The following is a 53363-nucleotide window of genomic DNA, read 5'->3' on the forward strand; positions in this document are numbered from 1 at the left end:
AACCACGCGCGGCTCGTGCAGATAAACCCGGCCCTCTGCCGCGCCTTCCTGCCCGGTGCCGCCCCGGAACAACACCGGGTGCTTGTGACGGGCCAAGATGCCATCGGCGGAGCTTTGGAAGATGCCCAGCTCGGCCATTTCGGCCAGCACCATCGCCACGACCTCAAGGCCATAGACATCATCATCGGAATAGGCGCGCGCTTCGCGGCTTTGCACCACCAGCACGCCCAGCCGCTCGCCCAGCCGCTGGATCGGCACGCCGAGGAAGGCGGAATAGCGCTCTTCGCCCGTTTCGGGCATGTAGCGGAAGCCGCGCTCGGCAGGGGCATCGGCGGTGTTGATCGGTGTGGTGCGCAGCGCGACCCGGCCCACGAGGCCCTCGCCCAGCCGCATCCGGGTTTGGTGGACGGCCTCTTGCTTCAGGCCCTCGGTGGCGCAAAGTTCCAGCGTGTCGGCATCGCGGAAGAGGTAGATGGAGCAGACATCTGTGCTCATCTCGCAGGCAATCAGCGCGGTGATCTTGTCGAGCCGCTCCTGCCCCTCGCCGGCCTCGGCGAGAGTTTCGCGCAGGCGCTTCAGAAGGCGCCGGCTGCCGGGTTGATGTGCGTCTGGCATGCTGCCCCATGGTTTGCGGCCCACGCGCGGGCCGTTCCGAAGACCGGGTATAGAGCATCACGCCACGGTTGCGAAATGGGTTTTGACATGGCGGTGCGTCAAAGCACGCTAATGCGGGGTGCCTGCGGCTTTCTGTGGCCGCAAGCGCGAGGCTCAGCCCTTCTCCAGCTCGAAGGCGTCGTGCAGGGCCTGCACGGCCAGCTCGGTGTACTTGCGGTCGACCAGAACCGAGATCTTGATCTCGGAGGTGGCGATGACCTTGATGTTGATGTTCTCGTCGCGCAGCGTCTGGAACATTTTGGCGGCCACGCCCGATTGCGAGCGCATGCCGATGCCGACAACCGAGATTTTGGCCACGTCAGTGTCGGCCACAATCTCACGGAAGTTCAGCTCCCCCGCCGTTTTGGCCTCGCCCAGTGCCTTCTCGGCGCGGGCGACCTGATTGATCGGGCAGGAGAAGGTCATATCCGTGCGGCCTTCTTCGGAGATGTTCTGCACGATCATGTCGACGTTCACCCCGGCCTCGGAGAGCGGGCCGAAGATGGCGGCGGCGATGCCGGGGCGGTCGGCCACGGAGATCACTGTCATCTTGGCTTCTTCGCGGCTTGCGGCCACGCCGTTTACGGCTTTGCTTTCCACGATATCCTCCTCGGCACAGATCAGGGTGCCCGCTTCATCGGATTGTTCTTCAAAACTCGACAGCACCCGCAGGCGCACGTTGTAGCGCATGGCCAGCTCGACGGAGCGGGTTTGCAGCACCTTTGCGCCAAGGCTGGCCAGCTCAAGCATCTCCTCGAAGGCGATCTTGTCGAGCTTTCGGGCCTTGTCGGTGATGCGCGGGTCGGTGGTGTAGACGCCATCGACATCGGTGTAGATATCGCAGCGCTCGGCCTCGAAGGCGGCGGCGAAGGCAACGGCGGTGGTATCTGAGCCGCCCCGGCCAAGCGTGGTGACGCGGCCATCGGGGCCGATGCCTTGAAAGCCGGCCACAACGGCCACCTTCATGCCCTCGTCGAACTTGGCCATGATATAATCTGTCGTGATCTCTTCAATCCGGGCAGCGGCATGGGCGTTGGTGGTTTTCAGCGGCACCTGCCAGCCCTGCCACGAGCGTGCGGGCACGTCCATTTCTTGCAAGGTGAGCGCCATCAGGCCCGCCGTCACCTGCTCGCCGGAGCTGACAACCGCATCATATTCGCGGGCGTCGTAGAGCTGCGAGGTTTCCTCGACGTAGCCGACGAGCTTGTTGGTTTCGCCCGACATGGCCGAGACGATGACGATCACGTCATAGCCATTGGCCACTTCGCGGCCCACGCGCTTGGCGGCGCGGCGGATACGATCAAGCGAGGCGACGGATGTTCCGCCGAATTTCATCACCAGAAGGGGCATGGCGCAGTCTCGTTCAGGTTTCGGCGCGGGATAGGTGACGGCGCGGAAAAGCGCAAGAGTGCTGTCTGATCCATATCAAAGCGGGGGGACGGTTGCGGGGGCAATCTGTGGGGGCAAAACAGGAGAAAACCATGTCGCAGAACACCCCGCATGAACTGAACGAAGATTTCCCGGGCCGCGAAGCCGAGATTTCGGCGCTCAAGCAGAATGACGCGCATTTTGCCCGGATGGTGGCGCGTTATCACGAGCTGAACCGCGCGATCCACCGGGCCGAGACCAATGTGGAGCCGACCGACGAATTGCACATGCTGGAAATGCGCAAGGAACGGATGCATCTGAAGGACCAGGTGGCGGCGGCGCTCAACCTGGTTGCGTGATCGGGCAGGCTTTTGCCTGCACCGGTTAGCCGGTGTCGATCTCGTAGGGCAGCAGGCCGCGGGCGTTGTGGTTGACGCTCAGGCGGCGCTCCAGCGGCGGCACCGAACGCTGGTGGCATCCGGTGCGCTCGCAGATCCGGCAGGAAATTCCGATGGGCTCGAAGGCCGCCGGTTGGCTTGTGTCGAGCCCGTCGGCATAGACGAGGTCGGGCGCGTGCGCGACCTCGCAGCCAAGCGCGATGGCGTAGCGCCGCACCGGCGCGTTGAAGCTGCCGCCGGGCTTTGACACATCACAGGCGAGGCTGATGTAGCGCACGCCGTCCGGCGTTTCGGCGAGCTGGCGCAGGAAGCGGCCCGGGGTCTCGAAGGCACGGTGCACGTTCCAGAGCGGGCAGGCCCCACCGAAACGGGCGAATTGTAGCCGGGTGGCGGAGTGCCGCTTGGTAATGGTGCCTGCCTGATCCACCCGCACGAAGAAAAAGGGGATGCCCTTGGCTCCCGGGCGTTGGAGCGTGGACAGGCGGTGGGCCACCTGCTCGATGGAGGCACCGAAGCGATCCGCAAGGCGCTCTAGGTCATGCCGGGTGTCGCGCGCGGCCTCAAGGAAAACGCGGTAGGGCAGCAGGGCAGCACCGGCGAAGTAATTGGCCAATCCGATCTTGGCGATGGCGCGGGCTTCGTCGGTTTGGAAGCGGGCCAGGTCGAGCGTGGCTTCTAGCAGATCGTTTTGCGTGATTAGTGCAAGCTGGTGGAAGATCTGGAAGCGCCGTGTGGCTGCGGAGGCGCGGGCGGGCAAGGTGAGGTGGCGGGCTTGGGCATCGAAATGGCGCAGGGCGGAATCTTCGGTGAGCGAAAGGGTTACGCCAGCCTTTTCAAGCTGCTTGAGCGCCATATCCGGGTCTGTCCCGTCGCCCGCATAGCGCTCTGCGGCGCGGTCGATGGCATCGAGGTAATTGTCGCAATAGTGAAAGAAATCGCGCACCTCTTCCCAGGGCGAAATCGGGGCGGGGCCGCTGGTGCCCATAGCTTCATCAAGCAAAGCCAGCCGCTCCTGCCCTTGCCGGTGCGCGCGATGCAACTCAAGGAAGGCGCGGGCGAGGGCGGGGGCGTTCGAGGCGGTCAGGCGGAGGTCGGCCATCGGGGGCGTGTCGGTGAAGACCGGGTCGGCGAAGGCTTCGCGCATATCTGTGACAAGGCGCTCGGTATCGCCCGAACTCAGCTCGGTGACGTCTTGGCCGAACTCTTGCGCGAGCGCCAGAACCACCCGGGCGGAGACCGGGCGATTGTTGTTTTCCATCTGGTTGAGATAGGGCAGCGACACGCCCAGCTTGGCGGCAAAGGCCTTCTGGGTGAGGTTCAGCCGCGTGCGGATTTCCCGCAACTTGGCACCGGCATAGAGCTTTTGCGTGGGCATGGTGCGGGTATTTTGCAGATTCGCACGGCCCGCGCCAGTGTTTGCAAATCAGGTGAGCGCGTCGGGCGACCCGGCAAGCTGGCGCTCTCGCATCAGCACCACGCAGATCGACACGAGGCTGCCCACGGAGGTGGCCACCATCACGATAAGGAGGGGCAGGGGCGTGGAGCCCTCGGTGAGCAGGGCAGCGGATAGCGCCGACAGGGCTGCGCCGCCTGCAATCTGGATTGCGCCGCCGAGGCCGGAGGCGGAGCCGGCCAGATCTGGCCGGACAGACACCAGCCCCGCCGCGGCATTGGGCATGACCAGCCCGTTGCCCAGCCCGACGAATGTGAAGAAGGCGAAGAAAAGAAACGGGTCGCGCAGCCCTGCGAGGTAGACGCAGAGGTGCAGCGAGATACCGCAGGTCGTGAGGATGCAGCCCCAGAGCACCATACGGTTGATCCCGAAGCGGCTGGCGAACCGCCCGGTGAATGCGTTGCCCAGCAGGTAGCCGACGGCGGGGAAGCCGAAGAAGAAGCCCATCTGTGAGGGCGGCAGGCCGAAGTACTCGGTGGCAACGAAGGGCGCGCCACCAAGGTAGGCAAAGAAGGCCCCGGAAGCGAAGGCGGCGGCCAGCGCGTAGCCCCAGAACCGGTAGGAGCTGAGAAGGGTGGGGTAGCCGCGGAACTGCTCGGAGAAGCGGGCTTTGCGGGTGTGCAGCGTTTCACCGAGGTCGGTCAGCACGAGGCAGAGCAGCGTCACGCCGAAGCCGAACATCAGCCAGAAGCTGGCCTGCCAGCCGAACCACTCGTCGAGCTTGCCGCCGATGGCGGGGGCGATCATCGGCACAAGGCTCATGCCCATGGTGACATAGCCGATCATAGAGGCGGCCTGGTTCATCGGCACCACGTCGCGCACGATGGCGCGGCTCAGCACCATGCCAGCGGCCACAACGGCCTGACACATGCGGAAGAACAAGAAGACTTCTACCGTTGGGGCGTAGATGCAGCCTAGCGTCGCGCCGAGGAAGATAGTGATGGCGACGATCAGCACCACCCGCCGCCCGAACCAGTCGGAGAGGGGGCCAACGATGATTTGCAAGACAGCGTTGACCGCAAGAAAGAGCGAGACGGCAAGGCCGATCACCCGATACTCGGTGTTGAAATGCGCGGCCATCGAGGGGAGCGAGGGCAGAAACACGTTCATCGTCAGTGCAGTCATCGAAGCGACGAGCACGAGGGTGAAGACATGCGGTGGGGTGGTGCGGTCCGCAAATCGGACCTTGCTGCCGTAACTCATTGCGGGGAGTTAGGCGGGGGGATCTGTTTTGTCTACTATCTGGGCAGAAAAAATGTGCTCGGCGCATGAAATATTCTATTTTGCACTTAGCTAGCCATGCCTTGCCAATAGTTTGCAAATTTTCCGAATTTCCCTTTGTCCCACGTCCGTGAGACCCTATAGCAAAACGAAATTACCCGGGGAGATGGCCATGAAGGACATTCTGGAGCAACTCGAAGAGCGCCGGGCCGAAGCCCGCGCGGGCGGTGGCCAAAGGCGGATTGATGCGCAGCACGCCAAGGGCAAGCTGACGGCGCGCGAGCGGATCGAGCTGTTGCTCGACGAAGGCAGCTTTGAAGAGTTTGACATGTTCGTGGCCCACCGCTGCACCGATTTCGGCATGGAAGAGCAGCGCCCGGCGGGGGACGGGGTGGTGACCGGCTGGGGCACGGTCAATGGTCGCATGGTCTATGTGTTCTCGCAGGACTTTACCGTTTTTGGCGGTTCGCTCTCGGAAACCCACGCCCAGAAGATCTGCAAGATCATGGATATGGCGGTGCAGAACGGCGCGCCGGTGATTGGCCTGAACGACTCGGGCGGGGCGCGTATTCAAGAAGGCGTGGCCTCGCTGGCAGGCTATGCCGAGGTGTTCCAGCGCAACATCATGGCCTCCGGCGTGGTGCCGCAGATCAGCGTCATCATGGGCCCCTGCGCGGGCGGCGCGGTGTATAGCCCGGCGATGACCGACTTCATCTTCATGGTGAAGGAAAGCAGCTACATGTTTGTCACCGGGCCCGATGTGGTGAAAACCGTGACGAATGAACAGGTTACCGCTGAAGAGCTGGGCGGCGCTTCGACCCATACGAAGAAATCGAGCGTGGCCGACGGGGCCTTTGAGAACGACGTGGAAGCGATGACGGAAGTGCGGCGGCTGGTGGATTTTCTGCCGCTGAACAACCGTGAGAAGCCCCCGGTGCGCCCCTTCTTCGATGATGTGGCGCGGGTGGAAAAGAGCCTCGACACGCTGGTGCCCGAAAACGCGAATACCCCCTACGACATGAAGGAGCTGATCGTGAAGATCGGTGACGAGGGGGATTTTTACGAGATCCAGGAAGACTTCGCCAAGAACATCATCACCGGCTTCATCCGGCTGGAAGGACAGACAGTGGGCGTGGTGGCGAATCAGCCGATGGTGCTGGCCGGGTGCCTCGACATTGATTCGTCGCGAAAGGCCGCCCGATTCGTACGGTTCTGCGATGCCTTCGAGATTCCGATCCTGACGCTGGTTGATGTGCCGGGCTTTCTGCCGGGCACTTCGCAGGAGTACGGCGGGGTTATCAAGCACGGAGCAAAGCTGCTGTTCGCCTATGGCGAGGCGACGGTGCCGAAGGTGACGGTAATCACCCGCAAGGCCTATGGCGGGGCCTATGATGTGATGGCCTCCAAACACCTGCGCGGCGACTTCAATTACGCCTGGCCCACCGCCGAGATCGCGGTGATGGGAGCCAAGGGAGCAACGGAAATTCTGTATCGAAGCGAGTTGGGCGACCCCGAGAAAATCGCCGCCCGCGCGAAGGATTACGAGGACCGGTTTGCCAACCCCTTCGTGGCCGCCGAGAAGGGCTTTATAGATGAGGTGATCCAGCCGCGCTCAACCCGCAAGCGAGTGGCGCGGGCTTTTGCTTCTCTCAGAAACAAGAAACTGACCAACCCTTGGAAGAAGCACGACAACATTCCGCTCTGAGCGGAAATCCGCTGCGTGCATTCCTTTAGGTAAGGGGGATAGCCAGAATGATATTTTCATGGCACAAACGACAGACTTCCCGCCGCCGCCCGGCGGGAGTTTCAAAAAGAATTGGCCGTCTTAGCTGCCTGAGCAAGGCGCGCGGCCTTAAGCCGGACGTTCGCGTTCGGCCGCTCCGCGCAGGGGAGGGGAGGCCCCGGCGCGGAGCGCTTCTTTTGGCGCTGCCGTTCCTTGCCGCCCCTGCCATCGCGAAAGATCTGCCTGAGGATTGGGCCGTGCTGCACGATGCGCTGGTTGAGGTGCACGTGGGCCGTACGGAGGGTGCCGAAGAGCGGTGGCTGGTGATGCGTTACCTCGCCCCGCAGATCGCCCGCGAGGGTGGGACGCTGGGCTATGATGATGTCGCCGGGGAAATGGACGCGCTCTGCAACGGTGCGGGTCTGGCCACTGCGGCGGGGCATGAATCACCTGTCGACCAAATCGTCATCGCATTGATGGACCGGGTGGTGGAACGGGGTCAGCCAGACCCGCAGGCCACGCAATTTATTGCCTCCTATGATATCACCGAGGCCGGGTGCGAGTGGCGATGATGATGCAAGATGCCAATAAAACAAGGCGTTTGCGCGCCTTCATGGCGGGGTTTGATGCAATCCCGCCACAGGGGATTCAACTGCACGGATGGGCCTGTTTTTCCTCTGATAATTGCATTAACCTCACGCTTGGCCAGACCTATTTGGCTGTGAACTCGAATGAGGGACCTGGGGAGTGTCAACGCTTTCTGCGCACCTCACAGATTATTAGGAGACAGAGATGTCGAAGAGCATCAAAACCCTTCTCGCCATCAGCCTCGTTGCCTTCGTGGCTGCCTGCGCCCAGCAGGACGAAGTTGTTGTGGAAGAAGTTGTGGTCGAAGAGCCGACCTACTCGAAGTACTAATTCTACATTGGGGCAGGCCTTCGGGCCTGCCCCAACCCTCCGCCCGCTCATCCGGGAGCGTGGCGCATGATCAAACATCGCGGCTTTCCTGGCCGCCTCCCCGGAACCGACTTTCAATTTGTAATCCGACGCCCGTCGAAGGGTGGCGCAACGCCTCTCAAGGCGCGTGAACGCTTTGCCGACCGACGGCCAGCCGATCGCCGTGCCGATTCGGGCTTCATGGCGGCGCTGTGGGAGCAGTTTGGCGCGGAGCCCTTTGAGCGCGGCAACCTTGATGCGGGCCGCCTGGGCTGGCTGTTTGGCCGCGAGGTGGTGCCTGCCGAAGACCCGTTTGATCCGGCAAGCTACGAAGCCCTTCTGAAGATTGACGAAGCCGCCGCGCGGCGGGCCTTCCCCGAAGCCTTCGAAGAGGAGGGCTGGGCGTGATTTTGCCGAGGCGGACCGCGGGGAATTGGCGGGAAACGGCTCAAAACTGCCGTGGCGTCACGGTGCGCTTGTTCGACTGCGGCCTGACTGCGAATGTTGCTTCAGGCCCGGCGTTCTCCAGCAAGCTTGCGTCGGCCTTAATAAGTCAAAACCGTTACCCTTCCCCTTCTATGTGGTCTGGCCCCGTTAGGGTCAGGCCACACCCTTTTTTGGCGCGGCGCATGTTCGCCTGTTTCGAAGGTCTCGGGCGTGGGGGTGACGAATTTGGCTTCACGGACTCCGTATTTTGCTGTAAAACGCTGCCCATAAACAATAAAACTCGAGGCAGTACATCATGCAAAAACTCATCTGGGCCGCCGCCCTTCCTTTCGTGTTCGCCCTCTCCGGGTGCCTTGACAACGACGTGCAGCGCGCGGCCGTTGGCGCTGGCATCGGTGCAGTTGCCGCCAGCGCAACCGACAACGACCCGCTTGTCGGGGCCGCTGTTGGCGCAGGCGTGGGCGCCCTCTCGGACGACATCGCGGACGCGTTCTAAGCTACGGCGATACCAGCGAAATTTCGCCGGGCCGTGGAACCGGGCCGGCGAAGCCTTTGTTTTTCTCTCAGACCTGAAATTGCTCTGCGACGCGCAACGCGGCAGGGCCAATCGTTTGAGAGGAAAACAGACATGCGCAAGATCATTCTGGGCGCGACCCTTCCCGCAATTCTGCTCGTCGCGGCCTGCGACAACGACCTTGAGCGCGCCGCCGTCGGTGCCGGGGTTGGGGCCGTTGCCGCTGAGGCCACGGACAATGACCCGGTTGTCGGGGCGGCGGTTGGCGCGGGCGTGGGCGCCATTTCCAACGACCTCTGAAAACACCGCAGCTTGCACCGGCCGCCGTGCCGGGCGCGGGCAAGCGTTTGACAGCATGAAAGCTCACCAAAGCGTTCTTCGGGCCAGCCGCCCGGAGGGCGCTTTTTGCGTTCCACCGCTCCGCGAAGCCAAGCCACAAGAGGGACAGTAAAGATGTTCGACAAGATCCTGATCGCCAACCGGGGGGAAATTGCCTGCCGGGTTATCAAAACGGCGCGCAAGATGGGGATCAGGACGGTGGCCGTTTATTCGGATGCCGACAAGCATGCCCTGCATGTGGAAATGGCGGATGAAGCGGTGCATATCGGCCCGCCTGCCGCGAACCAGTCTTACATCGTGATCGACAAGATCATGGACGCGATCCGCCAGACCGGCGCGCAGGCGGTGCACCCGGGCTATGGCTTTCTCTCCGAGAACCCGAAGTTCGCTCAGGCGCTAGACGCCGAGGGCGTGGCCTTCATCGGCCCGCCGGTCGGGGCGATTGAGGCGATGGGCGACAAGATCACCTCCAAGAAAATCGCGCAGGAGGCGGGCGTCAGCACGGTGCCCGGCTACATGGGGCTGATCGAGGATGCCGATGAGGCGGTGAGGATCAGCGGCGAGATCGGCTATCCGGTGATGATCAAGGCCAGCGCGGGCGGCGGCGGCAAGGGGATGCGGATCGCGTGGAACGACGAGGAGGCGCGCGAGGGCTTTCAGAGTTCAAAGAACGAGGCGGCGAGCAGCTTTGGCGATGACCGGATTTTCATTGAGAAGTTCGTCACCCAGCCGCGCCACATAGAAATTCAGGTGCTCTGCGATGCGCACGGCAACGGGATTTACCTTGGCGAGCGGGAGTGCTCGATCCAGCGGCGGAACCAGAAGGTGATTGAAGAGGCGCCCTCGCCGTTTCTCGACGAGGAGACGCGCCGGGCGATGGGTGAGCAGGCCGTCGCGCTGGCGCAGGCGGTGGGCTACACCAGCGCGGGCACGGTGGAGTTTATTGTCGACGGCGAGAAGAACTTTTACTTCCTCGAAATGAACACGCGGCTACAGGTGGAGCATCCGGTAACGGAGTTGATCACCGGCGTGGACCTTGTGGAACAGATGATCCGCGTGGCCAACGGCGAGCCGCTGAGCCTCACCCAGGACGAGGTGAAGCTGAACGGCTGGGCGATGGAGAGCCGCCTTTATGCCGAAGACCCCTATCGCAACTTCCTGCCGTCAATCGGGCGGCTGGTGGCTTATCGTCCGCCGGAGGAGGTGGCCGAGGAGACACGGGCCGTGCGCAACGATACCGGCGTCTACGAGGGCGGCGAGATCAGCATGTATTACGACCCGATGATCGCCAAGCTCTGCACATGGGCCCCGACGCGGGAGGAAGCCATCGAGGAGATGCGGGTGGCGCTCGACAGCTTCGAGCTGGAGGGGATCGGCCACAATCTGCCGTTCCTCGCGGCGGTGATGGACCATCCGAAGTTTGTTTCTGGCAACATCACCACGGCCTTCATCGAGGAAGAATATCCCGATGGGTTTCAAGGTGTTGAGCTGAGCGACGTTGATAAGCGACGGGTCGCGGCGGCGGCGGCGGCAATGTATCGGCTGGCCGAAATTCGCCGTAGCCGCGTGTCGGGCCGCATGGACAACCACGAGCGGCACGTTGGCTCTGAGTGGGTCGTTTCGGTGGCGGGTGAAACGCTGGTGACCGAGATCGCGGCCGACAAGGCGGGCGCAACCGTGGCCTTCTCGGATGGCACCGTGCATCGCGTGGCCTCCGACTGGACGCCGGGCGACAGCCTTGCGCGGGTGAAGATCGACGGCGCGCTGATGGTGCTGAAGGTGGGCAAGCTGACAAGCGGCTTTCGCATCCGGTTCCGGGGTGCGGATGTGCCGGTAAAGGTCTGGACCCCGCGCCAGGCCGAATTGGCGGCGCTGATGCCCGAGCGACTGCCGCCGGACACTTCGAAGATGCTGCTCTGCCCGATGCCGGGCCTCATTGTGAAGGTCGACGTGGCCGAGGGCGATGAGGTGCAGGAGGGGCAGGCGCTGTGCACTGTGGAGGCGATGAAGATGGAAAACATCCTGCGCGCCGAGAAAACGGCCAAGGTGGCCAAGATAAACGCCGGGCCGGGTGACAGCCTTGCGGTGGACGATGTGATTATGGAGTTCGAATGAGCCCCGCGATGCGTGCACTTCTGGCCCATGCGGTGGGCTTCGTCTCAGGCCTGTTCATGGCCTGGGCGATCATCAACCTGCTCGGGCGGATCGTGCCGCCGGACGGCACCACAGGCGGCGGCATGGCGATGCTGGTTGCTATGGCGGTGATTTCCGGGTTGGCGGGTCTCGTGGCCTGGACGATGATCGTGACCCGGATCATGGGCTTTGTGGCGGGCCGTGACTGGTGGATCCGGGGCATCGGCGCTGTGCTTGGGATGATGGTGATGGGGGCCGGGCTGATGCTGGCCGGTATCTTCGCCCCCGCAGAGGCGCTCATTCTGATGATCTTCATCCTCTTCGCGCTGGGTGGCTGGGCCACCCACGGGCGGGTGACGGGCGAGGGGTGATGAACTGGCTGGCGAACCTCGATGCGCGGATCTGGCAGGCGGTGATCGCCGGCCTTTTCCTTGGCGCGGGCTGGTTCGTCAACGGGGTGCTGAACCGCCGGGAGGCGGCGGCGCTGCGGCAGGAAAAGCTGCGCGACATGCACCGCGCGCTCTATGCCGAGATCGGCAACAACCTCGCCAATCTCTGGGACAACGAGCGGATCGAGAGCTACGCCGAGGGCATGCTGGAGCGGATGCGGGAGGACGAGGAGTTTGTGCCGCTGATTCCGCGCGAGCACAATGACACGGTGTTCGATGTGCTGCTGCCCGAGATTCACGTGCTGCCGCGCCAGACCATCGACCCGATCGTGTCTTATTACAGCCAACTCAAAAGCATTGCGGCATTGGTGGATGACATGCGGGGCGAGAGCTTCAAGGGCATGGCGCAGGCCCGGCGGATCGCCATGTATCACGACTATATCGAAATGAAGAAACAGGCGCTCAGTTTCGGGCGCTATGCCAATGCGGTTATCGACGCTTTCGGCAAGGGGGGCAGGGAGGCCGCGGAACGTGTGCGGCTGGAGTTCAATACCCCGGCTGAGGCCCCGTCCGGCCAGTTACCGGGATCGGAGTGAAGGGAATGTCGCTGCGTTTGCTCATATCCGCTCCTTTGGTGCCTGAACGGTTTCAGACTTCTGCCTTACATATAGAGCCTTATGGCGCGTTTCTCAAGCGTTCGCGGCAGGGGCTTCCTGCTCACTTCTTGCGCAATTCGTCGCGCCGGAGTGGCCATTTGTCGATGCTGCGGGTGATTTCGCGCACGTCCCACGGGAAGGGTTTGCGCAGCTTCACCTCGCCATCCTTGCCGATCAGCACGAGTTGGAAGCCGCGCGGGCGGAGTTGCTTGCGCACCGGCGAAAGGGCGGTCGGGTCGGTATCGGTGATGATCACCGCGTCCCGATCCATGAGCGCGCCGGGGCGGGCGGCGAGAAGCTCCAGCTGTTCGGCAAAGCGCGGGTCGGCGGGGGTGTCGGCAAAGACGACGATGGGCCTGCGCAGCCAGAGAAAATCTGCCAGCGTCACCTCGGAGGCCGCGAGGATTTGCAACTCGCTCGCGTCGCCTGCCACCTCAGCGGCAACAGCCTCTGCCGCCTCCTCCGCCGCACCTTCGGAGATGACGGCAGGGCCGGTTTCCTGTGCCGCAAGGGGGGACGTGATGAGCGCCGCGAGGGCAATGGGGGCGAGCCGCATGAAATTCTCCTGTTGCCAAGGATATAGGCGTCATCGCGCCGAATGCGAAGGGGCAACGCGGCCCTGTGATGTGACCACAAGAGATGATGCGGACCTGAAAGGGAGGCTCCGATGAGCAAGACCGACGATTGGAAGGCGATTGCAGAGAAGGAACTGCGGGGCAAGCCGCTGGAGAGCCTTGACTGGGAAACGCTGGAAGGCATCCGGGTGAAACCCCTCTACACCGAGGCGGATGTGGACGGGCTGGACCATATGGGCAGCATCCCCGGGCAGGCGCCGTTTACCCGTGGGCCGAAGGCGACGATGTATGCCGGGCGGCCCTGGACCATTCGGCAATACGCCGGGTTCTCGACCGCCGAGGAGAGCAACGCCTTTTATCGCAAGGCTTTGGATGCGGGGCAGCAGGGGGTTTCGGTGGCCTTCGATCTGGCCACGCACCGGGGCTATGACAGCGACCATCCGCGCGTTGAGGGCGATGTGGGCAAGGCCGGGGTGGCGATTGACAGTGTGGAGGACATGAAGATCCTGTTTGACGGGATTCCGCTGGATACCGTCTCGGTGTCGATGACGATGAACGGGGCGGTCATTCCGATCCTCGCCAATTTCATCGTGACCGGCGAGGAGCAGGGGCATGACCGGGCGCTGCTCTCGGGCACCATTCAGAACGACATTCTGAAGGAGTTCATGGTGCGGAATACCTATGTGTATCCGCCCGAGCCGAGCATGCGGATCATCTCGGACATCATCGAATACACCTCCAACGAGATGCCCAAGTTCAACTCGATCTCGATTTCCGGCTACCACATGCAGGAGGCGGGCGCGAACCTTGTGCAGGAGCTGGCATATACGCTGGCGGACGGGCGTGAATACGTGCGGGCGGCCATCGAGGCGGGCATGGACGTGGATAAGTTTGCCGGGCGTCTCAGTTTCTTCTTCGCCATCGGGATGAACTTTTTCATGGAGATCGCCAAGCTGCGGGCGGCGCGCACGCTTTGGCACCGGATCATGACGGAGTTCGGGGCGCAGAGTGAGCGCAGCAAGATGCTGCGGACGCACTGCCAGACGAGCGGCGTGAGCCTTCAGGAGCAGGATCCCTATAACAACGTGATCCGCACGGCCTATGAGGCAATGAGCGCGGTGCTTGGGGGCACGCAGAGCCTGCACACCAACGCGCTGGACGAGGCGATTGCCCTGCCCACCGAGTTTTCGGCCCGGATTGCGCGGAATACGCAGCTGATTTTGCAGGAAGAAACGCAGGTGACGCGCGTCGTCGATCCGCTGGCGGGCTCCTACTACATCGAAAGCCTGACAGATGAGCTCATCGAGAAGGCCTGGGCGCTGATCGAAGAGGTCGAGGAGATGGGCGGCATGACCAAGGCGGTGGCCTCCGGCATGCCCAAGCTGCGGATCGAGGAGAGCGCGGCGCGGCGGCAGGCGATGATCGACCGGGGCGAGGAGGTGATTGTTGGCGTCAACAAGTACCGCAAAGACAAGGAAGACCCGATCGACATTCTCGACGTCGATAATGTGAAGGTGCGAGAAAATCAGGTGGCGCGGCTGGAGCGCATTCGCGGGAGCCGAGATCAGGCCGCCTGCGACGCGGCGCTGGGCGAGTTGGAGCGGCGGGCGCGCGAGGGCGGCAACCTGCTGGAGGCGGCTGTTGAGGCCGCGCGGGCGCGGGCGAGCGTGGGAGAGATCAGCATGGCGATGGAAAAGGTGTTCGGCCGCCACCGGGCCGAGGTGAAGACATTGGCGGGGGTCTATGGTGCCGCCTATGACGGCGACGAGGGCTTTGCGGCGATCCAGGCCTCGGTGGAGGCGTTCGCCGAGGAAGAGGGCCGCCGCCCTCGGATGCTGGTGGTGAAGATGGGGCAGGACGGGCACGACAGGGGGGCCAAGGTGATTGCCACCGCCTTTGCCGACATCGGCTTTGACGTGGACGTGGGGCCGCTTTTCCAGACACCGGAGGAAGCCGCGCAGGACGCGGTCGACAACGACGTGCATGTGGTCGGGATCTCCAGCCAGGCGGCGGGGCACAAAACGCTGGCGCCCAAGCTGGTGGAGGCGCTGAAGGCGGCGGGCGCGGAGGATATCATCGTGATCTGCGGCGGGGTCATTCCGCAGCAGGACTATGATTTTCTGTACAAGTCCGGTGTGAAGGCGATCTTTGGGCCCGGAACCAACATTCCGACAGCGGCGCAGGATGTGCTGAAGCTCATTCGCGCGGCGAGGGGGTAGAGGGCCGGGGGTGGGGAGCTCCCGCCCGCCCACCCCGCGACCCCACCCCCGGCCTTTGGCTGGCGCGGCTCTCTGCACCGTGCGGCGGGCTGTTCTGCACGCAGCGCATTGGAGTATTTCCGGCAAGAAAATGAACCGGCTTGTGCTTTGGGGCGGGGCGTGGCTTTCATGCGGGCATGATTGAATTTGACCATATCGCAGTGCTCTGCGGACGGCTGGAGGAGGGGGTCGCCTATGTGGAGGAGGCGCTGGGTGCGGCGCTTTCACCGGGTGGGCAGCACGCGGCCTTTGGCACCCATAATGCCCTGTTGTCGCTTGGGGGCGAAGAATATCTGGAGGTCATCGCTGTGGACCCGGAGGCCCCCAAGCCGGGGCGGGCGCGGTGGTTTGACCTTGATCGTTTCGAGGGCCAGCCGCGGATTGCGCGCTGGGTGTGCCGGGTGGATGACCTTGGCGCAGCGGTGGCCGCGCATCCCGGTGTGGGCGTGCCTTTGGCGCTGACGCGGGGCGCGTATCGCTGGTCTATGGCGGTGCCGGAGGATGGCATTCTGCCGATGAACAACATGCACCCGGCGCTGATGGTGTGGCAGGGCCCGCATCCGGCGCCCGCCTTGCCGGACGTGGGCGTGCGGCTGGCGGAGTTGCTGGTGGGCCATGCAGCGGCGCGGGATTTGAAGCTGCTGGGGCTTGAGGACGCGCGGTTTCGGTTCATGCGGGGGCCGACGCGGATGGCCGCCCGGTTTGACACGCCGGGGGGCGTGAAGTGGCTGAGGTAAGGCGGGCCGCGCCGGAAGATGCAGGGCCGATTTGCGAGCTGATCAACTGGGTGGTTCGCGAGACAGTGGTGACCTTCAACAGCGTCGAGAAGGTGCCGGACGAAATTGCCGCAGCGATGGAGCAGGTGCCCTTTTGGGTCACCGAGCAGGCGGGCCGGGTGGTGGGCTATGCCAGCTATGGGCCTTTTCGTGGCGGCGTGGGCTATGGGCGCACCAAGGAGCATTCGATTGCTGTGCGGCCCGAGGCTTGGGGCCGGGGCGCGGGGCGGGCCTTGATGGAGGCGCTTTGTGGCCATGCCAGTGCGGCGGGGGTACATTCGCTCTTTGCGGGCGTGAGCGGTGAGAATGAGGCCGGCGTAAGGTTTCACGCGGCTTTGGGCTTTCAGGAGGTCGCCCGGTTGCGGCAGGTCGGCTGGAAGTTTGACCGCTGGCATGACCTTGTGCTGATGCAGAAATTTTTGTGACCCCCTCGGCGCAGGTGGTTAAGGTGACCTCATGTCGATTTGGTCCCGTATAGGTGATGCGCTTTCGGCTCTTCGCGCGGGCGAGGGGCTTGGGGCGGTGTTTGACCGTTTGCGCACTGCGCCCGAGCGCACCGTGGGCTTTACCATCGCGGTGATTGCTCTTGGCGCAAAGATGGCCAAGGCCGATGGGATGGTGACGAAAGATGAGGTCACCGCCTTTCGCGAGGTTTTTACCATTCCGCCCTCAGAGGAGGCCAATGCGGCGAGAGTCTTCAACCTTGCGCGGCAGGATGTGGCGGGATTTGAGGATTATGCTGCCCGGATCGCGCGGATGTTCGATGACGGGCATGGCGCCCTGACTGACCTGTTGGAAGGGTTATTTCATATCGCCATGGCCGATGGCGAGTATCACCCGAATGAGGATGACTTTCTGGCGCGGGTGGCGGCGATTTTTCGGGTGAGTGAGCGGGAGTTTCGCTCGCTTCGGGCGCGGTTTGTGCCGGATGCGGAATCCGATCCCTATGCGGTGCTGGGGGTCAGCCCCGATGCGCCAACGGATGAAATTCGCGCGGCATGGCGGCGACAGGTGCGTGAGAGCCACCCCGATGTGATGATGGCGCGCGGCGTGCCCGAAGAGGCGGTGCGAATGGCCGAGAAGCGGATGATCGCGATCAACCGGGCGTGGGAAGAGATCAGCGGGAAGTGAGACTGGCCACCTATAACGTGGAGTGGTTCAACGCGCTCTTTGATGAGGAAGGTGCCCCGCTGGCTGATGGCGAATGGTCGGCGCGATGGAACGTGACGCGGGCCGCGCAGCTGGAGGCACTGGGCATTGTGTTTACCGCGCTGGATGCCGATGCGGTGCTGATCGTGGAAGCGCCGGACTGGAAGGCCCCGCGCCGAACGGAGGCCGCCTTGGAGGGGTTCGCGCGGCTCTTCGGGCTGCGGGCGCGCAAGGCGTTGGTGGGGTTTCACAATGACACGCAGCAGGAGCTGGCGCTGCTCTATGATCCGGACACGGTAGAGGCGCGGCATGATCCGGTGGGGCAGGTTACCGGCAAGAAGGGCAGCGAGGATGCCCCGCGGTTTGACGGCACCTTCCGGATCGACCTTGATATCGACGCGCGCGAAGACCTTGTGCGGTTTTCCAAGCCGCCGCTGGAGGCGGAGCTGCGGCTGAAAGGGATCGACGAGCCGGTGCGGTTGATCGGCGTGCATATCAAGAGCAAGTCGCCGCATGGTGCGCGTTCGGAGGCCGATGCGACGCGGATCTCCATCGCCAACCGGCGCAAGCAGTTGGCGCAATCCATCTGGCTGCGCCGCCGGGTGGAGCAGCATCTGGCGAGGGGCGAGGCGCTGGTTGTGGCCGGGGACTTCAACGACGGGCCGGGGCTGGATGAATACGAGGCGCTGTTTGGCCGTTCGGGGATGGAGATTGTGCTGGGGGCGGACCAGCCCGCGCCGATGCGGCTTGTGGACCCGCATGCAAGGCAGGCGATGGCGGGCGGTGTGATGCAGGCCCATGACACCTCGGCCCGGTTCTATATTCGTGAGGAAAAGCGCTATCTGAGCGCCTTGCTCGACTACCTCATGCTGTCGCCCGGGCTGGCCAGCCGGGCGGCGGGCTGGCGGATATGGCATCCCTTTGATGATCCGGCAATTTATGCGCTGCCCGAACTGCGAGAGGCGCTGCTAGCCGCCTCCGATCATTTCCCTGTCAGCGTCGATCTGGTGACGTGACTTTGAAACGCCGTGCGCGCGTGCCTATATTGAGGCCATGAAACACCTTGCTGCCTTGACCCTTGCGAGCACGCTCGCCATTGCCCCGGCTGTTGCACAGGAGGCCGAGCCCCGGCCTCGTGGCGATATGGATGAGGGCTTTAACCTCGTGGAAGAGGGGATGTTGCTCTTCTTTCGCGGTCTTGCCGAAGAGATGGAGCCCGCGCTGAAGGATATGGCGCGGGAGATGGAGCCGGTGATGCGCGATCTGGCCGAGCAGATCGGGCCGCAGATGGCGGAACTGGCCGAGATGATTGGCGAGTTCGATCAGTATCACCCGCCTGAGCGGCTGGAGAACGGTGACATCATCATCCGCCGCAAGACGCCCGAGGAGATGGAGCGTTCGCCTGAACGGCCGAGGCTTCCGGAGTTTGATCCAGAGGGCGAAATCGAGTTGTGACGCCAGCGGGTGCTGGTGCCCCGGCTCTCACCGGCGGCTAGTCACCAGCGAGCCGGACGTGCATTTCGCAGCCCAACTCGCTTGCCAGCGACTTGAACCGGGCCTCGGCCACCTCACCGTAGAGGTCGGCGGTTGCGCGGGGTAGCACCAGCTTCAGCTCTTTCTTTTTCGGGCGGTATTCCATCCGGCACATGGCCTCGGGGTTGTTGCCCGAGAACATTGCGCCAAAGCGCATGGCCTTGCCGAGCACCACGGCCATTTGCCGGTCACGGTCCGAGAGCAGCTCGACCATCGGCTCAAGGTGCGAGCCGGGGGCGGCGTTGCGGTAGCGGTGGAGCAGGGCGAGGCCAACGAAGATTCGGCCATTGTGATCTATCCCACCGAGGTTGGAGCGGGTGGCATTGTCAAAGCAAACCTCGCCCCGATAGTCGGGGTGGGCGCGCCAGCTTACATCGTGCAGCAGGCAGGCGGCGCGGATCAGGCGTTGCTTGTCGGCGCGGGCGTTGCGGAACAGCGGCATGACGAAGTCGTAGAGCGTGCGGCCAAAGCCAGGCACGCGGGCGTTTTGCGCCTCGTCGAAGCGGGCGGCCTCGATCAGGGGATCGCGGGCGCGGATCAGATCTGACATCTGTTCGTAGAGCATGCCCTCGCGGATGCCATAGGCCGAGATCCACACCTCCTTGGTGCCGAATTTCTTCATCAGACGCCGCAGCACTTCGCCCGCCACCGGCACCAGTGCGATCCGCGCGGCGGACAGGCCGACTTCGCTGCGCACCTCTTCCAGATCGCGCCCGCGCAGCCAATCCAGCGTTTTGCGGAGCTGGGCAGGGGTGGCGTGATAGTCGTGCAGCACATGCAGCGGGTAGCCGCGGCGGTGGATATCAATCTTGGCGATGGCCCGCCACGAGCCGCCGACAAGGTAGAGGCGTTTGTGCTTGGGCAGGGCCTTGGCCAGCTGATCGAGTGTTTCGTCGATCTCGGTCTTGCGGGCCTTGCGACCGCCCTTGATGGTTTTCAGCCGGAGCGGGCCGAGCGAGGTGGAGGCACGTGCCCCAACGCCGCCGTCTTCCAGCAGGGCCAGCTCCATCGAAGAGCCGCCGATATCGCAGGCCAGGCCGGTGGCGCCGGGCCAGCCGACGAGCACGCCCTGTGCCGAAAGCCGGGCCTCCTCTTCGCCGTCCACCACATAGACCTCAAGCCCGGTGGCCGCCTTGATCTCGGCGCAAAACTCCGGCCCGTCATCGGCGTTGCGCACGGCGGCGGTGGCGCAGGCGGTGAGCGGCGGGATGCCCATGCCACGGGCCAGCGCATAGAACCGGCGGATCGCGGCCAGCGCCCGGGTGCGGCCTTCGGGGTTGAGGCGTCCGGTTTCGCCCATGCCTTCGCCGAGGCCGCACATCACCTTTTCATTGAAGAAATAGGCGGGCGAGCGGGCCGCGCCATCGAAGATCACCATGCGGACGGAGTTGGAGCCTATGTCGATAACACCGACGCGGGAGAGCGCCTGCGCATCGGGGTGATCGAAAATCGGGCGTCCGAAAGGGCCGAGGCTTCGTTGCTGCTCGCCTGATCCGTCCATGTCCTCTCCCCGGAAGTGCTTGCCTTGACTTGATAGAGGGCGCGCGCGCGGAAGGTCAATCTTTGGAGTGGGTCAGCTCGGGAACATCGCCAGCCCCCGCCGATCCGCGCCCCGAAAGGGAGGGGTTTTCCATGAAGAAGCGGTGGCAGTTGAACGGCTGGGTGCCCTTGGAGAGTGCGGGCCGGTAAAAGCTGCCATCGGGCTTCATCACCCAGCTTTGCGCGGTGTCGGCCATGTTGGCGGCCATCACCTGCTCGGTGATCTGGGCTTTCACCGTGGGGTTGGTGCATTCCACCAGCGTTTCGACCCGGCGATTGAGGTTTCGCCCCATCCAATCAGCCGAGGAAATATAGACCCGCGCCTTCTTGGACGGCAGCCCGTGGCCGTTGCCAAAGCAGACGATGCGGGAGTGCTCAAGGTAGCGCCCGACGATGGATTTGACGCGGATGTTCTCTGACAGGCCCTTGATGCCGGGGCGCACGCCGCAGATGCCACGGATGACGAGGCTTATCTTCACCCCGGCCTGTGAGGCGGCATAGAGCGCGTCGATCACATCGGGCTCGATCAGCGAGTTCATCTTGGCCCAGATCTCGGCAGGCTTGCCGGCGCGGGCGTGCTCGGCCTCGGCGGCGATCATCTTCAGCAGGGTGGGCTTGAGCGAGATCGGCGAGATCGAAAGGTTTTCCAACTCGCCCGGCTGGGCGTAGCCGGAGAGGTAGTTGAAGACCTTGCCCGCGTCACGGCCCAGCGCCTTATCGCAGGTAAAGAGCGACAGGTCGGTGTAAATGCGGGCGGTGATCGGGTGGTAGTTGCCGGTGCCGTAGTGGGTGTAGGTCACCAGCTCCTTGCCCTCACGCCGCACCACGGTGCTGATCTTGGCGTGGGTCTTGTAGTTCATGAAGCCGTAAACGACATGCGCGCCAGAGCGCTCCAGCCGCCGACTTTGCCGGATGTTCGCCGCCTCATCGAAGCGGGCCTTCAGTTCCACGAGCGCGGTAACCGACTTGCCGTCTTCCGCCGCCTCGCAGAGCGCCTCGACGATGGGCGAGTTTTTTGACGTGCGGTAGAGCGTTTGCTTGATCGCCACCACATCCGGGTCGCGCGCGGCCTGCTGGAGAAAGCGCACCACCATATCGAAGGTTTCATAGGGGTGATGCAGCAGCATGTCCTTCTGGCGGATCGCTGCAAACATGTCGCCCTCGTGGTCTTGCACGCGCTCGGGCACGCGGGGCGTGAAATTGGGCCAGAGCAGATCGGGGCGGGCGTCGATCACCAGTTCCTTGAGGTCGGCAACGCCGAGGATGCCGCTGGTTTCGATCACCTCCTCATCATCCACCTCCAGCTCACGCATGATGAGCGCCTTCAATGCCTTGGGCGCGCCGGAGGACATGTTGAGGCGGATGACCTCGCCGCGGCGGCGACGTTTGAGCGCGGTTTCGAACTCGCGGACGAGATCTTCGGCCTCTTCCTCAAGCTCAAGGTCGCTGTCACGCAGCACGCGGAAGGTGCAGGAGCCCTTCTCGCGGTAGCCCGGAAAGAGCGAGCCGATGTGCAGGCGCAGCAGGGCTTCGAGCGGCAGAAAGCGGTGTTTGCCCTCGGTCGCAGGCAGGGCGATGAACCGATCGACCTGATGGGGGATCGGTAGGATGGCATCAAGCTTGCGGCCCGAGTTCTCGCTTTCCAGCTGGAGTGCGAGGCAGAAGCCGGTGTTGGCGATGAACGGGAAAGGGTGGGCCGGGTCGATGGCGAGCGGCGAGAGCACCGGAAACACCTGCGCGAGGAAGTAATCGGCCAGAAACGCGTGATCTTCCTTGCTCAGGCTCTTGGCATCGAGCAGGGAAATGTCGTTTTCTTCCAGTTCCTTGCGCAGGGTTGCCCAGGTTTCTTGCTGGCGGGCCATGAGCTTGCGGGCATCGGTGTTGATGAGCAGCAACTGCTCAGCGGGGCTGAGGCCATCGGCGGCGGGCGTGGTGTTGCCGGCGCGGGCCAGCTCGCGCAACCCGGCGACGCGTACGGTGTAGAACTCGTCGAGGTTGGTGGCCGAGATTGATACAAAGCGGATGCGTTCGAGCAGGGGAACACGCGGGTTTTCCGCCTCTTCCAGCACTCGCCAGTTGAACCCCAGCCATGAGAGTTCGCGGTTGTAGAAGCGCGACGGCCCGGACAGGTCATCTGCGTCAAGCTCGACGGGGGCCGGATATGCGGCTGTGAGGAAGTCGGATTGGGTCATGGCACGGGTTTAGGCTGGAAAAGTCACGTCTGGATGACGGTCTTACCTTCTATGTGCCTGAAAAGCCGCCATCATCCAAGACCTCGCGCGCCAGCTTGCGGGAGAGTTTGTGCCCTGTGGCGAGTTGGTGCCGATCCAGCGCGATCACCAACCGGCGCGCGGCGGCGGCGGAACGCTCCATGCGGGGCAGCAGGTAATCGAGCAGTTTTTGCGTTGGCGTGAGCTGGCGGTCGGTAAAGTGTTTGACAAGGAGCGCGGTGAGCAACATGTCGTCCGGCTCGGCGAGCCGCGCGCGGGGGGTGGCCTGAAGGCGGGTTTCGAGGTCGGGCAGGGCGCAGGGCGGAAGCGGCTCGCGCGCCGTGAGCAGCAGCCGGGCGGGGGCGGCGGCGGCGCGGTTGAGGAGGTGAAAGAGCGGCTCTTCCTGCTCGCGGGTGCCGAGGATGAGGTGAATGTCTTCGACCAGCAGCGAGCTGCCCGGCTCGGGCGGGGGCAGCTGTGCAAGGCCGAGGGCGTCGAGCCGGGTCGCGCAGGTATCGGCGGCCCAGATCGCGGCGAGGTGGCTCTTGCCCGCCCCTTCCGGCCCGCTCAGCAGAAGCCGCCCGTTTGGCCACATCGGGCTGTCGTCGATCAGCGCAGCGGCATCGGCATTGGCGGGCGAGATGAAGAATGCATCGCGCCCGGTGGCCTCGATCACCGGGAGATCTATCGGGAGCTGGCGGGGCATGGGCTAGTCTTTCAGCCGGGACTTGGCGATATCGGCGGAGGTTTCGTTGGGCGTTCGGGCCTCGGCCACGGCCTCCTGATCATAGAGCCCACGATAAAGCCTGCCCTGCTTGTACTGGCCGATGGCCCAGCGCGCGATCACACCGAGCGAGGCGGCCACCGGGACGGCCACGAGCATGCCGGTGAAGCCGAAGAGGGTGCCGAAGGCGGAGAGCGCGAAGATCAGCCAGACCGGGTGCAGCCCGACGGACTGGCCGACGAGGTTGGGCGTGAGCACGTTGCCCTCCAGGAACTGGCCGAAGAAGAAAATGATGGCCACCGCGCCGATCCACCACCATTCGCCCCAGAACTGAAAGAAGGCCAGCCCGATGGCCAGCGCGCCCCCGACGAGTGCGCCAACGTAGGGGATGAAGGTGAGCGCCCCCGCCACGGCCCCGACAACGAGGCCGAAGTTGAGGCCAACGGACATGAGGGCCACCGCATAGAAGATGCCCAGCACGAGGCAAACGGTGCCTTGCCCGCGGATGAAGGCGGCGAGCGTCTTGTCGATCTCGCGGGCGAGGTGGCGGATGGTGGGGGCATGATCGCGGGGCAGCAGATCGTCGATGCGGGCCACCATCCTGTCCCAGTCGAGCAGGAGGTAGAAGGCGACGATGGGCACGAGGACAAGCAGCACAAGCACGTTGACGATGCCCGAAACCGAGGCCACCAGCGAAGATACAAACTCGCCACCCTTGGACTGGATGGTTTCGCCAAGGCTCGCGAGCGACTTGGAGATGGTGCTTTCTCCGTCCATCAGGTCGGGGAAGCGGGTGGTGAGGAAGTTGCGCAGATCAGAGAAGATCTGCGGCGCGGCTTTGAAGAGGGCGATGGATTGCTCAACCAGCGTGGGCATGATCAGCAGCGCGCCGAGGACGAAGATCAACAGGGCGACAACGGAGATGAGGATCACCGCCGCGATGCGGTGCAGGCCCAGCCTTTCGAGCCGGTCGGCCACTGGATCAAGGCAGTAGGCGACCGCGCCGCCTAGGATGAACGGCAGGATCACGTCGCCCAGCACGTAGAGCACGCCGAAGAAAACCACGGCGGCGAGTGTCCAGTATTTGGCCTGTGTGCCGACGGGAAGTGCCATACCTGCCCCTGTGCTCGTTCCGGGCCCATAATGCCTGTGGGCGGGCGAGGCGCAAGGGCGGTTGGGGCCAGGGCGGGCCTGCGCCGTGGTTGTTGGCTGACGGCAGCCGCCGGGGCAGGGCTTGTTGCACGGCGTGGCGGGCGCGGCCGGAGGTTAGGAGGCCGCGCGCAGGGGCGGCATGACGGGTATATCTTGAGGCGGTTTCGTGGCGACCGGGGCATTGTCCTCGGCAAGCGAGAACCCCTTCATCAGCGCGTTCAGCTCATCGGCGCTGCCTGCGAGCATGGCGTTGGCGGCTGTGGTCTCTTCGAACATGCCTGCATTCTGCTGGGTGACGCGCTCAAGTTCGGAGACGGCCTCGTTCACCTCGCTCAGGCCTCGCGACTGATCGGAGGTGGCATCGGCGATGGAGCGAAGGCGCTCGACAATGCCGGTGACAGAGGCCTGTATCCCTTCCAGCGCTGTGCCGGTGTTCGTCACCAGTGAGGCGCCGTTGGATATTTCGCCAACCGAGTTGGAGATGAGGCCATTGATCTCACGCGCAGCATCGGAGCTGCGCTGGGCCAGCGCGCGGACCTCGGAAGCGACCACGGCAAAGCCGCGCCCGGCCTCGCCCGCGCGAGCGGCCTCCACCCCGGCGTTGAGTGCGAGAAGATTGGTCTGGAAGGCAATGTCGTCAATCACAGAGGTAATTTTGTGGATTTCGCGCGAGCTTTCTTCGATGCGGTTCATCGCGTCCACCGCCTCGGCCATGATGCCTGTGCCCTCGGCGGCTTCGGTTGAGGTGCTTTCAGCCTGTTTGCGGGCATCGCACGATTCGCTGGCCACGATTTCGATGGTGCGCGTCAATTCCTTCAGGGTGGCCGCGATTTGGGCGAGGGTTGCAGCCTGCTTTTCGGTGCGAGTCGAAAGATCTGTGGCAGAAGACGACAGTTCGCATGATTGCTCATTGATCGAGGCCGCTTGAGAGATGACTGCGTTCATCGTGGAGCACAGCCGCTCGCCGGCACCGTTGAAGTGATGGGCGAGGTCGTCAAAGTCTGCGCCCAGATCTTCGGTTACGCGCACTGCAAGGTCACCTTCGGCCATGCGTGCGAGTTTTTGTCGGAAGACTTCCAGCAACCGCGCGAGGGCTTCGTTGCGTTCTGCCGCGGTGCGGGCCTCGCGCGCCTCCGCTTCGGCCGCTTCGGCTGCCCGCTTTTCAACTTCCTTCAGCGCCGTTTCGGCCTCTGAGCGGGCCTTTGCAGCGGCCTTGGATTGCACTTTCGCCTGCCCCAGTGCCTCCGTCGCGCGGCTGGCTTCTTCGAGGGCTTTTGTGCTGCTCTCTTCGGCTCTCGCCTTTGCAAACCGGCTTTCACGAGCCTTTTGAGAGGCTTCTCGCGACAGGGAGATGCGGTTGAGGATTGTCAGCGTGAGAACGGAGGTTTCTGCCACCACGATGATGGCATGAAACACTGTGCGCCCGACATTGAGAACCAGATCGGAGGAGGGGTAGACCAGCGCCGGGAGGGCGAAGGTGAGCACGAGGTGATGCACCGCGATCGTGCCCGCCGCCACCAGCAGAGGCACGATATCTGCCATGGCAACGAGCATGGCGAGCACGGCGAAGTAGGTCATGTGGCTGTCGATCTGCATCGGGTGCCCTGCGAGTGCGGCGTTGAGCGAGATCGCCAGGCCGGTGAGGGATTGAGCCACGAGGATGCGGGCGGCGCGGGGGGCGAAGCGGGGTGCCGCCAGCCCAAGCAGGGTGAAGGCCCCTCCGGCGAGACCCATCACCATGAAGTTGCCGCCCATCATCCACTCTGCTGCGAGCGCCAACAGCCAGATCACTGGCGTGAGGCGCGACAGCAATTTGACGGCGTTGGCGCGGGCTTCTTCAAGGGCGTGGTCCACGCCCGGGTCGATCGCCTGATCGGCAGTCAGAAGCAGGGGCGCGGACTTAGGCATCGGAGGCTCCACAGATAAGGGCGATTGCGCCACCGCTGAACACGGCCCAGGCCCCGTGGCCGGGGGCCGAGCGCGCAGCGGTGGGGGACGGGTAGGCGGCGAGCATGGCGAAGGGCGCACGTGTTGGCCCGATGAGCCGCCCACCCGAGGCGGCGAGCACGGCCTCGGCGTCAGCCCATGGCGGCAGAACGATCAGCACCGGCCCGTCGCCCACCGGCGCGGCCAGTATGGCAGCCACGGGCGTTATGGCGATGGTGCCAATGAAGGTGAGAACTATGGCCAGGCTATTGCGCATGCGGATCATTTCAATGCTTCACAGCACAGGTTCTATGGCTTCCGCCTTTCTGTTGGCTTAACGCGCGGCAACTTTTGCCACTTATTGAGGGCCACGCGCGATTGGGCAGTGAAAAAGCCGTGATTCCCTGGCGGCGTGATTGCTTGCCCCAAGGGCAATTGCCAGTCTGGAGCCATCAGAATGAAAGCCGCTGCCCGATGACCCGCTATCTCAAGCTCTCCGCTCTCACCGTTCCGCCGCCCGCGCCCAAGCCCGAGGTTGCGGTGCCCGAGCCGCGCCCGGAGCCGGAGGCCGCGGGGAAGGACCGCCCCGCGCCCAAGCCGTCGCGCAAAGCCAAAATCTTGTGAGCCCGCCCGCGATGGGCTAGAGCCTCGGGGCAACACACATCGCCCCAGAGGACCAATAATGCGCCTGAGCCGCTACTTCCTTCCCGTTCTCAAGGAAACCCCTGCCGACGCGCAGATCGCCTCGCATCGCTACATGTTGCGTGCGGGCATGATCCGCCAGCAGGCCGCCGGGATCTATTCGTGGCTGCCGCTGGGCTTCAAGGTGCTCAAGCGGATCGAGCAGATCGTGCATGAGGAGCAGGCGCGGGCGGGGCATATCCCCATGTTGATGCCCACGGTGCAGCCTGCTGACCTGTGGCGCGAGAGTGGCCGTTATGACGCCTATGGCCCGGAGATGCTGCGCATCCGCGACCGGCACGACCGCGACATGCTGTTCGGCCCCACCAACGAAGAGATGATCACCGACATCTTCCGCGCCCATGTGGCCAGCTACAAGAGCCTGCCGCTGACGCTCTACCACATCCAGTGGAAGTTCCGCGACGAGATCCGTCCGCGCTTCGGGGTGATGCGGGGACGCGAGTTCTACATGAAGGACGGTTACAACTTCGACCTCACCAAGGAGGACGCGCTGCACGCCTACAACCGCCACATGGTGAGCTACCTGCGCACCTACGAGCGGATGGGGCTGACGGCGATCCCGATGCGGGCCGACAGCGGGCCGATCGGTGGTGACGACACGCATGAGTTCCTGGTGCTGGCCGATACCGGCGAGAGCGATGTGTTTTACGATGCGGGGGTGACCGAGCTGAAGCTGGGTGACCGCGAAATCGACTATGATGACCGCGAGCAGGTGAAGGGGGTTTGTGACGAGTTCACAAGCCTTTACGCCCGCACCGACGAGACCCATGACGAAGCGCTATACGGCGAGATCCCCGAGGAGCGCCGCCGCGCGGGTAAGGGCATTGAGGTGGGGCAGATCTTTTACTTCGGGACCAAGTATTCCGAGCCGATGGGCGCAAACGTGCAGGGGCCGGACGGGGCCAAGGTGCCGGTGCACATGGGCTCGCACGGGATTGGTGTGAGCCGCCTTGTGGGCGCGATCATTGAAGCGAGCCATGATGACAAGGGCATCATCTGGCCCGAGGGCGTGACCCCCTTCCACGTGGGGATCGTGAACATGCGCACGGGCGACGAGGCCTGTGATGCGACGAGCGCGGCGCTTTATGGCACGCTGAAGACGCTGGGCCTTGATCCGCTGCTGGATGACACCGACGAGCGGGCAGGGGCGAAGTTTGCCACGCAAGATCTGATCGGCCTGCCATGGCGGATTACCGTGGGGCCGCGCGGGCTGAAGAATGGTGTGGTGGAGCTGACCAGCCGCCGCACTGGCGAGAGCGAGGAGCTCAGCCCCGAGGCCGCCGTGCAGAAGCTGGCGGGGATCTACGAGGGGCACCTCTGAGGGTGCCGGCGTGATCCCGCCCGAGGGCTTTGCCGAAAACCTCCTCCTGCTGAAAGGTCGGATGGAGCGCCACGGCGGGTTGAGGGAGCTTGCGGCGTGGCTGGACGGGTGGAACAGCCACCGGCTGCACGGCGGGGGGCCGGACCCGGAGGGTTCTTATTTTTTCAACCATTTCGAGAAGTTCGTTCGGGAAGCCTACCCGGAGGCCGGGTTGAAGAGCTGGGATGATATCCTGACCGATGCGGCGGGCGGGGACCGTGAGGGGGTGGCGCTGTTCTACGAACTGTTCGACAGGTTCGGACCGGCGCAGGCAGCCAAGGAGCGGCTGGCGGAGAAGAGCAGCCATGGACCGGGCCAGATTTCGCGGCCCGGGCCTGCCCCCAAGCCCAAACCGGCCGCGCCAGCCAAAAAGCCCGGGCGCACTCCGATCGCTCCGCCCAAGACCTTTCTCACCATGCTGGCCGCCTATCGGGATGCGCCCGAAACCCGCCCCGGCGATGGCTCTCTGGAGGCGCTTCACCAGCTCTTTCGCACGACGGATGTGCTCAAGGAGGTGCGCGTCTTTCGGCCCGATCTCTCCCAGTTGACCATGTGGATGCAATATTACGTCGAGCGCACCGACACCACCGATTGGGATGTGCTGATGGCGCCGATGACCGACGAGGGTGAAGACCCGTTTACGGCGCTGCTGCGGGTGGCGACGGCGCTGGAACGGCGCGAGCGCGATGCGGCGCACCCCTACATTGGCACCGGCGGATATCCGGTGATCCCGGCGGAGTCGCATCGAAAGGTGCCGGGGATGCCGCTGCTGCTGCGCCCGATCTCGATCTACTACGAGTGATCGGCCCCTTTGGCGCTTGACCCGGACCGCCCCACCCCGCATTTTCCCGCGCAAACAGGCAGGAGGCCCCGACGTGGCCGGAAAAGCAGGAAAAACAGCGCCATTCTCGCGCTATGAGTGGATGATCGCATGGCGCTACCTGCGCTCGCAGCGGTCGGACGGGGGTGTTTCGATCCTGAGCTGGATCGCGCTGGGGGGGATTACCCTTTCGGTCTTTGCGCTGATCGTGGTGATGGCGGTGCGCTCGGGCTTCCGGACCGATTTTGTTGATACGATCATCGGCGCCAATGCGCACACCTCTGTGCGGGCGGCAGTTTACGTTGACGAGAACGGTGCCACCAGCCGCCAGATCACCGATTATGACACGGTGGCCGACCGGATTGCCGAAGTGCCGGGGGTGACATCGGTTGCGCCGCTGGTCAAAGGGCAGGTGCTGGCCAACTTGAGAGCGGCAAATGCGGGCGTGGAGGTCTATGGCATCCGCGCGGATGACCTGATGAACCTGCCCCGCATCGTGGAGCCCGAACAGAGCGAAGGGGATATTGCCCGCTTCAACGAGGGCATCGCCATCGGCTGGGGCGTGGCGCAGGAGCTGGGCGCGACGGTGGGTGAGAAGATCCGCATCATCAACCCCAACGGCACCCGCTCCCCGATGGGCGTGACCCCGCGGGTGAACGCCTATGAGGTGGTTTACATCTTTCAGGCCGGGCGCTGGGACATTGACCGCACCCGGGTTTACCTGCCGTTCGAGGAGGCGCAGAGCTTTTTCAACTTCGATGGCGCTGCGAGCGAAATCGAGGTGATGGTGGACGACCCCGAGGAGATCAAAGCATGGGATACGCCGCTGCTTCAGGCGGCGGGCGACCGGATGATCCTGTGGAGCTGGAAGGACGCCTGGGGCAACTTTTTGCGGGCGCTGGTGATCGAAGACATCATGATGATCATCATCATGTCGATCCTTGTGCTGATCGCCGCGCTCAACATCATCTCGGGCCTGATCATGCTGGTGAAGAACAAGGGCCGCGACATTGGCATTCTGCGCACCATGGGGCTGACGCGGGGGGCGATTTTGCGGGTGTTCTTCCTCTGCGGTGCGCTCATTGGCACGGTGGCCACGGCGCTGGGCACGGTGCTGGGCTGCCTCTTTGCGCTGAACGTGAACAACATCGTCAGCTTCATCAACTGGATGAGCGGCTCGGAGGTGTGGGACGCCTCGATCCGGGGCATCTACCGGGTGCCAAGCGAGTTGCAGGCCGGTGACGTGGCCTTTGCCGTGGGGCTGGCGCTGGCCCTTTCTTGGGGGGCAACGATCATCCCGGCCCGCCGTGCGGCGCGGCTCGATCCGGTGGAGGCACTGCGCTATGAGTGAAGTTCTGGGGCTGGCGGGGATCGAGAAGACCTACAACGCCGGAAAGCCGAATGAGATCAACGTGCTGCGCGGGGCCTCGCTGGAGGTGGCCGCGGGTGAGGTGGTGGCGCTTGTCGCCCCGTCCGGCTCGGGCAAATCGACCTTGCTGCACATCGCCGGGCTGCTCGACACCCCAACCGCAGGGGCCGTGCGGCTGCTGGGCGAAGACATGGGCGCATTGGGCGATGGGCGGCGCACCGAGGCGCGGCGTGCGCAGGTTGGATTTGTCTATCAGTTCCACCATTTGCTGCCCGAGTTCACCGCGCTGGAAAACATCGTGCTGCCCCAGCTTGCCAACGCGGTGGAGCAGGACGCCGCGGAGGCGCGCGCGCTGGAGCTGTTGGGCACGGTCGGGCTGGAAGGCCGGGCCAGCCACCGCCCGGGGGAGCTTTCGGGCGGCGAGCAGCAGCGGGTGGCCTTTTGCCGGGCGCTGGCCAACAAGCCCGCCCTCCTGCTGGCCGATGAGCCCACCGGCAACCTTGATCCGGACACCTCGGACACGGTTTTTCAGGCGCTGATGACGCTGGTGCGCGAAACCGGCCTTGCCGCGCTGATCGCCACCCACAACCTTGAGCTGGCCGCCCGGATGGACAGGATCGTGCGCCTCGATGCAGGGCACCTCGTCGCGGGCTGACGCACCCCTGTCCGCGCGAGGTTATCCTTGTGTTTCCCGAGGCTTATCGTTTCTGAATCCGGGCAAGACTGTTTCCCCATCCGCAGGGCGTTATGGTTTATGCTGCCGTCAACTCTGATGAACGGTGACTCTCATGGACTGGTCTCTCATTATGGCAATGCCTCTCATGCTCCTTGCGGGGTTCATGGGTGATGCCGTGAGCCGCGATGAAGGCAACGGCGGCACCGAAGGCGGGCGCGACGCCAATGCGGAGGACGCCGGAGAGGGCGAAGACCAGATCTCGACCGGTGAGGAGGATGACCTGATCCGCTCTTATGCGAGCGACGATCTTGGGGAAGCCGAGGCGGGCGATGAGCTGCTTGAGGGCGGCGCTGGTGAGGATCTGCTGGATGTTGCTGAGGGCGACGAGGCGGTGATCGTTGCCGAAGAAGGCACCGCCGAGGATGATGGCGATGCTGAGGAGGCGCGGATCGTTGCGGGCGATGGCGCTCTGCTGGCCAAGGGCGGCGCGCTTACTTGTGGCGACGGGGTGGGCGGCCTTGAGGGCGATGACGCGCTTGAGGGTGATGCCGGTGATGAGGCGCTTGAGGGCGCTGATGGCGATGACCTGCTTGATGCTGACGGGAGTGACGCCACCGAAGAGGGCGGCGTTGAAGACCAGTTGCTTGCCGTTGCCGGAGCCGACACCGCAGCGGATGATGCGGGCGGGGAGAGCGATGCCTCTGAGCCGGAAAGCTACACCGCCCGGATCGCCGCTTTTGACCCGGTGGAGGATGTTCTGTTTCTGGAAGACCCGGAGGCGGATGACGGGGATATCGGCATGGAGCTTGTCACCGATGGCGTTGTGGTGACGCTTGCGCAGCAGGTGGTGCTGCTGGAGGGCCTGAAGGAACTGCCGGACGCTGGCTCTGTGATGGTTGCGCGGCCCAGCTAACCCTTTTGCACCAGCACTACGCCTGCAGCCATGAGCAGCAGCCCCATGCCACGCAGCGCCGTCATCGGCGTTTGGATTGCGCCGAAGAGGCCAAAGTGGTCGATCGCTGCAAACGACACCATTTGCCCGAGCAGCACGAAAACCACCGCGTTGCCGATGCCGAAATGCGGCGCGACCCAGGTGATCGACAGCACGTAGAACGCCACGAAGACCCCGGCAATGAAGCCCTCACGCGGGGCGGTGGCAAAGCGGGCCAGCGGCGCGGGGCCGGTGATGAGCGCGGTCACGAGGGCCACGGCGACGGCCACCAGAAACAGCACCACGGCAGCCGAGGCAGGCGAGCCGACATGCCGCCCGAGGCTGGCGTTGAGCGCGGCAAGGATCGGAATGCCGATGCCCGCGGCGAGCATGATGGCGGCGGAACTGGCGTAACCCATCGGCGTGTCTCCTGTGTTCTGCGGCGAGGCTAGGCCGGGCGCGCGATGGGGGCAACGGGGCCAGTGTGGCGCAAAAGGTGAAAGATCCGTTTACCGCGCCGTGCTCAGGAACATATCCCTTCAATTTCAGCCTCTTCCCAAGGGAGCTGCACCTTGCCGACAGGGCGAGACAGCTCTAGCGGGGCGGGGTTCATGACCTGCGACAGAAGGCTGCGCAGGCGTGCGGTGCGGGGGCCTCGCGGATCGAGCGCGCGGCAGCAGACGAACTCTTCCACCAGCGAGGCCTGCTGCTCGTAGGGGTAGTCGAGAAAGCGGGGATTGCTTTCTGGATCAAACAGATAGGGGTCAATATTGCCCTTGTGCTCGGCAGCGGCCTTCAGCGGGTGATAGCCGGTCAGGCGACGGTTTTGCCATTGCCAGACATGGGTGATCTCATGGGCCAGAAACATCGCCGCAGGCAGGTTCAGCTGCTCTGGCCAGCCTTCGACATAATCTTCCAAGTGCCAGTCAGGGTTGAGAAAAATCTTGTTGAACAAGACCAGCCCGGCGGTGCGGGATTTGAAGGTTTTCTCCTTCATCGGAGGCAGGATCAACTCGCGGCAGGTGGTGCGGGGGCGGGAGAGGTAGGTGCGCTCGATCGCGCCAACGGTGCCCCAGGTTGTGAGGCGCACCCGGGAGGTATCGACCCCATCGCCATGAATTTCCTGCAAAAATCCCTTCTCCGCCTCGGTCAGCGGACGGCCGCAGGAGCTGGCGAATAGGGCGAAACAGAGGACGAGAAACAGGCGCATCTGGCGGAGTTTAACGGGTGCGGCGGGGGCGACAAGAGAGGCGTTAACCCTGAAGAGCAGGGGGCAACATCCTATGCACAAGTGATGCACAACCTATGCAGACAGTTTTTTGACCGGGTGGTAAAAATAAACGCGGCGCGCGGTGCGACTTGACAGGGATCATGGCGCGGCCCGCGCGGCGGGCGCAAAATTGGCGCGGGGCAGACATCAGGAGGATCGACGATGAAATGGATGATGATCACGGCCACGGCGGCGCTGGTGGCGGGCATGGCTCAGGCGCAGGATGTGCACGAGGGGCGTTTGCTCTATGAGCGGCACTGTGCCACCTGCCACGGGCTGGATGCCGATGGGCAGGGGCCGATGGCGCCCGCGTTGGTGCTGCAACCGGTGAACCTGACGGAGCTGTCGCTAAACAACTCCGGCACCTTCCCGATGGCGCGTGTCGTCAAGCGGATCGACGGGCGCGACCCGCTGGTCTCGCACGGCTCGCCAATGCCGGTTTACGGCGAGCTCTTCGACGGCGACGACACGCCGCTGAAGGCCGAGACGGGCCAGCCGATCATGACATCGCGCCCGGTGGCGGACTTGGTGGAGTATCTGAAAACGCTGCAGAAATAGCCGTAATTCGGCGATCCTTCCTTTCATGACGGGACTTGTCATCAACTGGTGGTTGTTTTGGCTGCCGGGCGTTCCGATCTGTTCAACAGGCCCGAGCGGGCCCTGATTTTGAACGGATAGAGTGAAAGGAATTTTCGAGATGACCAAGCAGCTGATCATGCTTACCGCCGCCCTGACGATTGCCGCCGGGGGCGCTTTTGCCAAGCCCAAGCCCGACATCTGGAACACCGGCAAGGACCGCTGGCACGCGGCGGTTAAGGACAAGGATTGCGATGGCGGGGTGTGCTGGCAGTACGAGGGCACCTACCCGACGAAGAAGCAGGCCAAGGCCGCTGCGAAACGGGCGATCAAGGAGAAGCAGGCCAGCGGCGTCTGGGGCGACGGGCGCACCGATGGCGGGCTGTGCAGCCAGCCCGGCGTGGAGTGCTGAGGTGTTTCGGAAGGTGGGCAGATTGCCCACCCTACGGGCAGGCGGCGGGGGGATGGCCCCGCTGTTTTGCTATGTGGCGGCTTGGTGCCGAGAGCTTTGCAGCGCGGAACTTCGCACCGAGCGGGGGCGTTATGTGGGCAGAAACCGAAAGGAGGTACTGCTATGAATTGGGATGTCATCCAAGGCAACTGGAAAGAATGGCAAGGCTCCGCCCGCGAGAAGTGGGGCGAGCTGACCGACAATGAACTGCAAGAGGCCAAGGGCGAGCGTGAACAGCTCGTGGGGCTCGTGCAGCAGAAATATGGCTACGCCCGTGAGGAAGCCGAAAAAGAGGTGGACGACTGGCGTGCCGGGCTGAAAGCAGCCTGACCTCGGTTGAGGTAAAGAGTTACCGCCCCCTGCGTGAAAGCGCGGGGGGCTTTTTTGTGGGTTGGGCTATGGAGCGGGGCGGCGGGAGGCAGGCAGGTTGGCTGGCGCGAAAAGCTCGGAGGAGGCGGAGTGCTCCATCCGATCGCCGCGCTGGATCGTCGAGAGCAGGCGCTTGAGGCGTCGGCGCTGGAGCCACGAGCGGACCTGATGCGCCTCAACTTCGACCGGGCGCAGCACCGCGTGCTCGCCGCTGCCGGAAATGTCGAAGCTGCGGTAGGCGGCCACGAGATCGCGGGCTTGGCTGGTGGCGGCGACGGCGATGAGCTTTATGCGGTCGGCCTTGCAGGCGATGTCTTCACTGCTGTGGCGCTGGCGGACCCGCTCAAAGATATCCTCGAAGCTGCCGATGTCGATATAGGCGCCGCTGGCCATGGGGCCTTGGGCGGTTTGGGATTGGTTGCTGTCTTCAAACATCTCCAGCCGGTCGACCACGCTGGCGGTGGTGGTGGTGTCACCGATTTCGACCTCGGCGAGCACGTCGGTCAGATAGGCCGGTTCGGAGCCGAGGTTGGAGATGATGCAGCGGGCAGCGAGGCCGTCGCGGCCCGCGCGGTTGATGAGGAGGCCCGAGCGGGTCTGGCGGCGGAAGGAGACGAGGAAGATGTGGAGGTAGGCGATCCACACCACGGTGGTGGTGAGGCTGACGATGATCTGGATCGCCGGTTGGTTGTCTTGGAGCCATTGCCACATGGGGGGACAACGGGGAAGGGGAGGTGGGGTTCCGTTGGGGGGTCAGAGCGCTTTCGTTCAAGCAACGCGCTTTTGGTATCCAATTAGGGAGCAATGTTGACAGATGATCGGCGATATCACACCATTATCAATTTATGTAGGATGAGGTGGGGGATGTCAGTGTTGCATACGATAGAAGGGTTGGAGCGAATGCCAACCCATGTGGCAGATGCGGTTCGGGAGGTGTTTACAAACCAAGAGCCCCTAGGGCCGCACAGCGCTGATCTTTTCTCCGATGCAATTGAAGCTCAAGATTTGGTATTCAGTGCTGATACCAAGATTTGGGAGGCGTATCAGATTGGCCCAAAAATAATTGTTGGTAGAAAAGGATCTGGAAAGACATCGATCTTATCTCAATCGGGGAGGAATGATTCCAGATGTATTCAGATCAGTCTTTCTTCTGCGGCGCTAATACGCGCCGTTAAAGGAGTCCTCTACAAGGAAATTAGAGACTATAGAAATATTCCGGCTGAGGACTCCGCTCCGATCTGGCGTGATTGTTTGAATGCAAGTATAATAACGGAGCTCTGTGGAGTTCTCCCCTCAGCGCAAACGAAGGTGTCTAGGGCGTTCTTGGCTGGGTTGGAGGACGAAGTAGGGGAGAGTTTTGGCCATAGAATGGAGGCATATCGTCAACTGCCTCTTGAATCAGTTGAGAGATTCAACCGGCTTAGCCTGTTTGTTGAAGTAATAGCTGCATACCTTGCCCCGAGGCAGGCGTTTATTGAAGCGGCATTGCGAGAGATTGACGAAGCTCTAGAGCGCGATGGAAAGTATGTAGCTATTACTCTGGATTCTATGGAGGACTACGATCTCGCTGATATTCAGAGAAGCAATACCATCAGAGGGCTGCTACGCTGCATTGGTGGGTATACCGCAAAGCTCCGGCGTTTGAGAATGTCGATATCTGCAGAAGCCTACTTTGACCTCCAAGATGTTTCCTCCAACATAGTTAAAGATTTCCATAGGTGCATGGTCTTACATTGGTCTCCGATAGAGCTATTGCGAGTTGTTGCATGGCGCTACCTCGTGTTTTTGTCCGTGTCGGACCCACGTGAGTTATCGAAGTTCAAAGGGGTGGACCTCACTCGTCGCGAGCATGTACAGAAAGTTCTTCAAAACTTTCTCCCTCCATCAATCAAGAATCGTAGGGGTGTTGAGGAGCCATCAATCGCATACCTCGCCAGACACACTCAATTGCTTCCGAGGCAAATAATCTTACTCCTGAATGCTGCGATGGCTTCTCCAGATTTTTCTGATATTCCTCGCAAAATAGACGGTGATAGGCTTGTGAGTGCGATATATGAGAAACAGCATACTCTATATATGGAAGTGTTTAACGCATATCGATTCAAATATCCATTTGCCCGAAAACTCTGTGAGAGTGTTCTGCCGAACCTGAGGAGGTTTTTTGGGTCTAAGGAGTTAGAGGGCGAGTTCAGAAACTCTGGTAGAGATATTCTTAAAAAGAACCCTCAATTCGACATTGATGATAGCTTTCAGGATTTTCAGAGGGTTCTCACCGAGATAGGTGCGATAGGGCGAGTCGTGGATAGGGACGATGCCGGCCTGTATGCGGACTGCGAGTTCGAATATGCCGTGCCAGGGCGTTTGGTTTTTGGGCGAACCGATGAATACTGCCTGCATCCACTTTTCTCAGGGGCTAATGAGAGTGGTGCGAACCGAGATTCTGCGTATTTTGTTTATCCGCATCGCTACCTAAATTCCAATGATCGCAGAGATCTATGGATTGGTTAGAGTCCGCAGTGCCTATCTGGATTAAACATCCAACTCTTCAACAAACCGCGCATTCTCCTGAATATACTGGAACCGCAATTCTGGCTTCTTCCCCATCAGCCTCTCAACCAGATCCCCCGTCTCGCCCGGGTCGTCCTCGTCGATGGTCACGCGGATCAGCTGGCGGGTGGCCGGGTCCATCGTGGTTTCTTTCAGGTCTTTCGCGTCCATCTCGCCGAGGCCCTTGAAGCGGCTTGACGAGATGTTGCCTTTGCCGCCGAGGCCTTTTTCCAGCCAGGCGTCGCGTTCGGCCTCGTCGAGGCAATAGACGCGCTTGCTGCCTTGGGTCAGCCGGAAGAGGGGCGGGCAGGCGAGGTAGAGGTGGCCGGCGTCGATCATCGGGCGCATCTGGGTGAAGAAGAAGGTCATCAGCAGGGAGGCGATGTGGGCGCCGTCGACGTCGGCGTCGGTCATGATGATGATCTTGTCGTAGCGCAGGTCGTCGAGGTTGAACTTGGTCCCGAGGCCGACGCCGAGCGCCTGTGTCAGGTCGGAGATTTCGTTGTTGGAGCCGAGCTTGGAGGAGGCGGCGCCGAGCACGTTGAGGATTTTGCCGCGCAGGGGCAGGAGGGCCTGATTGCGGCGGTCGCGGGCCATCTTGGCGGAGCCGCCCGCCGAGTCGCCCTCGACGATGAACAGCTCGGTGCCGTCGCGGTTGGTGGCGGAGCAATCGACCAGCTTGCCGGGGAGGCGGAGCTTTTTGGTGGCGGTCTTGCGGGCGGTTTCCTTCTCCTGCCGACGGCGCAGGCGCTCTTCGGCGCGCAGCACGAGGAAATCGAGGATCGCCCCGGCGGATTTGGTGTTGCTCGCAAGCCAGTTGTCGAAGTGGTCGCGCACCGAGTTTTCGACCATGCGCTGGGCTTCGGTAGTGGCGAGGCGGTCTTTCGTCTGGCCGACGAATTCGGGCTCGCGGATGAAGCAGGACACCAGCGCGCCCGCGCCTGTGATCAGGTCTTCGCGGGTGATGGTGGTGGCCTTCTTGTTGCTCACCAGCTCGCCGTAGGCCTTGATGCCCTTGAGGATCGCGGCCCAGAAGCCCGCCTCATGGGTGCCGCCCTCGGGCGTGGGCACGGTGTTGCAGTAGCTTTGGATGAAGCCGTCGCGCGAAGGCGTCCAGTTGATCGCCCATTCGACCTTGCCGGGGGCGTTGAACTTTTCGAACGAGACGGTGCCGGCGAAGGGGGCCTCGGCATAGGTGGTCGCCTCGCCCATGGCCTCCTTGAGGTAGTCGGCCAGCCCGCCGGGGAAGTGGAACTTGGCCTCCATCGGGGTGTCGCCGTCGGGGATGGCAGACTTCCAGCGGATCTCGACGCCGGAGAAGAGGTAGGCCTTGGAGCGGGCCATCTTGAAGAGGCGGTGCGGCTTGAGCTTGAGCGAGCCGAAGATTTCGGCATCGGGGTGGAAGGTGACGGAGGTGCCGCGCCGGTTGGGGGCGGCGCCGATCTTTTCCAGCTTGCCTTGGGGCACGCCGCGCGAAAATTCCATCGCGTAGAGCTCGCGATTCTGCGCCACTTCCACCCGCAGGTAATCGGAGAGCGCGTTGACCACGGAGGAGCCGACGCCGTGGAGGCCGCCGGAGGTTTCGTAGCTGTCGCCCGAGAACTTGCCGCCCGCGTTCAGGGTGCAGAAGATGATTTCGAGCGCGGTTTTGGAGGGGTCTTTGGGGTGGGCACCGATGGGGATGCCACGGCCGTTGTCGCGCACGGTGACATGGCCGTTTTCATGCAGTTCCACCTCGATCCACGTGGCATGGCCCGCGACGGCCTCATCCATCGAGTTGTCGATGATCTCGGCGACCATGTGGTGCAGCGCCCGGTCATCCTTGCCGCCGATATACATGCCGGGGCGCAGGCGGACGTGCTCCATGTCTTCGAGCACCTGAATGGAGGAGGCGTCGTAGGTGGATTTGTCCTGGGGCGTGAGGAGATCGTCGGCCATGTGGTGCTGCTCTTTTTCGGGCTTTTGGTTGGCGGAGAGTGTAGCGGATGGGGGCGGCAGGTGGAAGCGGGGTTGGGCAGGATTGACCGGCCCGCTCCTTCGCCTAGGGTGGAGTGTTGGTTGGTGCGAGGTGGTGTGACTGTGGGGAATGTTGGAACTGGCCCGTTGGCCGAGCGGCCCGCCGCGCGCAAGACGGCGCGGCTTGCCTTGTCCGTAGGGGGCGTGGTTTTTGCGGGTTTGCTCGCCTGGGGGCTCATGGCACATTCTGCGGGCGCTGAGAGGTGGTTGCTGGCTGTGCCATTTGAGCCGCTGCCGCCCTGGGCCGTCGCGCTGGCGGCCCTTTGCGTTGCAATGCCGCTGGGCACGCTTGCAGCGCTGATTGTCGGTCAGCGCGGGCATTGGGGCGCGGCTTTGCGGCCACGTTTGCTTCGGATGATCCCGGCGGTTTTGCTGGCCCTGATCACACCTGTCGCGATGGTTGCGATACTTCCGGTGCCGATGTTTCTCCTGGTGCCTTCACTCATGATGGAAGTGGAGGCGCTGACCCTTGCCTTGCGGGCGGGCGCGATTTTTATGGCCCTCGGGTTCTGGTATCTGGCGGCGGGGCTGATCGCTTCGGGTGTGCGCTCTTGGGGGCTGCGGGTTGCAATTTTCGGGCAGCTCTGGATCGGGATCTATGCGGGGTTTCTGCTCTTTCAGGGGTTCAACCTGTTTGTGATCTGACCCGCAGGCTGTGGTGGGGTGGGTCAGACCTGCGCCCTAGGGCTCCTTACAGGCCAGCAACCAGCTGTTGGTATAATGGTTCGATTGCACGCTGAGGGTGGCGCTGAAGTGGCCGTCGCGCGCGAGTGTGGCTGAGGGACGGCGCGGGAGAACGAGCAGGTTGACGCCGCTGCTGTCTTTCCGCCGGGCGATGGTGTCGAGGAATGCGCGGCGGGTGACGGTGTAGCTGTAGGTGTTGCTCTCGAAATCCTGCGAATGCATGGCGAGGGTGATGCTATCGCCATCAATCGTGAGGTCGTAGGTCTTGCGCTTGTTGGCCTCGATGAAGTCGGTGTCATCGCGGGAGAAGGTGGTGAAATCCTCCACGGTGCAGGCGTAGCGTTCGGCGAGGGCCGGGGTGGCGGTGAGCAGGGCGAATACCACGGGGAGCAGGCGGGTCATATGCGGGCCTTTTCACGGAGCCAACGGGCGAGGTCGATGTCATCGAGTTTGCGCTGGGCGAGGGCGATAATCTTGTTGCCGGCTTCTTCGGTGCCGTTCGCAATGGTGACGCCGTTCAGCTTGAGGCAGACGAGCATTGAACGGTAGGCTGTGCGCTTGTTGGCATCGTTGAAGCAATGGCCGCAGGCGATGGCCTGGGCGTAGGCGGCGGCGAGATCGAAGACGTCTTCGATCATGCCGTAGTAGAGGCGGTTGTCGACGCGGGCGAGGGCACCGTCGAGGGATTTGTCGACGGCGCGACCCGGGAGTTCTCCGGGGTTGAGAACCTTGTCGTGGATGATCTCGACGATCTCGGCGTCGAGCAGCAGATAGGTCATTTGTCTTTCAAGTAGTCCAGCACGGGTTGGGCCTGTTCACGGGTGGCTTCCATGGCCTCCCTCACCTCCTCCATCGTCGCCACGCGTGGCTCCTCCTCGGGGGTGGCGGCCTCGGGGACGAGGTAGCCGACGACGCGGGAGTTTTTCATGATGGCAACGGGTTTTCCGTTGGCCCGGTCGAGCACCTTTTGGGGCTCGCGCAGCTCGGTCATGGTGCAGGTTTGGCTGGCGAAGATGCGGTTCATCTGGGTGTGCTCCTGAGTGTGCATTTTAGTGTGCATTATTATGGCGGAAATTTCAAGCATGGGGGTGGTGGGCAGATTGCCCACCCTACGGGCGGTGCGCTGGTTTGGCGGCTTGGCCGGGCGTGTTGCCACCGCTTGCCGGTTTGAGCGGTGTCAAGGCGGGGTGGGGCGGGGCGGGGTAGACTCGGGCGCAGGACAGAGAAGGAGCCATTCATGCCTGAAGACAACGCCATCGCCTCCGCCCTTTCGAAAGACGCCGCGCCGCTGCCCGCGCCCCAGCCCGACAGCCTGCGCCAAGCCTTCGAACGGGGGGTTTACCCCTATGACAAGCGGCTCTCGCGCCGCAGCTACGAGCACCAGAAGGCGGATCTTCAGGCCGAGCTGTTGAAGGTGCAAAAGTGGGTGGCCGAGACCGGGCAGAAGATTGTGGTGCTCTTTGAGGGGCGTGATGCGGCGGGTAAGGGCGGCACGATCAAGCGGTTCATGGAGCACCTGAACCCGCGCGAAGCCCGCGTGGTGGCGTTGAACAAACCCTCGGAGAGAGAGAAGGGCGAGTGGTTTTTTCAACGCTATATCGAGCACCTGCCGACGGCGGGGGAAATGGTGTTTTACGACCGCTCCTGGTACAACCGGGCGGGCGTGGAGCGGGTGATGGGGTTTTGCAGCCCCAATGAATACCTTGAGTTCATGCGCCAGACGCCGGAGTTGGAGCGGATGCTCGTGCGCTCTGGCATTCACCTTTTCAAATATTGGTTTTCGGTCACGAAAGAGGAGCAGCGGGCGCGCTTTGCCTCCCGCGAGACCGATCCGCTGAAACGCTGGAAGCTCAGCCCCATCGACAAGGCGAGCCTCGATATGTGGGACGATTATACCGAGGCGAAGGAGGCGATGTTTTTTTACACCGATACGGCGGATGCGCCTTGGACCATCGTGAAGAGCGCCGACAAGAAGCGGGCGCGGCTGGCCTGCATGCGGCACTTTCTGGCGAGCCTCGACTATCCGGGGCGCAACAGATCGGTGGTGAAGGGGCCTGACCCGGCGCTGGTGAGCGCGGGGGCGCATGTGGTGCGCGGGGCCGATCACATCCTTGGGGCGGCCCTGCACCCGGAGTTGCGGCGGGGCTGACGGCCCGGTGACGGAGCCTGGCCGAGGGCTGCTCTTCGGGGCCTTCGGCCGCTCATCGCAGCGGTTTGGAGCACCCCTCGGGCCGTGGCACGGCTGCGGCGTGCGAGTAGCTGGTCACATCTTGCCGAGCGGGCGCGGGGGGCGCTTGAGGCGGCTTCGGGGCCGCTGTAGGGTCGCCGCCATGAAACACTTGCTTGCAGCTTTGGCACTGGCTCTCCCCGGCGTGGCGGGGGCGCATCCGCATGTTTTTGTCGAAACCGGCTTTGAGGTGATCTTTGACGAGGCGGGGCTGATCGAGGCTGTGCGGGTGCACTGGCGTTATGACGAGCTGACCTCGCTTTACATCACCGAAGAGCGCGGCGTTGACAGCGATTACGACGGCGAGGCCTCCGAGGCGGAGCTGGAAGCGCTGAAGGGCTTTGACATGGACTGGCCCGAGGGCTTTGAGGGCGACACGCATCTGACCGTCGATGGCGTGAAGGTGCCACTGGGCCCGCCCGAGGAGATCGGCGCGGGGTTCTCGGAGGGCATGGTATCTTCCAGCCATCTGCGGCGGTTGTCGGAGCCGGTGGATCCGGCGGGCGTTGTGATCCTGTCGCCCTATGACGAAACCTATTACTCGGCCTATGAGGTGACGGCGAAGACGGCTTTGACCGGCCGCGAGGGCTGCGAGGCCGAGCTTTGGGTGCCCGATTTCGATGCCGCCGCCGAGCAGCTTCAGGCTGCGCTGGACGAGTTGCAGGGCGCGGCGCAGGCGCAGGGGCTGAACGAGGCGGAGTTTCCGCCGGTGGGCGATATGTTTGCACAGGAAGTTCGTGTGGCGTGCGACGCTGGCTCGTAATCGCGGCGGTTTTGCTGGCGCTGCTGCTGGCGGGGCTTTGGGCGAGTGGTGCGGTTGACGCGCTGGGGCGCTGGGCGGCCTCTGCGCAAAAGGAATTTCAGGGCAGCATGGCCGGGGCGATCCGGGCGCTGAAGGGCGGGCAGCCTGCGGCGCTTTGGGGGCTGCTTGGCCTGTGTTTTGCATATGGCGTGGTGCATGCCGCCGGGCCGGGGCATGGCAAGGTGCTGATCGGCGGTTACGGGTTGGGGCGGCGGGTGCCGTTGGTAAAGCTCTCGGTGGTGGCGCTGCTGTCGTCGCTGGCGCAGGCGGGCGCGGCGGTGGCGCTGGTTTATGGCGCGCTGGCGGTGCTGGGCTGGGGCGGCGACCGGGTGGAGGGGCTGACCGAAGAGGTGCTGGCCCCCGCGTCTTACGGGGCCATCGCGCTGATCGGTGTGTGGCTTGCCGTGCGCGGCTTGCGCGGGCTTTTGCGGCGTGCGCGGGGCGGGGCCGTGGCGCACGGTGGTGGTGATGGTCACGTGCATGGCCATGAGCACGATCACCGACACGACCACGCGCACAGCCACGACCACCATCACGACCACCAACACGGCCACGGCCATGACCACGCACACGAGGGCGATGGCGCGGTGTGCGAGAGCTGTGGCCACGCGCATGGACCGACGCTGGCGCAGGTGGAGAATGCAGGCAGCCTGCGCGACATTCTCATCCTCATTGCGGGTATCGCCATAAGGCCCTGCACCGGGGCGCTCTTTTTGCTGGTCATCACATGGCGGCTTGGCCTTGCGGGCGCGGGGATTGCCGGGGCGTTTGCAATGGGCATTGGCACCGCGCTGGTCACCATTGCGGTGGCGGTCATGGCGGTGACGCTGCGCGAGGGCACGTGGAGCGCATTGGAGGGGCGCGGCGCGGCGCTCCGGCTGGTCGGGCCGGTGCTGGAGCTTGCGGCGGGTGCCGTGGTGGTGCTGGTGGCCGGGCAGTTGCTGTTGCGGGCGCTCTGAGCGGCGCAGGGCGGGGCATGCCTGGCCGTTTCCGGGCGAGATGAGGCCGGCGAAAGCTGCTGACAGCATGGGTCTTGCCTCAGCCTTGCCGAAGGCCTAGCAGGGGCCATGCGCGATCAGATGACATATATGGGCCATGCCAAGGCGATTCTGCTGCTGGGTCTCCCGCTGGTGGGCGGGCATCTGGCGCAGATGGCGATTCAGATCACCGACACGCTGATGATGGGGTGGTATTCTGTGCCCGGGCTGGCGGCGATGGTGCTGGCAGGCACCTTCTGGATCGTGGCCTTCATCTTCTCCATCGGCTTTTCACAGGCGGTGCTGCCGCTGGTCGCCGAGGCCAGCGAGCGCGGCGAGGAGGGGGTGCAGCGGCTCAGGCGCGTCACCCGCATGGGCTTCTGGCTTTCGGCTTTTTCATGGGCGGCGTTTCAGCCCGCGTTTTGGTTTTCTGGCCCGATCCTCGTGGCGCTGGGGCAAGACCCGGAGCTGGCCGCGATGGCCGAGGGCTACCTGCGGATCGCCGGCGTGGCGCTGCTGCCCGCGCTGCTGACCATGGTGCTCAAGAGCTACCTTTCGGCGCTGGAGCGCACGAGTGTGCTGCTGTGGATCGCCATTGTCGCGGCGGTGGTGAACGTGTTTCTCAACTGGGTGCTGATCTTCGGCAAGCTGGGCGCGCCGGAACTTGGGCTGGTTGGCGCGGCATGGGCCTCGCTCACCGGCCACCTGCTTTCGGCCCTTTTGCTGGGGCTCTACGCGGTGCGGATCTTCCCCGAGCATGGCATCTTCCATCGTCTCTGGCGGGGCGATGGCGCGGCGCTGGCGCAGGTGTTCAAGCTGGGGTGGCCGATTGGGCTGACGCTGCTGGCCGAGGTCGGTCTCTTTGCCTTTTCTTCGCTGCTGATGGGCTGGATCGGCACCATCGCGCTGGCTGCCCATGGCATTGCCATACAGATCGCCAGTGCCACCTTCATGGTGCACCTAGGCCTCTCCAACGCCGCCACGATCCGCGCGGGTAAGGCATTTGGGCGCGTGGATGAAGCCGGGCTGCGGCGCGGGGCGCAGGTTTCGCTCGCGCTCTCGATCGGCTGGGCGCTGGCGACGCTGGTGATGTATCTCGCCGTGCCCGGGCTGCTCATTGGCCTCTTCGTGGACCCGGCGGAACCGGCGCGCGATGCGATCATCGCCACCGGGGTGGGCCTGATGGCGATGGCGGCGCTGTTCCAGCTGTTTGACGGGGCGCAGGTGACAGCGATGGGCCTTTTGCGTGGGGTGCAGGACATTCGGGTGCCGATGTGGATTGCTGCCATCTCCTACTGGGGCGTCGGCGCGCCGCTGGCCTGGGCCTTTGGCTTTCCGCTGGGCTGGGGCGGCATGGGCGTGTGGTTTGGCCTCGCGATGGGGCTGGCGGTGGCGAGCGTTTTGCTGCTCTGGCGGTTCTGGGGCCGCTCGGTGCGGATTGGTGAGAGCTTCGCCGAAGGCCCCGCACCGGCCTGAGCGCCCCTTTCCCGCCCGCATCAGCGGTGCTAGGCATGTCGGCGATCCGATAGCAGGAGGCCCCGTGATGAGTGAGAGCGCACCGAAGGACCAGTTGGGCAGCCTGCTGCGCCGCCTACAGGGCAAGATCTTTGCAGTGATCGACGGCGCGCATTTTGATGATCTGCCGGGGCGGATCCGCGATGTTGGCCTGAAAGCCGTGCCGCTGTTCAACGACGAGATCGACCTGCCCGCACTGAGCCGTGGCCCGCATCTTGTGGCCTGCCCCAACCTTTATGCGGTTGAACAGGTGACGGATGTTTGCGCCGGGGTGCCTGCCGTTGTCTGGTGGGATTGGCCGGATCAGGGCGAGAAGAGCGAGGACAACATCTTTGCCCATCTGCGCCGCCTGAACCTTGTGGAGATCCCGGCCAACCGGGCCGAGCCCATCGTTGGCCGCCGTCAGGTTGGCGCGGTGGACAGGGGCGCGGGCTGGGAGACAGTGCTGTTTCGCCATGGCGACCCGCATGTGATGTCGCTCCTGATTCCGGTGCTGGATGACGCGCAGCGCGGCCAGCTCTTTGGCGCGGCGCTTTCGGTGGCGATGCAACCGCCCGGCGCGGAGGTGACGCATACGCAGAACCCCAGCCACAACGCGCCGCCGGGATTTGGCCGCCTTCGGCTGCGGGCCGAGCAATACGACGAGTTGGCAGGTGTGCATGGCCGGGGCCTGCGCCGCCGGGCGGTGCATGAGTTGGGCCCGGATATGCCCGAGCCCACCGCAGAAGAGCGTGAGGCCCGCGTGATCGAGGCCTATGACCGCGCCGAGAGTTACGGCTGCATGACGCTCGACCAGATTTGGGAGTTCATCCATCTCGACAAGTGCTGGGGACGGAAGTTTGAGCTGGCAGCGGGGCACGAGAAGGTGCTGGAGGCCCTGAAGATGGCCGACGCCAGCGCCGAGGAGCGACTGTGGCGGGCGGAGATGGAACTGGGGTTTGCCAAGTAGGGCACAGAGGCGGCTCATCGCGCCCTCTGGCCGCTCTTCGCAGCTGCGATGAGGGCCGCAAGGGCCGGAGAGTGGCTGGGATGGCCGGTCGCGGGCATGGCGGGGGGCGGGGTGGCACCGGCAGTTCGTCCGGAGAGATATCACACAACCGAAGACGAAGTTTAGCGGTGGACCGCAGGCGCGGCACCGGCTGGCCCGGGGTGTCGCGCCGTCCCGTGGGGGTGCTTTGGGCGCGCGTTGTCCGGCCTTCGCGGCCCGGGTCGGCGGCTTTGGGGGCGGGGCGCGCGGTGGCCCCGCCCGGATCGCTTAGGAGAGCAGCTCGTCTTCGGTGATGACGTCGTCGGTCGGCAGAACCTCGACACCGTTCTCGTCGAGCACGGGCTCCGGCTCGGGTTCGGGGGCGGGCTGCACGCAGGCGGCGAGGCCCAGGACCAGGAGGAGGGGCAGCGTCTTGCGGATCATGGGTGTCCCTTTCAAATTGATTAACGATGCGCGGGCGCAGATTGGCAGCAAATCGGGGGGCAGGCAACCGCGCGGGGCGCTCAACCTTCGCCCCGGGCCCGCATCAGCCGATCGGCCTTCTTGCGCACCAGCACGGAGCGCAGATCATGCATGGCCAGCAGCAGCGCGTCGGTGACCTCTTCAAGCTGCTCGTCAGCCGCCTTGGACTGCACCCATTGGGTGGTGATGTTGAGGTAATCCACCGCGCGGTGGATATCGTCGATGTCGCGGCGGGCCAGAAGCGCGGTGCGCTCGGTCATCCACTCGGTGATCGCCTCCACATCCTCTTCGGTCAGCTTGCGGTCGCCATGGGGCTTCACCTCGCCGTTCTTGATGTTGATCACGGCGATCTGATCCATCTCGATCCGGCGCTGGCGGTTTTCGGTATCGACGCGAAAGGCCACCGCCCCGTTTTCGCGCACGCGGAAGTAATAGTCGGGTAATTCGCCTGCCATCGGCCTCATGTCCCTCGTTCTCGCAGAAGGGATAGCAGGGGGCGGGGCGGTGCGCCAGATGGGGCGGCCGGGGCGCTGGCCGAGGGAGGAGTGAATACCTGCAGCAACAAGATGCTGCAGGGGCGGATTGACCGGGGCGGCGCCGTGCGGGAGGCTGACCGGGATGCCGACAGGAGGGATGCATGGCGGAGCCGAGGATAAAGGCGGTGTCACCGGCGCGGGCGGGGGCGGAGGGGGTGTTTCGGCACACCGGGTTTGACCGGCGGGGCACCAGCCTGCCGCTCTTTGCCGGAGAGCATATCGGGGTGAAGATCGAGGTGGACGGGCTGAAGGAGGGCGCGGTAGCGCCGCTTTCGATTGCCGTTTTCGACGCGGCGGGGCGGCAGCTTACCAGTGGCGCGGAAGTGAAACTGGGGCCGGGGCTTCAGGCGGAGTACGACTTTGCCCTTCGCGAGGCGGATCTGGAGGCGCCCGGCCATGTAGTGCTGAAGTTGGAGGTGGCGGGGGGCGGCAGCCTGCAGGAGACCATCGCCTACCACCCGGCGGCGCGCGGGCTGTTCGGGCAGGCGGCGCTGGGCGAGGGAGCCGGGGAGGCTGCGATTGCTGGTTTGCAGGCGCAGCTTGGCTTGCCTCTCTGCGACGATCACCTTGCCTTCCTGCGCGAGCGCAACGGTGTGAGTTATGACTGGCACCATGCGCCGGAGTGGGACGCGAGCAACGAATTTTATCGCCGCTTGTCGGAGGTTCTGGAGCCCTGGGAAGCGCGCGAGGACCTGCCCTTTATCGGTGAGTTGAGCGCGCTCTTCGGTTGCCTGCCGGGCGTTCCCCATCGCGGTTATCCGGAGCGGCTGGAGGATCTGCCGTTCTTCGATTCGGACTTGGCCCTGTGGATGGTGCCGGTGGGTGTGGGCTACGGGGGAAATCTGTTTGTACAGCTTTTGGCTGGGACAGGGCGGGGCGAAGTGCGGTTCATGGATCACGAGATGCATTACGGCCTGGCCGCCGATATTGCACCGCTGGCCGAGGCCGAGCGGGCGCGCCGGGCGGGCGGGGGCGTGCCAGGCGCGGATGGTGCGATTTGGGAGCTGCTGGAGGGGCTGGCGGCGCTGCCTGTTGCCGAGAGCCTCGCGGCGTTGGTTGCCCGAGCCGACGAGATGCATGGGGCGGTGATGGCGGAACTGGTGGAGTTTCGGCGTTAGGCCTGCCGGAAGGGCGGCTGGGCACCAAAAAAGGCCCGGCGTTTTGAGCCGGGCCTTTCGGTTTGGTGGTGGGCAGATTGCCTACCCTCTGTCAGCGCAGCCTACTTGAGCCCGGCGCAGAAGGCCTGGATGCGGGTGCAGGCTTCCTTGAGGTTCTCGTCGGAGGTTGCGTAGCTGACACGGAAGTTGGGCGAGAGGCCGAAGGCGGCGCCGAAGACGGCGGCGACGCCTTTTTCTTCCAGCAGGGCGGTGCAGAACTCTTCGTCGTTCGAGATCAGCTTGCCGCCTTCGGAGGTTTTGCCGATACAGCCCGACACGTCGGGGTAGACGTAGAAGGCGCCCTCGGGGGTGGCGCAGGTGATGCCCTCCGCCGCGTTCAGCATCTCCACCACAAGGTCGCGGCGGCGCTTGAAGGTCTCGTTGTTGGGGGCGATGAAATCCTGGCTGCCGTTCAGCGCCTCGACGGCGGCCCATTGGGAGATCGAGCAGGGGTTGGAGGTGCTCTGACTCTGGATCTTGCGCATCGCGGCGATCAGCTCTTTGGGGCCCGCGGCATAGCCGATGCGCCAGCCGGTCATCGCATAGGCTTTCGACACGCCGTTCACCGTGAGGGTGCGCTCGTAGAGCTGCGGCTCGACCTGCGCCGGGGTGCAGAACTCGAAATCGTCGTAGACGAGGTGCTCATACATGTCGTCGGTCATCACCCAGACGTAGGGGTGCTTGAGCAGCACGTCCGTCAGCGCCTTCAGCTCGTCCCACGTGTAGCCCGCCCCGGTGGGGTTGGAGGGGGAGTTGAAGATCAGCCACTTGGTCTTGGGCGTGATCGCGGCTTCAAGCTGCTCGGGGGTAAGCTTGTAGTTGGTCTCGGCCCCGGCCTCGGCAATCACCGGCTCGCCGCCTGCTAGCAGGGTCATATCGGGGTAGGACACCCAGTAGGGCGCGGGAATCACCACCTCGTCGCCGGGGTTCAGCGTGGCCATCAGGGCGTTGTAGAGAATCTGCTTGCCGCCGGTGCCGACGGAGACCTGGGCAGGCTCATAGCTCAGCCCGTTGTCGCGCTTCAGCTTGGCGCAGATTGCCGCTTTCAGCTCTGGAATGCCGTCTACGGCTGTATATTTGGTCTTGCCCTCTGTTATAGCCCGGATACCCGCCTGCTTGATGTTGTCGGGCGTATCGAAATCGGGTTCGCCGGCGCCGAGGCCGATCACATCCTTGCCGGCGGCCTTGAGCTCGGCGGCGAGGTTGGAGACGGCGATTGTGGGCGAGGGCTTCACGCGTGTGAGCGTGTCGGAGAGGAAGGCCATTTGGTGCTCCGGTCTGAGTGCGGACGGGGCCGAGTAGTAGGCCCGGGCGGATGGGCGTTCAAGCGCCAAAACGGTGGCAAGAGGAGAAGGCACGAGATGGAAAGCGAAAGCGGCAGCTGGTTTGACGCGGAGACGGCAACTTTTGGAGACAGGGTGGCCGGGGCGCGGGAGGCGCTGGGCTGGAGCCAGAAGCAACTGGCCGAGCGGCTGGGTGTGAAGGTGAAGACGGTGAAGCACTGGGAGGGTGATGCCAGCGAGCCGCGGGCCAACAAGCTGCAGATGCTGGCGGGGATGCTGGGCGTTTCGATGCGTTGGCTCCTTTCGGGCGAGGGCCCGGGGGTTGACGCGCCGCTGCCCGAGGGCGTTGTGCCCGCCACCGCGCCAGCCGAGCTCGCAGGCCTGCTGGCAGAAATCCGCGCGGTGCGGGGCGAGATGTCGCTTCAGGCGGAGCGGCTGGAGCGGCTGGAGACGCGGTTGGAGGCAGCTTTGGGGGCCACGGCGTGAGCGAGACCCGAGAGATCAGGCTGAAACGCCTGAAGATCCGCGCGTGGCGGCGAGGGATCAAGGAGATGGACCTGCTGCTGGGCGGCTTTGCCGACAGCCAGATGGCCGGGCTTTCGGAGGCGGATCTGGATGCCTTCGAGGCGCTGATGGATGAGGCCGATCAGGACTTGCTGCGCTGGGTCACCGGGCTGGAGCCGGCACCGGGGCACCATCTGGCAATGCTGCGCCGGGTGGCGCCGGATGCGCAGCTGCGCGAGGCGTAAGGGGCGAATTGCGCGAAGATCGTGGTGCAAACGCCGATGATCTGCGGAAAAATTGTCAGGACTTAACGAGTTCTAAGGGTTTCGCACGGTAAGGGAATGCCAGACAAGAACTGGCGGAGAATGCCATGAGCATCCATTCCCCCGTCGCCCCCAGCCTGAGGCAGGGCTTTATGGGCGGCTACCTCGAAACGCTGGCACTGGTGGAGCGGCTCCATCGGCTTCTGCTCGATGTCATCAAGGATGAGTTCGAGCGTGTCGGCGTGCTGGAGATCAACGCGGTGCAGGCGCTGCTGTTGTTCAACGTGGGCGACCACGAGGTGACGGCCGGCGAGTTGAAGACGCGCGGTTACTATCAGGGCTCCAACGTCAGCTACAATCTCAAGAAGCTGGTGGAACTGGGCTTCATGCACCATCAGCGCTGCGAGATTGACCGACGCTCGGTGCGGGTGCGCCTGACCGAGCGGGGCCGCCACATTCGCGATCTGGTGGCCGAGCTCTTCGAGCGCCATGCCGAGGGCTTGCAGACCAGCGGGGCCATCGACATGGACGGGCTGGAGGTGATCACCGCCGCGCTCCGCCGGATGGAACGCTATTGGGGCGACCAGATCCGCTATATTTACTAGGCGGGATGTTCTAGGCGGGCGCTTGTTTGCGCGGTGTGGGCTCATCGCGGGCAACCGTGGGCGGGATTCTGAGGGAACGGTCTTGGCTGGGTGCTTGCCGAGCGAAGCGAGGCCACCGAAAGCTGAGTGCGGCCACCGAAAGCTGCCCGCGCAATGGCCGCCGGCTTTGCTAAGCCGCGCTGCAGCGACCTGGGGCCAGGCCCGCGCTGGGGCCGCTGGCAGCTGGCCGGCGGGAGGTGGCGGAGTCACGGGTTGGCGGCAATGCGGCGGGTGCCGCGCGCGGGCAGGGATGTGAGCGGAGCGCCTTCAAGCTCTTTGAGCAGCTTGCGCGCCATGGCCTCGGCATAGGAGTCAAACCCCTCCGCCGTCATCACAAAGGCACCCGGCCCGTGGATCACCTGCGCCCTGTAATAGGCCGAAAGCTCGCCCAGCGATGGGGTTGCGTGATCAAGAGGGGGTTGGCCGATTGTCAGTCCGTTCACCACGATCCCCGCGAGGGGCGGTGTGTCGCGCACGTCTTGCGGGCGCGGGCCGGAGTTGTTTTTGCCATCGCCGGAGAGATCGATGGTGCGCTTGGAGCAGGCGGGGGCCCGGGCGAGCAGGGCGGCGCCGAACAGCATGGCCGCGCCAATGGCGGTGGTGTGCGGCGCAGGCTGGCGCGGGGTTTCGCGCAGCCGCTGGGCCACACCTGAAAGCCTGTCGGGCGTGGTGATGGCGATCCAGTCGATCAGCAGCCGCTGAAAGCTCTCGTCGGACCATTCGTAGACCGCCAGCAGCACCGGTCGGTCGGTGCCGGTGAGCAGGGCGGTGGCAACCACGGGGTCAGAGAGCGCTTCAGCGAGGCCATCGAGCTGGAGGCGGTATTCTTCAAGATCGACGGAGCCGGACACATCGAGGCCGAGGGCGAGGGCCTGGCGGCAGCTGTCTTGCGCCGCAGCGGGCAGCGCGAGCATGGCGCAGGTGGCGAGCGAGGGGCCAGCCCCTCGCGCTCCCCGGAGTGCTTGCCGCAAGAAAATGAACGGGCGGCGCAGGCTCATCGCGCAGCGAGCCAGGCGCGGGCGGGCTCGGCTAGGCGGAAATGGCCGGTCATCGGGTGGTCGAACAGCATGTTCTCGGTGCGCGTGCCCCAGCCGATGTTATGGGTGACAAGCGGAGTGCCATCGGCGGCGCGGTCCGCTGCGATGATGCCGATGTGCGGCAAGTTTGAGCCGGTGAGGCGAAAGCTGACGATGTCGCCGGGCTGAAAACCCGCCGGGTCGGAGGTGAGCGGCAAGGCGGCCCCGGCGCGGGTAAAGAGGGTTTCGAGGTTGGGCACGCGGCGGTGGTCGATATTGCGATCGGTGGTTTTGAGGCCCCAGATCGTTGGGTAGGCGGCAAAATTCGCCTTCATATCGGCGTTGACCACGGCCTGAAGGTCGATGCCCCAAGCGTCGCGCATGGCGCGGATCACCACATCGGTGCAGACCCCGCGTTCGCGGGGCAGGTCGCCGCCGGGAAACGCCAGCCCGACATAGGCCGGATCGTAGATCACCGTCACGCCAACCTGCTCCTCCGCCGCCGTGGCCAGATCGGTGCCCGGATCGGCAGCCACGGGGCCTGCCAGGGAGATCAGCAGCGTAAAGAGCCTCATGCGCTGGCCTCCTCCTCGGCATGGGGCAGGGGGCGTCGCGGCGGGCGTTGGGGCGTACGGTAGAGGAAGTCGCGCATCACGAGGGTGACCGTGACGAAGGCCACGAAGAGCAGCAGATACCACGACCCCATTTTTGAAAAGCTCACCATTTCCGTCCAATGCTGCCCCGGGTAGGCCCATGTGCCTGTTACCGTGCCGATATTCTCGGCCACCCAAACCATCAACGCCACCAAAAAGGCCGTGAGCGGCAGCGGCATCCAGAGCGGGTGGGTGCCGACGTAAAACCAGACGCGGGTGCGGGCGAAGAGCAGCACGGTGGCGGCGAAGAGCGCGAGGCGGATGTCGGGCAGGAAGTGATGGGCGAAGAAGTTGACGTAGATCGCGACCGCCAGCACCACAGTCATCCAGAACGGCGGGTAGGGGGCAAAGCGCATTTCGAAGATCCGCGCCACCCGGGCGATGTAGCTGCCGATGGAGGCATACATGAAGCCCGAGAACATCGGCACGCCCATGATCTTGAGCAGGCCCGCCTCGGGGTAAGACCAGCTGCCCGCCTGCACCTTGAAGAAT

Annotated in this window: 60 protein-coding genes (2 of these 60 cut by a window edge); 36 read left to right on the forward strand and 24 right to left on the reverse strand. The window is 64.0% G+C overall.

Translation table 11 applies throughout. The features are described from left to right. Positions 1-615, reverse strand: partial view of a phosphoenolpyruvate--protein phosphotransferase gene (ptsP, locus tag ACXAG6_RS08480; protein ID WP_475336983.1) — the 5' portion only. It extends 1644 nt beyond the left edge of the window; 615 of the gene's 2259 nt are visible here — the first part of the coding sequence; its start codon is at positions 613-615; its stop codon lies off the left edge, out of view. Between the two features lie 153 nt (positions 616-768). Next, entirely contained in the window at positions 769-2004 is a 1236-nt protein-coding gene (locus tag ACXAG6_RS08485) for an aspartate kinase (RefSeq protein ID WP_475336985.1), read from the reverse strand. Positions 2005-2135: 131 nt separating this feature from the next. On the opposite strand from ACXAG6_RS08485, the gene ACXAG6_RS08490 reads away from it, so the two are divergent. After that, positions 2136-2381, forward strand: a complete 246-nt coding sequence (locus tag ACXAG6_RS08490; protein WP_475336986.1) for an HP1242/YdcH family protein — start codon at positions 2136-2138, stop codon at positions 2379-2381. Positions 2382-2406: 25 nt separating this feature from the next. Here ACXAG6_RS08490 and ACXAG6_RS08495 read toward each other — a convergent pair whose 3' ends face one another. Beyond that, positions 2407-3795, reverse strand: coding sequence for a helix-turn-helix domain-containing protein (locus ACXAG6_RS08495; protein WP_475336988.1), 1389 nt, complete (start codon positions 3793-3795; stop codon positions 2407-2409). Between the two features lie 48 nt (positions 3796-3843). Beyond that, the gene (locus tag ACXAG6_RS08500) at positions 3844-5076 is read right to left on the reverse strand and encodes a multidrug effflux MFS transporter (protein WP_475336989.1); all 1233 of its coding nucleotides are present in this window, start codon (positions 5074-5076) and stop codon (positions 3844-3846) included. 190 nt (positions 5077-5266) lie between these two features. Between ACXAG6_RS08500 and ACXAG6_RS08505 the strand changes: the two genes are divergently transcribed. From ACXAG6_RS08505 to ACXAG6_RS08545, 9 genes are all read left to right on the forward strand, one after another. Next, complete coding sequence (locus ACXAG6_RS08505) at positions 5267-6799, forward strand: acyl-CoA carboxylase subunit beta (RefSeq protein WP_475336991.1); 1533 nt, start codon at positions 5267-5269, stop codon at positions 6797-6799. A 215-nt stretch (positions 6800-7014) separates the two neighbouring features. Further along, entirely contained in the window at positions 7015-7389 is a 375-nt protein-coding gene (locus ACXAG6_RS08510) for a DUF6497 family protein (RefSeq protein ID WP_140013493.1), read from the forward strand. 220 nt (positions 7390-7609) lie between these two features. Continuing rightward, positions 7610-7735: a hypothetical protein gene (locus ACXAG6_RS08515; protein WP_256377575.1), complete on the forward strand. Its 126-nt coding sequence runs from the start codon at positions 7610-7612 to the stop codon at positions 7733-7735. Positions 7736-7801: 66 nt separating this feature from the next. After that, entirely contained in the window at positions 7802-8161 is a 360-nt protein-coding gene (locus ACXAG6_RS08520; protein ID WP_475336992.1) for a hypothetical protein, read from the forward strand. 334 nt (positions 8162-8495) lie between these two features. Further along, positions 8496-8696 (forward strand): YMGG-like glycine zipper-containing protein, encoded by a 201-nt coding sequence (locus tag ACXAG6_RS08525; RefSeq protein ID WP_140013495.1) that lies wholly within the window; start codon positions 8496-8498, stop codon positions 8694-8696. A 132-nt stretch (positions 8697-8828) separates the two neighbouring features. After that, positions 8829-9014, forward strand: coding sequence for a YMGG-like glycine zipper-containing protein (locus ACXAG6_RS08530; protein WP_140013496.1), 186 nt, complete (start codon positions 8829-8831; stop codon positions 9012-9014). 153 nt (positions 9015-9167) lie between these two features. Beyond that, positions 9168-11168, forward strand: coding sequence for an acetyl-CoA carboxylase biotin carboxylase subunit (locus ACXAG6_RS08535; RefSeq protein ID WP_475336993.1), 2001 nt, complete (start codon positions 9168-9170; stop codon positions 11166-11168). Further along, positions 11165-11557: a hypothetical protein gene (locus tag ACXAG6_RS08540; RefSeq protein ID WP_475336994.1), complete on the forward strand. Its 393-nt coding sequence runs from the start codon at positions 11165-11167 to the stop codon at positions 11555-11557. The genes ACXAG6_RS08535 and ACXAG6_RS08540 overlap by 4 nt, the downstream gene beginning before the upstream one ends. Beyond that, positions 11557-12171, forward strand: coding sequence for a hypothetical protein (locus tag ACXAG6_RS08545; protein WP_475336995.1), 615 nt, complete (start codon positions 11557-11559; stop codon positions 12169-12171). Before ACXAG6_RS08540 ends, ACXAG6_RS08545 begins: the two co-directional genes overlap by 1 nt. Positions 12172-12292: 121 nt before the next feature. Here the strand turns inward: ACXAG6_RS08545 and ACXAG6_RS08550 are convergent, their stop codons facing one another. Further along, positions 12293-12787: a DUF4174 domain-containing protein gene (locus tag ACXAG6_RS08550; protein ID WP_475336996.1), complete on the reverse strand. Its 495-nt coding sequence runs from the start codon at positions 12785-12787 to the stop codon at positions 12293-12295. A 111-nt stretch (positions 12788-12898) separates the two neighbouring features. On the opposite strand from ACXAG6_RS08550, the gene scpA reads away from it, so the two are divergent. From scpA to ACXAG6_RS08580, 6 genes are all read left to right on the forward strand, one after another. Then, positions 12899-15025 (forward strand): methylmalonyl-CoA mutase, encoded by a 2127-nt coding sequence (gene scpA / locus ACXAG6_RS08555; RefSeq protein ID WP_475336998.1) that lies wholly within the window; start codon positions 12899-12901, stop codon positions 15023-15025. Between the two features lie 176 nt (positions 15026-15201). Beyond that, positions 15202-15801 carry a VOC family protein gene (locus ACXAG6_RS08560; RefSeq protein ID WP_475336999.1) on the forward strand — a complete coding sequence of 200 codons (600 nt, stop codon included), beginning with the start codon at positions 15202-15204 and terminating at the stop codon, positions 15799-15801. Next, on the forward strand, positions 15789-16265 hold the full coding sequence (locus ACXAG6_RS08565) for an N-acetyltransferase family protein (RefSeq protein WP_475337000.1): 477 nt from the start codon (positions 15789-15791) through the stop codon (positions 16263-16265). The genes ACXAG6_RS08560 and ACXAG6_RS08565 overlap by 13 nt, the downstream gene beginning before the upstream one ends. A gap of 31 nt (positions 16266-16296) precedes the next feature. Next, positions 16297-16971, forward strand: coding sequence for a molecular chaperone DjiA (locus ACXAG6_RS08570; RefSeq protein ID WP_140013503.1), 675 nt, complete (start codon positions 16297-16299; stop codon positions 16969-16971). Then, positions 16968-18005, forward strand: coding sequence for an endonuclease/exonuclease/phosphatase family protein (locus ACXAG6_RS08575; RefSeq protein WP_475337002.1), 1038 nt, complete (start codon positions 16968-16970; stop codon positions 18003-18005). The genes ACXAG6_RS08570 and ACXAG6_RS08575 overlap by 4 nt, the downstream gene beginning before the upstream one ends. A gap of 37 nt (positions 18006-18042) precedes the next feature. Beyond that, the gene (locus ACXAG6_RS08580) at positions 18043-18444 is read left to right on the forward strand and encodes a hypothetical protein (RefSeq protein ID WP_475337003.1); all 402 of its coding nucleotides are present in this window, start codon (positions 18043-18045) and stop codon (positions 18442-18444) included. A 37-nt stretch (positions 18445-18481) separates the two neighbouring features. Here ACXAG6_RS08580 and ACXAG6_RS08585 read toward each other — a convergent pair whose 3' ends face one another. The 6 genes from ACXAG6_RS08585 to ACXAG6_RS08610 form a co-directional block, all read right to left on the reverse strand. Continuing rightward, a complete protein-coding gene (locus ACXAG6_RS08585; RefSeq protein ID WP_140013507.1) occupies positions 18482-20023 on the reverse strand; it encodes a Ppx/GppA family phosphatase in 1542 nt (513 codons plus the stop codon). A 55-nt stretch (positions 20024-20078) separates the two neighbouring features. After that, a complete protein-coding gene (locus tag ACXAG6_RS08590; RefSeq protein WP_475337004.1) occupies positions 20079-22253 on the reverse strand; it encodes an RNA degradosome polyphosphate kinase in 2175 nt (724 codons plus the stop codon). A gap of 49 nt (positions 22254-22302) precedes the next feature. Next, a complete protein-coding gene (locus ACXAG6_RS08595) occupies positions 22303-22977 on the reverse strand; it encodes a P-loop NTPase family protein (RefSeq protein ID WP_475337005.1) in 675 nt (224 codons plus the stop codon). A gap of 3 nt (positions 22978-22980) precedes the next feature. Beyond that, positions 22981-24108 carry an AI-2E family transporter gene (locus ACXAG6_RS08600; RefSeq protein WP_475337006.1) on the reverse strand — a complete coding sequence of 376 codons (1128 nt, stop codon included), beginning with the start codon at positions 24106-24108 and terminating at the stop codon, positions 22981-22983. Positions 24109-24261: 153 nt separating this feature from the next. Next, positions 24262-26055: a methyl-accepting chemotaxis protein gene (locus ACXAG6_RS08605; protein ID WP_475337007.1), complete on the reverse strand. Its 1794-nt coding sequence runs from the start codon at positions 26053-26055 to the stop codon at positions 24262-24264. Beyond that, complete coding sequence (locus ACXAG6_RS08610) at positions 26048-26350, reverse strand: hypothetical protein (RefSeq protein ID WP_475337008.1); 303 nt, start codon at positions 26348-26350, stop codon at positions 26048-26050. The genes ACXAG6_RS08605 and ACXAG6_RS08610 overlap by 8 nt, the downstream gene beginning before the upstream one ends. A 197-nt stretch (positions 26351-26547) precedes the next feature. On the opposite strand from ACXAG6_RS08610, the gene ACXAG6_RS08615 reads away from it, so the two are divergent. The 6 genes from ACXAG6_RS08615 (at position 26548) to ACXAG6_RS08640 (ending at position 31913) form a co-directional block, all read left to right on the forward strand. Beyond that, entirely contained in the window at positions 26548-26697 is a 150-nt protein-coding gene (locus tag ACXAG6_RS08615; RefSeq protein WP_475337009.1) for a hypothetical protein, read from the forward strand. 58 nt (positions 26698-26755) lie between these two features. Next, positions 26756-28096, forward strand: coding sequence for a proline--tRNA ligase (gene proS, locus ACXAG6_RS08620; RefSeq protein ID WP_475337011.1), 1341 nt, complete (start codon positions 26756-26758; stop codon positions 28094-28096). Between the two features lie 10 nt (positions 28097-28106). Further along, complete coding sequence (locus ACXAG6_RS08625; RefSeq protein ID WP_475337012.1) at positions 28107-28937, forward strand: hypothetical protein; 831 nt, start codon at positions 28107-28109, stop codon at positions 28935-28937. A gap of 121 nt (positions 28938-29058) precedes the next feature. Then, a complete protein-coding gene (locus ACXAG6_RS08630) occupies positions 29059-30306 on the forward strand; it encodes a lipoprotein-releasing ABC transporter permease subunit (RefSeq protein ID WP_475337942.1) in 1248 nt (415 codons plus the stop codon). Continuing rightward, on the forward strand, positions 30299-30979 hold the full coding sequence (locus tag ACXAG6_RS08635; protein WP_475337013.1) for an ABC transporter ATP-binding protein: 681 nt from the start codon (positions 30299-30301) through the stop codon (positions 30977-30979). Before ACXAG6_RS08630 ends, ACXAG6_RS08635 begins: the two co-directional genes overlap by 8 nt. A gap of 151 nt (positions 30980-31130) precedes the next feature. Then, a complete protein-coding gene (locus tag ACXAG6_RS08640; protein WP_475337014.1) occupies positions 31131-31913 on the forward strand; it encodes a hypothetical protein in 783 nt (260 codons plus the stop codon). Here the strand turns inward: ACXAG6_RS08640 and ACXAG6_RS08645 are convergent. Beyond that, positions 31910-32350, reverse strand: coding sequence for a DMT family transporter (locus ACXAG6_RS08645; protein ID WP_475337016.1), 441 nt, complete (start codon positions 32348-32350; stop codon positions 31910-31912). The two genes, ACXAG6_RS08640 and ACXAG6_RS08645, sit on opposite strands and share 4 nt — an antisense overlap. Before the next feature lie 104 nt (positions 32351-32454). Next, the gene (locus ACXAG6_RS08650; RefSeq protein WP_475337017.1) at positions 32455-33141 is read right to left on the reverse strand and encodes a hypothetical protein; all 687 of its coding nucleotides are present in this window, start codon (positions 33139-33141) and stop codon (positions 32455-32457) included. A gap of 222 nt (positions 33142-33363) precedes the next feature. On the opposite strand from ACXAG6_RS08650, the gene ACXAG6_RS08655 reads away from it, so the two are divergent. From ACXAG6_RS08655 to ACXAG6_RS08665, 3 genes are all read left to right on the forward strand, one after another. Then, a complete protein-coding gene (locus ACXAG6_RS08655; RefSeq protein WP_475337018.1) occupies positions 33364-33759 on the forward strand; it encodes a c-type cytochrome in 396 nt (131 codons plus the stop codon). A 139-nt stretch (positions 33760-33898) separates the two neighbouring features. Continuing rightward, complete coding sequence (locus ACXAG6_RS08660) at positions 33899-34189, forward strand: hypothetical protein (protein ID WP_475337020.1); 291 nt, start codon at positions 33899-33901, stop codon at positions 34187-34189. Between the two features lie 162 nt (positions 34190-34351). Continuing rightward, a complete protein-coding gene (locus ACXAG6_RS08665; protein WP_140013521.1) occupies positions 34352-34558 on the forward strand; it encodes a CsbD family protein in 207 nt (68 codons plus the stop codon). A gap of 66 nt (positions 34559-34624) precedes the next feature. Here the strand turns inward: ACXAG6_RS08665 and ACXAG6_RS08670 are convergent, their stop codons facing one another. Further along, positions 34625-35308 (reverse strand): hypothetical protein, encoded by a 684-nt coding sequence (locus ACXAG6_RS08670; RefSeq protein ID WP_475337021.1) that lies wholly within the window; start codon positions 35306-35308, stop codon positions 34625-34627. 189 nt (positions 35309-35497) lie between these two features. Here ACXAG6_RS08670 and ACXAG6_RS08675 point away from each other — a divergent pair, with 189 nt between their 5' ends. Further along, entirely contained in the window at positions 35498-37105 is a 1608-nt protein-coding gene (locus ACXAG6_RS08675) for a P-loop ATPase, Sll1717 family (RefSeq protein WP_475337023.1), read from the forward strand. Between the two features lie 21 nt (positions 37106-37126). Here the strand turns inward: ACXAG6_RS08675 and ACXAG6_RS08680 are convergent, their stop codons facing one another. Then, a complete protein-coding gene (locus ACXAG6_RS08680; RefSeq protein ID WP_475337025.1) occupies positions 37127-39082 on the reverse strand; it encodes a DNA topoisomerase IV subunit B in 1956 nt (651 codons plus the stop codon). A gap of 285 nt (positions 39083-39367) precedes the next feature. Here ACXAG6_RS08680 and ACXAG6_RS08685 point away from each other — a divergent pair, with 285 nt between their 5' ends. Beyond that, positions 39368-39805: a hypothetical protein gene (locus ACXAG6_RS08685; protein ID WP_475337027.1), complete on the forward strand. Its 438-nt coding sequence runs from the start codon at positions 39368-39370 to the stop codon at positions 39803-39805. A gap of 36 nt (positions 39806-39841) precedes the next feature. Here ACXAG6_RS08685 and ACXAG6_RS08690 read toward each other — a convergent pair whose 3' ends face one another. From ACXAG6_RS08690 to ACXAG6_RS08700, 3 genes are read right to left on the reverse strand one after another with little or no spacing between them, the layout of a single operon-like run. Further along, the gene (locus tag ACXAG6_RS08690) at positions 39842-40246 is read right to left on the reverse strand and encodes a hypothetical protein (protein WP_475337029.1); all 405 of its coding nucleotides are present in this window, start codon (positions 40244-40246) and stop codon (positions 39842-39844) included. Further along, entirely contained in the window at positions 40243-40623 is a 381-nt protein-coding gene (locus tag ACXAG6_RS08695; protein ID WP_475337030.1) for a type II toxin-antitoxin system death-on-curing family toxin, read from the reverse strand. Before ACXAG6_RS08695 ends, ACXAG6_RS08690 begins: the two co-directional genes overlap by 4 nt. Continuing rightward, complete coding sequence (locus ACXAG6_RS08700) at positions 40620-40868, reverse strand: hypothetical protein (RefSeq protein ID WP_475337031.1); 249 nt, start codon at positions 40866-40868, stop codon at positions 40620-40622. The genes ACXAG6_RS08695 and ACXAG6_RS08700 overlap by 4 nt, the downstream gene beginning before the upstream one ends. Positions 40869-41081: 213 nt before the next feature. Between ACXAG6_RS08700 and ppk2 the strand changes: the two genes are divergently transcribed. The 5 genes from ppk2 to ACXAG6_RS08725 all read left to right on the forward strand — a co-directional run bounded on the left by ppk2 (position 41082) and on the right by ACXAG6_RS08725 (position 46314). After that, positions 41082-41993, forward strand: a complete 912-nt coding sequence (gene ppk2 / locus ACXAG6_RS08705; protein WP_475337032.1) for a polyphosphate kinase 2 — start codon at positions 41082-41084, stop codon at positions 41991-41993. Positions 41994-42174: 181 nt separating this feature from the next. Further along, positions 42175-42834, forward strand: coding sequence for a DUF1007 family protein (locus ACXAG6_RS08710; RefSeq protein ID WP_475337034.1), 660 nt, complete (start codon positions 42175-42177; stop codon positions 42832-42834). Continuing rightward, on the forward strand, positions 42816-43832 hold the full coding sequence (locus ACXAG6_RS08715) for a nickel/cobalt transporter (RefSeq protein WP_475337035.1): 1017 nt from the start codon (positions 42816-42818) through the stop codon (positions 43830-43832). Before ACXAG6_RS08710 ends, ACXAG6_RS08715 begins: the two co-directional genes overlap by 19 nt. Positions 43833-43952: 120 nt before the next feature. After that, complete coding sequence (locus ACXAG6_RS08720) at positions 43953-45326, forward strand: MATE family efflux transporter (protein WP_475337037.1); 1374 nt, start codon at positions 43953-43955, stop codon at positions 45324-45326. Between the two features lie 67 nt (positions 45327-45393). Further along, positions 45394-46314, forward strand: a complete 921-nt coding sequence (locus ACXAG6_RS08725; RefSeq protein ID WP_475337038.1) for a DUF4123 domain-containing protein — start codon at positions 45394-45396, stop codon at positions 46312-46314. A gap of 306 nt (positions 46315-46620) precedes the next feature. On the opposite strand, the gene ACXAG6_RS08730 is transcribed toward ACXAG6_RS08725, so the two are convergent. Beyond that, the gene (locus ACXAG6_RS08730; protein WP_168222952.1) at positions 46621-46776 is read right to left on the reverse strand and encodes a hypothetical protein; all 156 of its coding nucleotides are present in this window, start codon (positions 46774-46776) and stop codon (positions 46621-46623) included. Between the two features lie 80 nt (positions 46777-46856). Beyond that, positions 46857-47270, reverse strand: coding sequence for a hypothetical protein (locus ACXAG6_RS08735; protein WP_140013533.1), 414 nt, complete (start codon positions 47268-47270; stop codon positions 46857-46859). Between the two features lie 182 nt (positions 47271-47452). Here ACXAG6_RS08735 and ACXAG6_RS08740 point away from each other — a divergent pair, with 182 nt between their 5' ends. Beyond that, positions 47453-48469 (forward strand): hypothetical protein, encoded by a 1017-nt coding sequence (locus tag ACXAG6_RS08740; RefSeq protein ID WP_475337040.1) that lies wholly within the window; start codon positions 47453-47455, stop codon positions 48467-48469. A 101-nt stretch (positions 48470-48570) separates the two neighbouring features. Here ACXAG6_RS08740 and ACXAG6_RS08745 read toward each other — a convergent pair whose 3' ends face one another. After that, complete coding sequence (locus ACXAG6_RS08745) at positions 48571-49773, reverse strand: pyridoxal phosphate-dependent aminotransferase (protein ID WP_475337041.1); 1203 nt, start codon at positions 49771-49773, stop codon at positions 48571-48573. A gap of 96 nt (positions 49774-49869) precedes the next feature. Between ACXAG6_RS08745 and ACXAG6_RS08750 the strand changes: the two genes are divergently transcribed. From ACXAG6_RS08750 to ACXAG6_RS08760, 3 genes are all read left to right on the forward strand, one after another. After that, positions 49870-50277, forward strand: coding sequence for a helix-turn-helix domain-containing protein (locus ACXAG6_RS08750; RefSeq protein WP_475337042.1), 408 nt, complete (start codon positions 49870-49872; stop codon positions 50275-50277). After that, entirely contained in the window at positions 50274-50540 is a 267-nt protein-coding gene (locus ACXAG6_RS08755; protein ID WP_475337044.1) for a succinate dehydrogenase assembly factor 2, read from the forward strand. The genes ACXAG6_RS08750 and ACXAG6_RS08755 overlap by 4 nt, the downstream gene beginning before the upstream one ends. 125 nt (positions 50541-50665) lie before the next feature. Beyond that, on the forward strand, positions 50666-51163 hold the full coding sequence (locus ACXAG6_RS08760) for a MarR family winged helix-turn-helix transcriptional regulator (RefSeq protein WP_140013541.1): 498 nt from the start codon (positions 50666-50668) through the stop codon (positions 51161-51163). Between the two features lie 245 nt (positions 51164-51408). Here ACXAG6_RS08760 and ACXAG6_RS08765 read toward each other — a convergent pair whose 3' ends face one another. From ACXAG6_RS08765 to ACXAG6_RS08775, 3 genes are all read right to left on the reverse strand, one after another. Further along, positions 51409-52116, reverse strand: coding sequence for a DUF1194 domain-containing protein (locus tag ACXAG6_RS08765; RefSeq protein ID WP_475337045.1), 708 nt, complete (start codon positions 52114-52116; stop codon positions 51409-51411). Positions 52117-52196: 80 nt separating this feature from the next. Then, the gene (locus tag ACXAG6_RS08770; protein ID WP_475337047.1) at positions 52197-52793 is read right to left on the reverse strand and encodes a DUF1287 domain-containing protein; all 597 of its coding nucleotides are present in this window, start codon (positions 52791-52793) and stop codon (positions 52197-52199) included. After that, on the reverse strand, positions 52790-53363 hold the 3' portion of the coding sequence (locus tag ACXAG6_RS08775; RefSeq protein ID WP_475337048.1) for a DUF817 domain-containing protein. It continues 326 nt past the right edge of the window; only the last 574 of its 900 coding nucleotides appear in the window; the start codon falls outside the window, past its right edge; it ends in the stop codon at positions 52790-52792. The genes ACXAG6_RS08770 and ACXAG6_RS08775 overlap by 4 nt, the downstream gene beginning before the upstream one ends.

The sequence above is a fragment of the Vannielia sp. ABF1_015 genome (assembly GCF_056160745.1).

Excerpts from the sequence above, each read along its gene's own strand:
- ACXAG6_RS08655 (WP_475337018.1), top strand. The coding sequence starts at position 33,364 with ATGAAATGGATGATGATCACGGCCACGGCGGCGCTGGTGGCGGGCATG.
- ACXAG6_RS08560 (WP_475336999.1), top strand. The coding sequence starts at position 15,202 with ATGATTGAATTTGACCATATCGCAGTGCTCTGCGGACGGCTGGAGGAG.
- ACXAG6_RS08760 (WP_140013541.1), top strand. The coding sequence starts at position 50,666 with ATGAGCATCCATTCCCCCGTCGCCCCCAGCCTGAGGCAGGGCTTTATG.
- ACXAG6_RS08745 (WP_475337041.1), bottom strand. The coding sequence starts at position 49,773 with ATGGCCTTCCTCTCCGACACGCTCACACGCGTGAAGCCCTCGCCCACA.
- ACXAG6_RS08610 (WP_475337008.1), bottom strand. The coding sequence starts at position 26,350 with ATGCGCAATAGCCTGGCCATAGTTCTCACCTTCATTGGCACCATCGCC.
- ACXAG6_RS08645 (WP_475337016.1), bottom strand. The coding sequence starts at position 32,350 with ATGGGTTACGCCAGTTCCGCCGCCATCATGCTCGCCGCGGGCATCGGC.
- ACXAG6_RS08500 (WP_475336989.1), bottom strand. The coding sequence starts at position 5,076 with ATGAGTTACGGCAGCAAGGTCCGATTTGCGGACCGCACCACCCCACCG.
- ACXAG6_RS08515 (WP_256377575.1), top strand. The coding sequence starts at position 7,610 with ATGTCGAAGAGCATCAAAACCCTTCTCGCCATCAGCCTCGTTGCCTTC.
- ACXAG6_RS08485 (WP_475336985.1), bottom strand. The coding sequence starts at position 2,004 with ATGCCCCTTCTGGTGATGAAATTCGGCGGAACATCCGTCGCCTCGCTT.
- ACXAG6_RS08695 (WP_475337030.1), bottom strand. The coding sequence starts at position 40,623 with ATGACCTATCTGCTGCTCGACGCCGAGATCGTCGAGATCATCCACGAC.
- ACXAG6_RS08630 (WP_475337942.1), top strand. The coding sequence starts at position 29,059 with ATGATCGCATGGCGCTACCTGCGCTCGCAGCGGTCGGACGGGGGTGTT.
- ACXAG6_RS08530 (WP_140013496.1), top strand. The coding sequence starts at position 8,829 with ATGCGCAAGATCATTCTGGGCGCGACCCTTCCCGCAATTCTGCTCGTC.
- ACXAG6_RS08570 (WP_140013503.1), top strand. The coding sequence starts at position 16,297 with ATGTCGATTTGGTCCCGTATAGGTGATGCGCTTTCGGCTCTTCGCGCG.
- ACXAG6_RS08770 (WP_475337047.1), bottom strand. The coding sequence starts at position 52,793 with ATGAGGCTCTTTACGCTGCTGATCTCCCTGGCAGGCCCCGTGGCTGCC.
- ACXAG6_RS08710 (WP_475337034.1), top strand. The coding sequence starts at position 42,175 with ATGAAACACTTGCTTGCAGCTTTGGCACTGGCTCTCCCCGGCGTGGCG.
- ACXAG6_RS08670 (WP_475337021.1), bottom strand. The coding sequence starts at position 35,308 with ATGTGGCAATGGCTCCAAGACAACCAACCGGCGATCCAGATCATCGTC.
- ACXAG6_RS08730 (WP_168222952.1), bottom strand. The coding sequence starts at position 46,776 with ATGATCCGCAAGACGCTGCCCCTCCTCCTGGTCCTGGGCCTCGCCGCC.
- ACXAG6_RS08665 (WP_140013521.1), top strand. The coding sequence starts at position 34,352 with ATGAATTGGGATGTCATCCAAGGCAACTGGAAAGAATGGCAAGGCTCC.
- ACXAG6_RS08700 (WP_475337031.1), bottom strand. The coding sequence starts at position 40,868 with ATGAACCGCATCTTCGCCAGCCAAACCTGCACCATGACCGAGCTGCGC.
- ACXAG6_RS08550 (WP_475336996.1), bottom strand. The coding sequence starts at position 12,787 with ATGCGGCTCGCCCCCATTGCCCTCGCGGCGCTCATCACGTCCCCCCTT.
- ACXAG6_RS08640 (WP_475337014.1), top strand. The coding sequence starts at position 31,131 with ATGGCAATGCCTCTCATGCTCCTTGCGGGGTTCATGGGTGATGCCGTG.
- ACXAG6_RS08490 (WP_475336986.1), top strand. The coding sequence starts at position 2,136 with ATGTCGCAGAACACCCCGCATGAACTGAACGAAGATTTCCCGGGCCGC.
- ACXAG6_RS08525 (WP_140013495.1), top strand. The coding sequence starts at position 8,496 with ATGCAAAAACTCATCTGGGCCGCCGCCCTTCCTTTCGTGTTCGCCCTC.
- ACXAG6_RS08590 (WP_475337004.1), bottom strand. The coding sequence starts at position 22,253 with ATGACCCAATCCGACTTCCTCACAGCCGCATATCCGGCCCCCGTCGAG.
- ACXAG6_RS08595 (WP_475337005.1), bottom strand. The coding sequence starts at position 22,977 with ATGCCCCGCCAGCTCCCGATAGATCTCCCGGTGATCGAGGCCACCGGG.
- ACXAG6_RS08765 (WP_475337045.1), bottom strand. The coding sequence starts at position 52,116 with ATGCTCGCGCTGCCCGCTGCGGCGCAAGACAGCTGCCGCCAGGCCCTC.
- ACXAG6_RS08580 (WP_475337003.1), top strand. The coding sequence starts at position 18,043 with ATGAAACACCTTGCTGCCTTGACCCTTGCGAGCACGCTCGCCATTGCC.
- ACXAG6_RS08650 (WP_475337017.1), bottom strand. The coding sequence starts at position 33,141 with ATGCGCCTGTTTCTCGTCCTCTGTTTCGCCCTATTCGCCAGCTCCTGC.
- ACXAG6_RS08520 (WP_475336992.1), top strand. The coding sequence starts at position 7,802 with ATGATCAAACATCGCGGCTTTCCTGGCCGCCTCCCCGGAACCGACTTT.
- ACXAG6_RS08690 (WP_475337029.1), bottom strand. The coding sequence starts at position 40,246 with ATGACCCGCCTGCTCCCCGTGGTATTCGCCCTGCTCACCGCCACCCCG.
- ACXAG6_RS08740 (WP_475337040.1), top strand. The coding sequence starts at position 47,453 with ATGGCGGAGCCGAGGATAAAGGCGGTGTCACCGGCGCGGGCGGGGGCG.
- ACXAG6_RS08750 (WP_475337042.1), top strand. The coding sequence starts at position 49,870 with ATGGAAAGCGAAAGCGGCAGCTGGTTTGACGCGGAGACGGCAACTTTT.
- ACXAG6_RS08535 (WP_475336993.1), top strand. The coding sequence starts at position 9,168 with ATGTTCGACAAGATCCTGATCGCCAACCGGGGGGAAATTGCCTGCCGG.
- ACXAG6_RS08720 (WP_475337037.1), top strand. The coding sequence starts at position 43,953 with ATGACATATATGGGCCATGCCAAGGCGATTCTGCTGCTGGGTCTCCCG.
- scpA (WP_475336998.1), top strand. The coding sequence starts at position 12,899 with ATGAGCAAGACCGACGATTGGAAGGCGATTGCAGAGAAGGAACTGCGG.
- ACXAG6_RS08495 (WP_475336988.1), bottom strand. The coding sequence starts at position 3,795 with ATGCCCACGCAAAAGCTCTATGCCGGTGCCAAGTTGCGGGAAATCCGC.
- ACXAG6_RS08540 (WP_475336994.1), top strand. The coding sequence starts at position 11,165 with ATGAGCCCCGCGATGCGTGCACTTCTGGCCCATGCGGTGGGCTTCGTC.
- ACXAG6_RS08735 (WP_140013533.1), bottom strand. The coding sequence starts at position 47,270 with ATGGCAGGCGAATTACCCGACTATTACTTCCGCGTGCGCGAAAACGGG.
- ACXAG6_RS08675 (WP_475337023.1), top strand. The coding sequence starts at position 35,498 with ATGCCAACCCATGTGGCAGATGCGGTTCGGGAGGTGTTTACAAACCAA.
- proS (WP_475337011.1), top strand. The coding sequence starts at position 26,756 with ATGCGCCTGAGCCGCTACTTCCTTCCCGTTCTCAAGGAAACCCCTGCC.
- ACXAG6_RS08660 (WP_475337020.1), top strand. The coding sequence starts at position 33,899 with ATGACCAAGCAGCTGATCATGCTTACCGCCGCCCTGACGATTGCCGCC.
- ACXAG6_RS08600 (WP_475337006.1), bottom strand. The coding sequence starts at position 24,108 with ATGGCACTTCCCGTCGGCACACAGGCCAAATACTGGACACTCGCCGCC.
- ACXAG6_RS08585 (WP_140013507.1), bottom strand. The coding sequence starts at position 20,023 with ATGGACGGATCAGGCGAGCAGCAACGAAGCCTCGGCCCTTTCGGACGC.
- ACXAG6_RS08605 (WP_475337007.1), bottom strand. The coding sequence starts at position 26,055 with ATGCCTAAGTCCGCGCCCCTGCTTCTGACTGCCGATCAGGCGATCGAC.
- ACXAG6_RS08680 (WP_475337025.1), bottom strand. The coding sequence starts at position 39,082 with ATGGCCGACGATCTCCTCACGCCCCAGGACAAATCCACCTACGACGCC.
- ACXAG6_RS08545 (WP_475336995.1), top strand. The coding sequence starts at position 11,557 with ATGAACTGGCTGGCGAACCTCGATGCGCGGATCTGGCAGGCGGTGATC.
- ppk2 (WP_475337032.1), top strand. The coding sequence starts at position 41,082 with ATGCCTGAAGACAACGCCATCGCCTCCGCCCTTTCGAAAGACGCCGCG.
- ACXAG6_RS08635 (WP_475337013.1), top strand. The coding sequence starts at position 30,299 with ATGAGTGAAGTTCTGGGGCTGGCGGGGATCGAGAAGACCTACAACGCC.
- ACXAG6_RS08725 (WP_475337038.1), top strand. The coding sequence starts at position 45,394 with ATGAGTGAGAGCGCACCGAAGGACCAGTTGGGCAGCCTGCTGCGCCGC.
- ACXAG6_RS08615 (WP_475337009.1), top strand. The coding sequence starts at position 26,548 with ATGACCCGCTATCTCAAGCTCTCCGCTCTCACCGTTCCGCCGCCCGCG.
- ACXAG6_RS08505 (WP_475336991.1), top strand. The coding sequence starts at position 5,267 with ATGAAGGACATTCTGGAGCAACTCGAAGAGCGCCGGGCCGAAGCCCGC.